This is a genomic window from Prevotella marseillensis, assembly GCF_900625065.1.
Classification (GTDB): Bacteria; Bacteroidota; Bacteroidia; order Bacteroidales; family Bacteroidaceae; genus Prevotella; species Prevotella rara.
Genome location: NZ_UYXY01000009.1, coordinates 1 through 42,017 on the forward strand (window position 1 = coordinate 1; position 42,017 = coordinate 42,017).

The 42,017-nt window shown below is 51.5% G+C and carries 29 protein-coding genes and 1 rRNA gene; 21 read left to right on the forward strand and 9 right to left on the reverse strand.

The features are described from left to right. Both rrf and EJL04_RS15620 read left to right on the forward strand, forming a co-directional pair. Positions 1-83, forward strand: a 5S ribosomal RNA gene (rrf, locus tag EJL04_RS15615); the annotation flags it as partial. Positions 84-610: 527 nt separating this feature from the next. Further along, positions 611-808: a hypothetical protein gene (locus tag EJL04_RS15620; RefSeq protein WP_125105604.1), complete on the forward strand. Its 198-nt coding sequence runs from the start codon at positions 611-613 to the stop codon at positions 806-808. A 170-nt stretch (positions 809-978) separates the two neighbouring features. Here the strand turns inward: EJL04_RS15620 and EJL04_RS15625 are convergent, their stop codons facing one another. From EJL04_RS15625 to EJL04_RS15635, 3 genes are all read right to left on the reverse strand, one after another. Then, a complete protein-coding gene (locus tag EJL04_RS15625; protein WP_241210030.1) occupies positions 979-1,830 on the reverse strand; it encodes an MBL fold metallo-hydrolase in 852 nt (283 codons plus the stop codon). A gap of 21 nt (positions 1,831-1,851) precedes the next feature. Further along, positions 1,852-3,066 carry an L-serine ammonia-lyase gene (locus EJL04_RS15630; protein WP_021853597.1) on the reverse strand — a complete coding sequence of 405 codons (1,215 nt, stop codon included), beginning with the start codon at positions 3,064-3,066 and terminating at the stop codon, positions 1,852-1,854. Between the two features lie 512 nt (positions 3,067-3,578). Next, on the reverse strand, positions 3,579-5,696 hold the full coding sequence (locus EJL04_RS15635) for a TonB-dependent receptor (protein ID WP_125105605.1): 2,118 nt from the start codon (positions 5,694-5,696) through the stop codon (positions 3,579-3,581). A gap of 999 nt (positions 5,697-6,695) precedes the next feature. On the opposite strand from EJL04_RS15635, the gene EJL04_RS15640 reads away from it, so the two are divergent. The 10 genes from EJL04_RS15640 (at position 6,696) to priA (ending at position 17,437) form a co-directional block, all read left to right on the forward strand. Then, the gene (locus EJL04_RS15640; RefSeq protein ID WP_125105606.1) at positions 6,696-7,343 is read left to right on the forward strand and encodes a hypothetical protein; all 648 of its coding nucleotides are present in this window, start codon (positions 6,696-6,698) and stop codon (positions 7,341-7,343) included. Between the two features lie 13 nt (positions 7,344-7,356). After that, positions 7,357-7,920 carry a cob(I)yrinic acid a,c-diamide adenosyltransferase gene (locus tag EJL04_RS15645; RefSeq protein ID WP_021853594.1) on the forward strand — a complete coding sequence of 188 codons (564 nt, stop codon included), beginning with the start codon at positions 7,357-7,359 and terminating at the stop codon, positions 7,918-7,920. Between the two features lie 51 nt (positions 7,921-7,971). Then, positions 7,972-8,193 (forward strand): DUF2795 domain-containing protein, encoded by a 222-nt coding sequence (locus EJL04_RS15650; protein ID WP_021853593.1) that lies wholly within the window; start codon positions 7,972-7,974, stop codon positions 8,191-8,193. 85 nt (positions 8,194-8,278) lie between these two features. Then, positions 8,279-9,217, forward strand: a complete 939-nt coding sequence (locus EJL04_RS15655; protein ID WP_125105622.1) for a PorP/SprF family type IX secretion system membrane protein — start codon at positions 8,279-8,281, stop codon at positions 9,215-9,217. 3 nt (positions 9,218-9,220) lie between these two features. Beyond that, positions 9,221-10,663, forward strand: a complete 1,443-nt coding sequence (porK, locus tag EJL04_RS15660) for a T9SS ring complex lipoprotein PorK/GldK (RefSeq protein WP_021853591.1) — start codon at positions 9,221-9,223, stop codon at positions 10,661-10,663. 3 nt (positions 10,664-10,666) lie between these two features. Next, positions 10,667-11,590 carry a type IX secretion system motor protein PorL/GldL gene (gene porL / locus EJL04_RS15665; protein ID WP_125105607.1) on the forward strand — a complete coding sequence of 308 codons (924 nt, stop codon included), beginning with the start codon at positions 10,667-10,669 and terminating at the stop codon, positions 11,588-11,590. A 12-nt stretch (positions 11,591-11,602) separates the two neighbouring features. Then, on the forward strand, positions 11,603-13,153 hold the full coding sequence (gene porM / locus EJL04_RS15670; RefSeq protein ID WP_125105608.1) for a type IX secretion system motor protein PorM/GldM: 1,551 nt from the start codon (positions 11,603-11,605) through the stop codon (positions 13,151-13,153). Positions 13,154-13,277: 124 nt separating this feature from the next. Then, complete coding sequence (gene porN / locus EJL04_RS15675; protein WP_053398704.1) at positions 13,278-14,303, forward strand: type IX secretion system ring subunit PorN/GldN; 1,026 nt, start codon at positions 13,278-13,280, stop codon at positions 14,301-14,303. 68 nt (positions 14,304-14,371) lie between these two features. Next, on the forward strand, positions 14,372-14,995 hold the full coding sequence (locus tag EJL04_RS15680; protein WP_125105609.1) for a porin family protein: 624 nt from the start codon (positions 14,372-14,374) through the stop codon (positions 14,993-14,995). A 171-nt stretch (positions 14,996-15,166) separates the two neighbouring features. Then, complete coding sequence (gene priA / locus EJL04_RS15685) at positions 15,167-17,437, forward strand: replication restart helicase PriA (protein ID WP_125105610.1); 2,271 nt, start codon at positions 15,167-15,169, stop codon at positions 17,435-17,437. A 414-nt stretch (positions 17,438-17,851) separates the two neighbouring features. Here priA and EJL04_RS15690 read toward each other — a convergent pair whose 3' ends face one another. After that, positions 17,852-19,522 (reverse strand): transporter, encoded by a 1,671-nt coding sequence (locus EJL04_RS15690; protein ID WP_125105611.1) that lies wholly within the window; start codon positions 19,520-19,522, stop codon positions 17,852-17,854. Between the two features lie 224 nt (positions 19,523-19,746). After that, entirely contained in the window at positions 19,747-21,837 is a 2,091-nt protein-coding gene (locus EJL04_RS15695; RefSeq protein ID WP_021853583.1) for an HD family phosphohydrolase, read from the reverse strand. 106 nt (positions 21,838-21,943) lie between these two features. Here EJL04_RS15695 and gltX point away from each other — a divergent pair, with 106 nt between their 5' ends. Next, on the forward strand, positions 21,944-23,461 hold the full coding sequence (gene gltX, locus EJL04_RS15700; protein ID WP_021853582.1) for a glutamate--tRNA ligase: 1,518 nt from the start codon (positions 21,944-21,946) through the stop codon (positions 23,459-23,461). A 22-nt stretch (positions 23,462-23,483) separates the two neighbouring features. Further along, positions 23,484-24,701, forward strand: coding sequence for a 3-deoxy-D-manno-octulosonic acid transferase (locus EJL04_RS15705; RefSeq protein ID WP_125105612.1), 1,218 nt, complete (start codon positions 23,484-23,486; stop codon positions 24,699-24,701). 192 nt (positions 24,702-24,893) lie between these two features. On the opposite strand, the gene EJL04_RS15710 is transcribed toward EJL04_RS15705, so the two are convergent. Then, the gene (locus EJL04_RS15710; protein WP_053398688.1) at positions 24,894-25,802 is read right to left on the reverse strand and encodes a helix-turn-helix domain-containing protein; all 909 of its coding nucleotides are present in this window, start codon (positions 25,800-25,802) and stop codon (positions 24,894-24,896) included. Between the two features lie 207 nt (positions 25,803-26,009). Between EJL04_RS15710 and EJL04_RS15715 the strand changes: the two genes are divergently transcribed. The 5 genes from EJL04_RS15715 to EJL04_RS15735 all read left to right on the forward strand — a co-directional run bounded on the left by EJL04_RS15715 (position 26,010) and on the right by EJL04_RS15735 (position 34,486). After that, positions 26,010-27,035: an efflux RND transporter periplasmic adaptor subunit gene (locus tag EJL04_RS15715; RefSeq protein ID WP_021853579.1), complete on the forward strand. Its 1,026-nt coding sequence runs from the start codon at positions 26,010-26,012 to the stop codon at positions 27,033-27,035. Beyond that, complete coding sequence (locus tag EJL04_RS15720) at positions 27,032-30,139, forward strand: efflux RND transporter permease subunit (RefSeq protein ID WP_125105613.1); 3,108 nt, start codon at positions 27,032-27,034, stop codon at positions 30,137-30,139. The genes EJL04_RS15715 and EJL04_RS15720 overlap by 4 nt, the downstream gene beginning before the upstream one ends. Positions 30,140-30,163: 24 nt before the next feature. Further along, entirely contained in the window at positions 30,164-31,459 is a 1,296-nt protein-coding gene (locus EJL04_RS15725; RefSeq protein WP_021853577.1) for a TolC family protein, read from the forward strand. Positions 31,460-31,620: 161 nt separating this feature from the next. Then, entirely contained in the window at positions 31,621-32,718 is a 1,098-nt protein-coding gene (locus EJL04_RS15730; RefSeq protein WP_206429396.1) for a metallophosphoesterase, read from the forward strand. 748 nt (positions 32,719-33,466) lie between these two features. After that, positions 33,467-34,486, forward strand: a complete 1,020-nt coding sequence (locus EJL04_RS15735; RefSeq protein ID WP_125105615.1) for a PGN_0703 family putative restriction endonuclease — start codon at positions 33,467-33,469, stop codon at positions 34,484-34,486. A gap of 356 nt (positions 34,487-34,842) precedes the next feature. Here the strand turns inward: EJL04_RS15735 and EJL04_RS15740 are convergent, their stop codons facing one another. Next, the gene (locus tag EJL04_RS15740) at positions 34,843-35,214 is read right to left on the reverse strand and encodes a thioesterase family protein (RefSeq protein WP_125105616.1); all 372 of its coding nucleotides are present in this window, start codon (positions 35,212-35,214) and stop codon (positions 34,843-34,845) included. A 142-nt stretch (positions 35,215-35,356) separates the two neighbouring features. On the opposite strand from EJL04_RS15740, the gene EJL04_RS15745 reads away from it, so the two are divergent. Then, complete coding sequence (locus tag EJL04_RS15745; RefSeq protein WP_125105617.1) at positions 35,357-35,866, forward strand: gamma carbonic anhydrase family protein; 510 nt, start codon at positions 35,357-35,359, stop codon at positions 35,864-35,866. Positions 35,867-36,038: 172 nt separating this feature from the next. Here EJL04_RS15745 and EJL04_RS15750 read toward each other — a convergent pair whose 3' ends face one another. Then, positions 36,039-37,556, reverse strand: a complete 1,518-nt coding sequence (locus EJL04_RS15750; RefSeq protein WP_125105618.1) for a hypothetical protein — start codon at positions 37,554-37,556, stop codon at positions 36,039-36,041. Between the two features lie 109 nt (positions 37,557-37,665). Then, positions 37,666-40,464: a TonB-dependent receptor gene (locus tag EJL04_RS15755; RefSeq protein WP_125105619.1), complete on the reverse strand. Its 2,799-nt coding sequence runs from the start codon at positions 40,462-40,464 to the stop codon at positions 37,666-37,668. A gap of 202 nt (positions 40,465-40,666) precedes the next feature. Between EJL04_RS15755 and EJL04_RS15760 the strand changes: the two genes are divergently transcribed. Continuing rightward, on the forward strand, positions 40,667-41,698 hold the full coding sequence (locus EJL04_RS15760) for a DUF4421 domain-containing protein (protein WP_125105620.1): 1,032 nt from the start codon (positions 40,667-40,669) through the stop codon (positions 41,696-41,698). The last annotated feature ends 319 nt before the right edge of the window (positions 41,699-42,017 follow it).

Here is a 42,017-nt window from a genome sequence, read left to right on the forward strand (position 1 = left end):
CTTCCCATTCCGAACAGAGAAGTTAAGCCCGCCTGCGCCGATGGTACTGCAATGCAATGCGGGAGAGTAGGAGGCCGCCTTTTTTTTCAGAGTTGAGTCCCTGACGTCAGTCGTGATGTCAGGGACTCTTTTTTTGTTTGGTTCCACGGAGTATGGGACTTATGAGACTAATAAGACTAATGTGACTTATGGCACGGATCGGAATGATATGATGATGGAAATCATTATTTTACCCCCAATCGCTTTCTATGTTCAAATCTAAATATTTTAACCGTCATTTTTATAATTATGCAGATATCCGATATTTAGAAATGGAAGGTTTTCTGTAGGGATATCCAATGCATGAAGTGCTGCACTTACAGGCCATGGAAATAGGATATGCGTGAGTGCAGGTGAAATGGTGAGTCCAATGAGGTTTTATTAATGTTTCTGCCTTAGGCGGCAGATGGCTAGGCGGAATAGAAATGAGAATTGTTCAAAGATAGTTAGTTCTTGCGCTGTTTGACGCTTATACCGCATATATCTAGACAACATTTGATAATTCCTTATACTAGCAAATAATTAGGCGGAAGGACGTTTGAGGTTGCCTTGGCTGTGCATAAAGGAATATATGAGTGATAAAACAACTGAAGTCAGACTAACAGCTCAATATAAAGATACAATTATCGAGGATGCTTATTGGCAGATTTTCATAAATGATTCCGCCCGCCTGACCTTATGCAGAAATGCTTTATTAGTCAGGCGGGCGGAAGCGTATTTCTTTTCTGTATTATATCTCTTGGCTTATGCGCCGAAGATTATATTTTGATATATTGCTTATTGTGGTTAGATTTATGCCTGTCCTTGGGCCTTAATCATATTTTGTTTACGGCGGATTTACTTTATTGTTTTCTCTCCGTTCTGTTATTCTGTCCGAATATTGCTGTTTGATATCCTCAATACGATAGTTTTGTTTCTTTCTGAGGCATTCTAAACGCATTACAACGGGATTATACCAGGCAGGGGAATATGCATACCGGCAATGTCTATTTTATGCTCTCTGGCGTAATTCAGGATGCGCTTGCGTGTCCTTATTGCCTTTTCTTTATCCATGTCGTATGACGCGCAATATTCGGGATGGCTTAGCTGGAGTGCCATTCCGTGAATTATGTCGCCTGCAACCAATACTTCATTGTCTACATTGTAGATGGTATGGCCGGGAGTGTGACCGCTGCCATCAAGCGCAATGACGTTGCCGGGAAGAGTGTCGCCAAACTCGAAAAGGTGCAAATGCTTTTCGTATGCCTTCATTGTCTTCACGACCTGAGCCTTTGCTTCATCCGGCATTTTCATCCAACTTTCATATTCTTCAAGCGAAGCATAGACTTCTGCATTCGTGAACACAGGCTTGTCGCCCTTCATCATGCCGCCGATATGATCGCCGTGAAAGTGTGTGAGATAGATGAACTTGATGTCTTCAGGCTTATTGCTCAGGGCCGTAAGCAACTGGCTGTCCGACTTTCCGAGTCCGGTGTCGAACAGTATTGTTGCTTCTTCTGTCTTGACCAATATGGCATTAACAGACGACTTGATGCCGTTGCGTATGCCAAGGCTGTCTATAAGGCTTTCTGGTATGTCGCCAAAAAGACTCAGCGGCATTGTGCGCTCAGCCTTGTTGTCCCTGATACAGGTAACCGTAACTTCGTTTACCTTGACGGTTTCTGATATAGTTGCTTGGTCTGCCATTTTAGGTTGACTGATAACGACATTCTCTTCTACGTTGCCACCATTTGCCGCATGCGGCACAATGGCCGCCAGCAGCATGACACATAAAGCTAATGGCTTGTTCATAGCTCCGCAGTCTTAATGTTGTCACTTAACGATATTAAAGCCCTTAGCCAGTCCGCCTTCGCTTGTCTCCTTGTAAAGAGAAGGGATGTCGTGGCCGGTGTGCTTCATCACGTCTACTACTTTGTCGAACGAAACGCGGTGGATGCCGTCTGAGAATGCTGCATACAGGTTAGAGTCGAGGGCTCTTGCTGCAGCGTAGGCATTGCGCTCGATGCATGGAATCTGCACAAGTCCGCACACTGGGTCGCACGTCATGCCGAGGTGATGCTCAAGACCCATCTCTGCTGCATACTCAATCTGCGACGGACTGCCGCCGAACAGCTGGCATGCTGCTCCTGATGCCATGGCGCAAGCAACGCCTACCTCTCCCTGGCAACCTACGTCGGCTCCTGAGATTGAGGCATTCTTCTTTACGATGTTGCCAATAAGTCCGGCTGTGGCAAGAGCATGAAGTATGCGGGTGTCATTGAAGTTGTGGCCTCTCGAAAGATGATACAACACGGCAGGGAGCACACCGCTGGCGCCGCAGGTGGGAGCTGTTACGATGGTGCCGCCCGAAGCGTTCTCCTCGCTTACAGCCAGCGCGTAGGCATAGACCAGACCTCTCGACTGCAGCGACTGCTTGTAGCCTGAAGCCTTGACATAATAAGTGGGAGCCTTGCGGGTGAGATTGAGCGGACCGGGCAAACGTCCTTCGTGGTTAAGACCACGCTCTACGGCCTGCTGCATCATGTGCCATACCTCGAGAAGATAGTCCCAGAAGCCTGAATCCTCACATTGGTCGACATATTCCCAATAGTTGCGTCCCGTCTCGTAACACCAGTTCATGATGTCGCTCATGGTGTTCATGTCGTACACCTCGGGCGTATTGAACATGTCGTCGCGGCCCTTACCTTCAGACAGGGCGCCTCCGCCGATGCTGTAGACGGTCCACTCGTCTGCCACTTTATCTTCATCGGCATAAGCAACAAATTTCATTCCGTTGGGATGATAGGGCAGAAACACCGACGGCTGCCAGTCAATTTCTACCGGAGCCGCTGCCGACAGCACTTCTATGATGGCTGTGTCTGTCATGTGGCCTTTGCCTGTGGCTGCCAGACTGCCGTATAGAGTAACCTTAAACTGCTTGGCTGAAGGGTTCTTCTCCAAAAAAATCTTAGCTGCTTTCTGCGGCCCCATTGTATGACTGCTCGACGGGCCTTTACCTATCCTGTATAATTCCCTTAATGATTTCATATCTTTGTTTTCTTAATGTCTTTGCAAATATAATAAGAAAACACGTTAACGGCAAAGCCCTGCGGCGTTTTTATGCAACGGTCTTGACATGAATCATGACAGAGGTTAGGGCCAACCGCTATTCATGCGGTACGAAAATGTGCCCCTGCACGGCGCTTTATGCAGGTGAAAACCCGAAAACGCTGACATGCAGGGGCGCTGTATCTAATCCCAAATCTGTCATTCGGCCGCACATGACTTTATCTGTTTTGTGCATTCATGCTTTCAGTCAGCCTTTCTGTTTCTATTGAGCGGATTTTCGTCAGACTCTTCTTGACTTGGCCCTTTGTGCCTGCAAAATGACTGACGAAAATCCGCTCGATATAAAGTAAAAATACGGACGGAATACTAATAACGCTTCGTGCTAAACTATTTGTCCGGCAGCCGTACCGCCTTAGCTTGCCATGAACGGCATAAACGGAATGGCGTGGCTGCGAGGGCGGCTAAAGACTGTAAGGACACCTTGCCGGAGATTATCTGATACCGTTGTCGTTGTCGCTGTTGCTCAGCCTGCGCTGGTCGGCCTTATACTTGCGTCCGTGGCTGAAGTTGTACGACAGAGTGAAATAGATCATGTTGCCGTTGTCCTTTATCTGCGTAACTCCCGTGTTCTTATAATAGCGGCTTGTGGTGCTGCTCTCGTATATGTTGCCCTGCGCATAGCCTACGAGGATGCCGCCGACGCCCACCTGAAGGTTCTTGTATTTGTAGCTTACGTTAAGGTTGAAGTTGCGCTCGCCTCCCGTCATGCTCTCGCCGAAGAAACTTTTCGGAGCATTGTATATGTCGGCCGACGCGCTCCAGTTGCCCAGCATCAGATAAGCCGAAGCCCTCCAGCGCCATGCGTTGAAGTTATGCGAGTAGCTAAGTCCGCGGCTTTCGTATCTGTTATAGCTGCCATACAGCGCTATGTTGAGCACGTTCTTTATCGGGCGCAGTATCAGGTTGGCCGCAACGGTTTTCTGTGTGAAGCTCTCCTGGTTTTCAGGTCTTGCTGTTATGACGTATGTTCCGTCTTCCTGCATCACCGGGCTGTAGGTGTTCATGATGATGTCGGGCGCATAATACCAGCTGCCGGTAAGGCGGAAGTCGAAGAGGGGCATCGACCAGCTTACCATAAGGCTGTTGTTGTAAGAGTTGTATGGCGCCAGATCCCTGTTGCCGTCGTAGGCCACAGCCTCGTTCATATACTGCTTTACCTCCGTGAGCTGCGACAGCGACGGCATGTTCTGTCCCATGCTTCCGCTGTATCTGATGAATACATTCTTTATCGCACTTGTCGAGAGGCTAAGCTGCGGCCTTGCCGTCCATTTGTTGAATCCTGTCTCGCCCTGATGTATCGATGTGTAGCTGGCACCTATGCCCGCCTGATAGTTTATCACGCTGAGGTTGCCCTGCAGCTGCGCAAACATATACAGGTTGTCCGAGTTGAGGTGTGCGTCGGTCTCATTGGTGCCCGAGTAGTCGTTTTCGGTCCTGCTCACAGAGTATCTCGCCCCAGCCGTGAAGGCTGTCTTCTTCATGGTCTTGGTATACATTGCCTCGCCTATCAACGAGTATTTGCGTCCGTCGGCAATGTAGCTGTAGTCGCTCAGCGGCTCTGACTTGACCGACTGCTCAGGCGACTCGTTGAAGAGATAGTTGCTCATCAGGTATTTGTAGTCGGTGCCGATGTACGTGCCCACAAGGTTTGCCATGATGTTCTGGTTGTGCGGCAGGTTGACCGAGTAGTAGATGTCGAGCGACGGCGTGCGGTCTTTGTTCACCACCTTGTTGTAGAGATACCTGTCGGGCTGCCCCGTCTCCTGCACCAGCTGGCGCATGTCTCTGTTGGGACTGTTGTAGTTGTTGTAGAATAAGCGCACGTCGAACACATACTTGCCGGGGTCGGCCAGGCTGTAGCCCAGCTGCAGATTGTTCATCGTGTACATGAAATCAGAGTTGTAGCCTATATAGTTTACGCTCTTCTGCGTTCCGTCGGGCAGATAGTAAGTGCTGTTGTTGCTGATGCTGCGCTCGTCGTAGCCGCGGTAGCTGAATCCGTAGTTAATGCTGAACTCTGACTTCTTGTAGTTATATTTAAAGTAAGCGCTGCTGTTGTTGAATCCTGTGGCAAAGGCCTGCATCGTGCTTGCCCCGCCCACGTAGCCCGCGCTGCGCCGCTTCACCACATAGTTGATCACGGCCTTCAGTCCGCTGTCAGAGTATCTTATTCCTGGGTTGTCGATATATTCTACGCGCACCACCTCGTCGGGCCTGAGCGCCATGATGTCCTGCGTGCTGGCCACGATGTCGTTGATGCGCACCTGCACCGAGCCGCCCTCCATGCTCGACACGGTCTGCATCACGGGGTCTACCCTTATGCCGTCGAGCGTCATGAGGTTGAGCAGTTCAAATCCGTTCGACGACGCCTTCACCATCTCCTTCGTAGGTATTATCAGCTGCCGGTCAACCTTCTTTATCACTCTCATGCCCTTCACCGTTATTTCGCCCAGTGTCAGCGTTGTGTCCACCTCGAGCGAGTCGGTCTGAGCCGCGGCTGTTCCGGCCGTGCATGCCATAAGGGACAGTATTAATATTATGTTTCTCATGTTATTACGATTTTGTGGGGTTGCTTGATGTGTTGTCTGCTACGGTAAACATGTGTTGCCGCTGCCGCTTTAGCGCGGCGTCAGCTTTTGGCTGCAAGCTGAGTTTGTGTTGCCTTGCTTCAGTCAGAGCCTTTCGCTGTTGCCATGTGTCAGCCGCCTTCATGTGGGCGTATGCCTGTGTTGCCGTCGTTCATAGTCTGCCGTTTTTAGTTAAACCTACATAAAATATGTCTGTATCTTTATGCCGGTAAAATACTTACATACGGCAAATATATGCAATTATTCTGAATTTGGCAAGTGATATTGCCATTATTGTCGACATAATGTCGGATATGGTGTGTTATAGGTGTCATACAGATACTTAATATCTTTAGCCTGCGTTAAAATGAAATGCTGTACGGATGCAAACAGAAAGGCCGTCACCATGCCCGGAGAGGCACTTTTACCGGCTATGAAAACAGCGTAAGCGATGCAACCGGCACGCCCTGACGGCTGTTTGGGATGACGGAAGATACTGCCGCTGTAACGCCTTGATATTCAACGCGTTGCAAAAGGCTACCTTTTAGCGTGCAAAAGACGGTCTTTTAGAGGCTGAAAGCATACCTTTTAGGAGCTGAAAGGTGGCCTTTTGGCTGGGCCGTGCACGGACTGATGGGCGACAGGGGCAGCCTGCGCCATGTCAGTGGCGTTACGTCGCGCAGCCGGCGGCCTTGCAGATGCTTTCAGTGACTTTTGGTGAGGTCAGACGGCTGCAAAGTGATGTATTATCACAGAATGTCGCATTTTTTTGAATAAAAATGCTTTTTTCGAATAAAAATATATATATTTGCATATTACAACACGGCAACGGCGCAATATGAAAAACAACTTTGCTGTTGGGTGGCTTATGCTTTGTCAGTGTATGGCACCGGTGTCTCCGGGCATTATTGCCGGCGGCAGGTTAGCGCCAATGCATGCTGTATATTATATAATGTGTCCGACTTTGGCAAAGGCGATAACATGATGACTACAGATAAGACGACATACAGTGCGGCAAGTTCATGCGGCAAGCTGCGGCGCATGCTTGTGTGGCTGAGCCGCATGCGCCATAGCCGCGGCTTTGGCGTGCAGTCGCCGTGGGCCTACCGCATGGTGCGCTATGTCATCAACGAGCATTATCCCTATTACGCCTACGACGACCTGGCGCTGAGCTATCCCGGCCTGGGCGTGGTGGAGCGCAAGATGTGCGAGCTGTGCCTCAGGCTTGCCAACAGCGTGCAGCCCTCGCTCGTTGTCAACTTCGACGATGCCGGCGGCGCTTACGGCGCATATTTCGGTGCCGGATGCCGCAAGGCGCGCATCGAGAGCGTCAGTTCGGCCTTGTCGCCCGTGCGCCTTTCCGACATGATTGGCGGCTGCGGCGGCCGCTTCGTGGCAAGGCTCGTTCCCTGCAGCGGGCTTGCCGATCAGCTGGCCTCTATATGCAGTGCGGCCCGTGCCGGTTCGGCGGTGATGGGTCACGGCATACATTCCGACAGCAATGCGCGCGGCGTATGGCGGCGCATAGTGAGCGATGACCCCGGCGTGGTTACGTTCGACCTGTATTACTGCGGACTTGTGTTTTTCGACGAGAAACGTTATAAACAAAATTACATAATTAACTTTTAAATCCATTATGGCTATGAAGATGACGAAGGTATATACAAAGACCGGCGATAAAGGCACCACAAGCTTGGTGGGAGGTGTCAGAGTAGAGAAAACAAACGCACGCATTGAGGCCTACGGCACAGTCGACGAGCTCAGCGCCCATCTCGGCATGCTGGCTTCTTTCTTGAAGGATGGCGAGGACAAGGAATTTATCTACAGAATACAGCGCAACCTCTTTACCGTATGCTCGTATCTGGCCACCGACAAGACACAGACAGCCCTTGCGCCGTCGTACACGCTTAATCCGGAAGAAGTTACAGCCGTCGAGGAGGAGATTGACATCATCACGGCCAACATACCTCCGCAGACAACGTTCATCCTGCCCGGAGGATCACACGGAGCAGCCCTTGCCCACGTGTGCCGCACGGTGTGCCGCAGGGCAGAGCGCCGCATATTCAAGCTCAACGAGATGACCGAGCTCGACCCCGAGGTGCTGCAGTATGTGAACCGTTTGTCGGATTATCTTTTCGTATTGGCGAGAAAATTAAACTTTATTTACGGAGTGAGAGAAAAAATCTGGAAGAAACCTTGCAAATAAGAAAAAATATAGTACTTTTGTGGGTGATTAAAAACGTAAATTTTAAAGGTTATGTATTGGACACTTGAATTAGCTTCAAAACTCGAAGATGCACCGTGGCCCGCAACAAAAGACGAGTTAATCGACTATGCAGTCCGCTCGGGTGCTCCTCTGGAAGTGCTGGAAAATCTGCAGGAAATAGAAGACGAGGGCGATGTTTACGAGAGCATCGAGGATATATGGCCAGACTATCCTACCAAGGAGGATTTCTTGTTTAATGAAGACGAATATTGATTTAATTTGATAAAAAAGGGCAGCTCAGAGAAAAAGAGCCGCCCTTTTGCATACAATAAAATTGCATGACTTGCGTTATATTGTCGTGCGAATACGTCTTTTAACCATATTAACAGTGATGATGCTGGCCTCGGCAAGGGTCAGCGCGCAGTATGACGCGTCTTTCAGTCACTACTGGGACCTTGAGCCTTACTATAACCCGGGCTCGGTGGGCAAGGCCTCAAAGCTAAACATTGCGGCGGTGTATGCCCTAAGCTTTGCAGGATTTGAGAACAATCCGCGCTCAATGTACGTGGGCGCCGACATGCCGCTGTATTTCCTTAAGAACTATCACGGCGTGGGCCTCTCGCTCTTCAACGACCAGATAGGTCTGTTCACACACCAGCGCCTGGCGCTGCAGTATGCCTACAAGCACAAGCTCTTCGGCGGAATGATAAGTGCGGGCGTACAGCTGGGGCTGCTCAGCGAGGGCTTCGACGGATCGAAGCTCGACATTGAAGACTCGAGCGACCCGGCCTTCACCACATCAGACGTCAACGGAAGCGCCTTCGACGTGGGCTTCGGACTTTATTACACGCACGGCCCCTGGTATGTGGGCGTGTCGGCCCAGCACCTCACCGCTCCGCTGGTTGAACTGGGCGAAACAAACGAATTGCAGATAGATCCTACATTTTATTTGACCGGCGGATACAATATTAAACTAAGAAATCCGTTTCTTACAATACATCCGTCTGTGCTGCTGCGCACCGACGGGGTGGCCTGGAGAGGCGACGTGTCGGGCCGGCTGGTCTATACAAACGACAAGAAAATGCTCTACGGGGGCGTATCTTACAGCCCCACAAACTCGGTTACGGTGCTGGTGGGCGGCAGCTTCCACGGCATCAACATTGGCTACAGCTATGAGGTGTACACCTCGGCCATCAACATGGGCAACGGCAGCCACGAGCTTTTCATCGGATATCAGACTACACTCAACCTTTATAAAAAAGGAAAGAATAAACATAAAAGCGTGAGAATATTATAAGATATGAAAAAGATAAATACAATAATTGCCCTTGGCGTGATAGTGCTCACCACGCTCTCTGCATGCTTCGGCGGACGCTCCGCATCGGTAGGACGCGGAGGCGAGGTGGTAGGAGTAGGCGGGCGTGCCTTCACCGAGCCTACGCCTTACGGAATGACACTTATAAAGCGAGGCTTCCTCAAGATGGGTATGGAGAAAGAAGACAGCCTGTGGGGAAAGCAGACTCCGGTAAAGGAAATATCGGTTGACGGTTTCTGGATGGACGAAACCGAGGTTACAAACTCTGAGTACAAGCAGTTTGTGTTCTGGGTGCGCGACTCTATCCTCCGCACTCGTCTTGCCGACCCGTCTTATGGCGGCGACGAGAGCTACATGATAACAGAAGACAAGAACGGCGACCCAGTAACCCCGCACCTCAACTGGAAGAAACCGTTGCCGCGCAAGCCCAACGAGGACGAGCTGAGAGCCATCGAGAGCCTCTACGTTACAAATCCCGTTACTGGAGAGAAGATGCTCGATGCCAGCCAGATGAACTATCGTTATGAGGTCTACGACTATACAGCCGCAGCGCTGCGCCGCAACAGACTTAATCCTGCTGAGCGCAACCTAAACACCGACATACCGGTTAATCCCGACGAAGTGGTGATGATTTCAAAGGACACTGCTTACATCGACGACGAAGGACGCATCGTAAGACAGACCATCGACCGCCCTCTCAGCGGCCCGTGGGACTTCCTCAACACATACATCGTCAACGTATATCCTGACACAACATGCTGGGTCAACGACTTTGTCAACTCTGACAACGAGACCTATATGCGCCTTTATTTCAGCAGTCCTACATATAACGACTATCCCGTTGTGGGCGTAACATGGGAGCAGGCCAACGCGTTCTGCGCATGGCGCACCGACTATCTGCTCAAGGGTCTTGGCGGAGAGGCACGCTACATACAGCGCTATCGCCTGCCCACAGAGGCAGAGTGGGAGTATGCCGCACGCGGTAAGGAAGGCACAGAGTTCCCCTGGGAGACTGTCGACGTTAAGAACGACAAGGGTTGTTTCTTTGCCAACTTCAAGCCCGACCGCGGCAACTACACCGAAGACGGCAACCTTATAACCAGCCGTGTGGGCATCTTCTCGTCTAATTCAAACGGACTGTTTGACATGGCGGGCAACGTGGCGGAGTGGACCAGCACCACATATACCGAGGCAGGTATCGACGCCATGAACGACCTTAACCCCGAGCTGCGCTACAACGCGGCCAAGGAAGACCCCTACAAGCTCAAGAAGAAGAGCGTGCGCGGAGGTTCTTGGAAAGACCCCGAGTCGTACATCCGTTCGGCATGGCGTACATGGGAGTATCAGAATCAGCCCCGTTGCTATATCGGTTTCCGCTGTGTCAGAAGTCTGGCAAGCACAACAAGTTCAAAACAGAAAAAGAAGTAAGACATGACAGAATACAGCAAATATAATATCATCTACCGCCTGCAGAGGTGGCTCGACAGCGTACCGGGACAAACGTTCCTGAACTACGCTTACAGTTGGGGTGCGTCTATCGTTATCCTTGGTACATTGTTCAAGCTCACTCACCTTCCCGGAGCCAACATCATGTTGTATTTCGGTATGGGCACTGAGGTTATAGTGTTCTTCATTTCGGCCTTTGACCGTCCTTTCGACAAGACTGCCATAGGTAAGGAAATACCCACTCATATTGCTGAGGAAGAGTATGGCGACGAAGAACTTGACATGGCTGATGCTGACGGGTTTGACTCTCCTGCGGCTGCTCCGCGTGTTGCCGGTGGTGGCGTTCAGGGCGGAAATGTGGTTTATATCAATGGTGGCGGTGCTCAGCCGCAGCCCGCTTCGGCAGCTGTTGCTTCTTCTGACGACAGCGTTCAGCCGTCAGCCGGAGGCCAGTCGTCTGCCGGTGGCGAGTTCGTTGCAGGCCAGCCATATGCCGCTGCAGCAGGAACTGCTCCGCAGGGAATGCCCGCTCAGCAGCCTTCTACAGGCTGGATAACAGCCCAGCAGCAGGTATCGCCTGAGATGGAAGAAGCCACAAGCAACTATGTTGAAGAACTCAAGAAACTTACAGACATGCTGGCCAAGGTGTCGGAGCAGAGCGCACGTCTTACACGCGACTCAGAGGAGATGGAAAATCTCAACCGCACTCTCACCGGTATCTGCAAGGTTTACGAGATGCAGCTTAAGGGCGCAAGCTCTCAGATCGGCACTATCGACCAGATAAACGAGCAGTCGCGCAAGATGGCTTCACAGATAGAACAGCTTAACAAGATTTATGCCCGCATGATAGAGGCCATGACCGTAAACATGCGCGCAGCAACAAACAACGGAAACAACGCAGAAGTATAAAAACGCAAGGCAATGGCAATAAAGAAAAGACCGGTATCTCCACGCCAGAAGATGATAAACCTCATGTATGTCGTCCTCATGGCCATGCTTGCGCTTAACGTCTCGACCGAAGTGCTCGAGGGCTTCTCTATTGTGGAGGAGAGCCTTCACCGCACCACCTCAAACGCTTCGTCAGAGAACGAATCGCTTTATGGCGACTTCGAGACTCAGATGAAATCGAACCCTCAGAAAGTGAAGGCATGGTTTGAGAAGGCCACTGCCGTCAAGCAGATGAGCGACTCGCTGTTCAACTTTGCACAGCAGCTGAAGGAGGCTATTGTGAAAGAGGCTGACGGAGAAAAAGGCGACGTGCTTAATATAAAGAACAAAGAAAACCTCGAAGCTGCCAACCAGATAATGCTTTCGCCTGCTTCGGGCAAGGGCGAACAGCTCTTCAACGCCATCAACTCATTCCGTGAGCGCATCCTGAAGATGGTTACCGACGAGCGTCAGAAAGCAATCATAGCCAGCAATCTTACCACGACATTGCCCAAGAACGCGCGGACAATGGGTAAAAACTGGCAGGAATACATGTTCGAGGATATGCCTGTGGCAGCGGCTGTTACGCTTCTGACCAAGCTGCAGAGCGATGTCCGCTATGCAGAAGGCGAGGTGTTGCACACTCTTGTGGCCAATATCGACATGAAAGACATACGCGTCAACAAGCTAAGTGCTTTCGTGATACCCAATGCACAGACGATAGTGCGCGGCGACAAGTTCTCGGCTCAGATCGTGATGGCAGCTGTAGACACTACGCAGCAGCCACAGATATACATCGGCGGAAGGCAGATGAACCTGCGCAACAATACCTATGAGATTGTAACCGGACGCACCGGCGACTTTAATCTCACTGGTTATATCACAATGCGCAACGGCAGCGGCGATGTGATTCGCCGTGATTTCTCACAGAAGTACACAGTGGTTGACCCCAGCGCAACGGTTTCTGCCGACCTCATGAATGTGCTTTATGCAGGCTATAGCAATCCTATCAGCATAAGTATTCCGGGCGTTCCGCTCAACAAAGTATCGGCATCGATGAGCGGCGGCACGCTTCAGCCAGTGGGTCCGGGCAAGTATATAGCCCGTCCGACAGCCGTAGGAAAGGATGTAACGATAAACGTAATGTCGCTGCAGACAGGCAGCGCAAAGCCGGTAGGCCAGTTTACGTTCCATGTGCGCAAGCTTCCTGATCCTACACCATACATCGCCATCGGCGACAACCGTTTCCGTACGGGCGGCTTGGCCAAGGCTTCGCTCATGTCGGTAGGAGGCATCAAGGCCGCCATAGACGACGGACTGCTCGACATTCCGTTCAAGGTGCTGAGCTTTGAGACCGTGTTCTACGACAACATGGGTAACGCTGTGCCAATGGTTTCTAATGGCGATTCGTTCACGCAACGCCAGCGGGAGACCTTCCGCGGACTGTCGCGCAACAAGCGGTTCTATATCACCCGCATCACAGCCGTAGGTCCCGACGGAATTAAGCGCACGCTGCCGTCGACAATGGAAGTTATTGTGAAATAGTTCTCTTGCCCGAGGCCGGACAGCAGACCCGGGCTGAGATAAAAATAAAAACATAAGTATGACAAGATTCATGTTCTTTAAGAAGATAGCAAATGGCCACAAGACGGTGGCTGGCGGACCCACCTTGCGTGTGTGCGCAGTGCTGCTTTTGCTGGCAGCATGCATGGCAGAGGCGTCTGCACAGCCGGCGGCGCGCCGCAGACAACAGCAGCAGAAAAACGAGTCGAACGCACAGACGCTTACCACCCGTGCCCGTATCTCTTATCCGACGGCTGCCCGCATGTCTGAGGATGTGGTGTGGCGCCGCGACATTTACCGTGAGATTAATCTCGAGGAGGACGCCAATGCAGGCCTTTATTATCCGGTAGAGCCTGTAGGTTCGCAGATGAACCTGTTCACATACATCTTCAAGCTGATGATGCGTGGCGACATAAAGGCGTATGAGTACCGTCTGGACGGCAACGAGGTGTTCACCGACTCTGCCCGTGTAAAGCCCCTGGCCTTTCTCGACAACTATCACATATACTACGAACGCAACGGAGGCCGCGTGCGTCTGGACAACAGCGACATTCCGTCGCGCGAGGTTAAGTCGTTCTATGTAAAGGAGAGCGCATATTACGACCAGGCTTCTGCCACCTTCCATACAAAGGTCTTGGCGCTGTGTCCTATCATGTCGCGTGAGGACGACTTCGGCGACGGAGCGCAGAAGTATCCTCTTTTCTGGGTGAAATACGACGACCTGGCTCCTTATCTGAGCAAGCAGATAATAATGACGAGCAACCTCAACAATGCCGCCACGATGAGCATGGACGACTATTTTACGCGCAACATGTATAAGGGCAAGATATACAAGACCACGAACATGCTTGGCAAGACGCTCAGCCAGTATTGCCACACTGACTCTGCCATGATCAAGGAGCAGAAGCGCATTGAGGGAGAGCTTGCCGCCTTTGAGAAAAACATCTGGGGCGACCAGGCACGCAAGGACTCGCTCGACAGCATTGCAAAGGCCGAAGTGAAGGTGAAGGGCAAGAAGGTGAAGAAGAACCGCCGCTCGTCTACAACGGTGAAGAAGAGCCGTTCGTCGAGCAAGAGCTCTTCAGGTTCATCATCGGCAGCACGCGTTACGGTGCGCAGACAGAGACACTGATATAATACAAGATAACGACTGCCCCACGACGGGGCAGCCAAATTTATAAACACTTAAAATGAAAGCTTATGAAAAAGTTATTTACACTGATTGTTCTTGTAGCGGCAACCTATTTCGCCGTGCCGGCAAACGCACAGCTGAAGTTTGGTATCAAGGGTGGTCTTAACATCACAGACATGTCGCTCAGTAATGATGTATTCGAGACATCAAACCGCACCGGATTCTTCATCGGTCCGACTATCAAGTTCACACTCCCCATCATAGGCCTTGGCATCGATGCTTCTGCGCTCTACGACCAGCGTGAAGGCGAGGTCAATGTTGAGGCAGACGACAACACTCTGGTGTCAACAAGACTGAAGCAGAAGTCAATCAATATTCCTATCAACCTCCGTTACGACATCGGTCTGGGAAGCCTTGCTGCAGTTTATCTCGCAGCCGGACCTCAGTTTGGATTCAACGTCGGCGACAAGAACCAGAGCCTGTATAAGGACGTGGCAGAATGGAGACTTAATACCTCTAACTTCAGTGTCAACGTGGGTGCCGGCGTAATGCTGTTAGGCCATCTGCAGGTTGGTGCCAACTATAACATCGTTTGCGGCAAGACAGGCGAGATAACCGTTCTCGACGGTGCTGAGAGCGTGCTGCGCGGCCGTTCAAACACATGGCAGATTTCTGCTGCCTACTATTTCTGATCCGGGCAAATTCTTTAAAAGCATAGAATAATTCCATTGGAGACATTTCTGCGTCGGCATGAAATGTCTCCTTTTTTTGTTCCTCTTTATTCCGCCATTTATGGTTTTTGTGCAAACAAGCACTTTCATCTTTTGTGCATTTGGGCATAATTCTGTATTTTTGCACAACAGATGACTTACGCAGATATCATACTTCCGCTGCCGCTCGACAGCCTGTTCACCTACTCCGTGCCCGACAGTCTTGCCGGACGCGTGGGGCAGGGCATAAGGGTGCTCGTGCCGTTTGGCAAGAGCAAGACATACGTGGGGCTGGTGGTGAGGACACACAACAACAAGCCCGACTTCAATGTTAAGGACATATCTACCGTGATGGACGACGCTCCCGTGGTCAATGCCGTGCAGCTAGAGCTGTGGCGATGGATGGCCGACTACTATCTGTCGTCTGTTGGCGACGTGATGAATGCTGCCCTGCCGTCGGGACTCAAGAGCGAGGACGGATACACGGCAAAGACCGAGACCTATGTGTCGCTTGCGCCCGAATATCACAGCGAGCGCGCCATACGTGTGGCTCTCGACGTGCTGAAGCGTGCTACGGCCCAGCTTAAGGTGTTTGAGACATTCCTCACGCTCTCTCACTGGGACACCATAAGCGGCGACACATGTGCCGAACCCGTGGCCGAGGTGAGCCGCGACGAGCTTATGAACGAGACACACTGCACTTCGGCAGTGTTCAGAAATCTTGTCGTAAGAAAATTCCTGAACACCTACGAGCGCGAGATAGGCCGGCTGAACAATGCCGGAGAGCCGCATCCAGAGCTGATAAAGCCGCTCAACGAGGCTCAGCAGACGGCCTACAACAATATAGTTTTCAGCTTTCTGAAAAAAAACGTGGTGCTGCTCCACGGCGTAACGTCGAGCGGCAAGACCGAAATCTATATACATCTCATCCGCCAGGCCATCGAGCGCCGGCAGCAGGTGCTCTATCTGCTGCCTGAGATAGCGCTTACCGTGCAGATACGCCAGCGCCTTCAGCGCGTGTTCGGCAACCGCCTCGGCATATACCATTCAAAGTATTCCGACGCCGAGCGCGTGGAGATATGGAAGAAGCAGCTGTCTGCCGCGCCCTACGACGTGATACTCGGTGCGCGCTCGGCCGTGCTCCTGCCGTTCACCAATCTCGGCCTTGTCATCATCGACGAGGAACACGAGACGTCGTTCAAGCAGCAAGACCCCGCCCCGCGCTATCATGCCCGCAGCGTGGCCATAATGCTTGCGCGCAAGTTTGGCGCAAAGGTGCTGCTCGGCTCTGCCACGCCTTCGCTCGAGAGCTGGAACAACGCCCATACGGGCAAGTTTGGCCTGGTGAGCCTTATGCAGCGTTATAACGATATACGCCTGCCCGAGATTGAGGTGGTGGACATTAAAGACCTGCAGCGCCGCAAGATGATGAGCGGTCCGTTCTCGCCCCGCCTGATGGCAGCCGTGCGCAAGGCCTTGGACAACGGCGAGCAGGCCATACTGTTTCAGAACCGCCGCGGCTTCGCGCCGATGATAGAGTGCCGCGAGTGCGGATGGGTGCCACACTGCGACAAGTGCGACGTGTCGCTCACATACCATAAGAGCCTCGGACAGCTTACGTGCCACTATTGCGGCACGACATACACCGTGCCCGAGGTGTGTCCCTGCTGCGGAAGCCGCAACCTGCGTGGGCGCGGATATGGCACGGAGAAGGTGGAAGACTACGTGATGGAGCTGTTTCCCGATGCCCGCGTGGCACGCATGGACCTCGACACCACCCGCACGCGCAACGCCTATGAGAGGCTGATAAGCGACTTCTCGGCGCATAAGACCGACATTCTGATAGGCACGCAGATGGTGAGCAAGGGTCTCGACTTCGACAAGGTGAGTGTGGTAGGCATATTGAATGCCGACAGCATGCTCAACTATCCCGACTTCCGTGCCTACGAGCATGCCTTCATGATGATGGCGCAGGTGGCCGGACGCGCCGGGCGCAAGGGCAAGCAGGGCCTCGTGATACTGCAGACCAAGAGTCCGCAGCTGCCTGTCATAACGCAGGTGGTGCGCAACGACTGCGAAGGACTGTTTGCCGACCAGCTCGAGGAGCGCCAGGCGTTCTGCTATCCGCCGTTCTGCCATCTGATATATGTCTTTCTGAAGCATCGCGACGACGCCGTGGTGGCCTCCGCTTCCATGCGTCTCGGCGACATACTGCGCGGCTGGTTCGGCAGCCGTGTGCTCGGTCCCGACAAGCCTTCGGTGTCGAAGGTTAAGACGCTCAACATACGCAAGATTATGCTGAAGCTCGAAAACGGCATCGACCTTGCCAAGGTGCGCCTCTATCTGCGCAAGGCACAGGCCATGATGGGGCAGGACGCCAAGTATCGTTCTGTTCAGATTTATTTCGATGTCGACCCCCTTTAATCCCGATCAGGACATCAGACCGCACATTGTGTTGTCTGTTTTGTGTATTCTGGCTCTCTGCCGTCTTTCCGTTTTCTGTTGTCGTTTTTCCGTCCGCTTTTCTTGACATGGCGTACTATGCCTGCTAAATAACAGATGGAAATACGCTCTGAATAAAGCAAAACAACAGGCAGAATAATGATGCCGGTTTAGGCTTAACCACGTCATTCTTAACCGGCTGCAGAGCCTGCTGTTGCCGCTGAAAAAATGGTTGATTATATATGTATTTCCAATATGTGGTCTTTTGCCTTCCAAAAGGCCACATATTGGAACGTAAAAGGCCACCTTTTAGACGATAAAAGGCGGCCTTTTGCAAAAGTAAGATTATGATGCTCGTAACGCACTGATAATCAGTTGCATTACATTGCGTAGGAATTAAAAGTCGATGTCAAGTCCGATGCCGAACACACGGTTGGTGCGTGTGAACGTGTCGGCGCCGTAAAGCATGCTCTTTCCTGTCGACGGGTCAGGCGTGGTCAGCAGTGCCGTGGTCTTGTCTACGGCCACCTGTGCAGCCTCCGGGCCCAGCAGTTCGTTGGCCACGTTGCCGATAACCTTTCCGGCCAGTCCGGAGATGTTGTAGTAGTCGTTGGTCTCGCGCTTGTAGTCCTTGTAGAATGTCTGGAAGTAAGCCAGGTTGAGCTTCATCTTCTCGGTCAGCTTAATGCCCACGCCCAGGCCCACAGAGCAAGAGCTTACGTTGAAGCTGATGTCCTCCATGTAGCTGTCGGTGAAGTCATACTCCGTAAACTGCGCTCCGGCGCTCACCTGCACTCTCTTGTTGATGTCATATTCTGCACCGAAGAGATACTCGTTGGTGTTGCCTCCGAGCTTGTCCTGGTGGTTGTCAAACTGCTTTGCGTCAGTGTCAAAGTAGTGGTGCCATCCGGCAGAGATGCGCAGCTGCTGCAGCGGCGACCACTGTGCGCCCAGCGTCAGCAGAGCCGGCGAGTCTTCAGCCACCTCTATTCCGTCGGTATAGCGGTTGAGCTGCTCCAGGTTCTTGGCACTCTCGCTGTTGGCAGAGCGGTTCTTCAGGCGCATGCGCGTCTTGAATTCATACTTTGCGGCAAAGTTAAAGTCGCCCGTCTTATAGTCAACACCGATTATCGGCGCGATGCCCCATCCTGTCTGGTCGCAGTTAAGCGTTACGTCCTCTGTGGCAGAGCCGAGCGCACCCAGCATCACGGCCTTCACCTTATAGTCCTTTGCCAGCTGTGCATATTTGGCTGCGTTGGCCATGTCGCCTGCCTGCTGATACATGTTGGCCATCTCTGTGTATGTGCCCACAGCCACGGCAGCCTGTGCCGAAAGGTTCTTGAACGTCTCGGGCGCGCTTACCATCTCGCCGTTTATGTTGGCCTTGATGTTCTTCACGTAGCCGTAATAGTTAGAGTTGCCGTATAGCACACGTGCTCCCAGATACACCGACCAGTTGTCGTTCAGCTTGCGTGCCGCTCCGAGCGTAAAGCCGTAGTAGTATTGGCGTCCGCGCATGTATGTGTCCATGTCATACTGCGACACCGTGGGCAGGCCCAGCGAGCCCAGTCCGAGTTCGTTTGTCAGCACGTCGAGGTTCTGCGACAGCAGCGGCAGCAGGGCTATGTTGCCCTCAAACGACGACAGACCGTCGTCGAACACACACTTGCCGCCTCCGCCCGTGATGGCGAAGTTAAACTGGAAACTCCAGTTGTTCTTGTTGTATGCCGCCTGTATCGACGGTATGATTGGGGCGTTGGCCTCGCCCTTGAAAGTCTTGGTGGTGTTGCCGAAGTTCTTGGCTCCATAGGCAAACGGAGCGAACGTTGAGGTTATCTCACGCGTCTGGTGAGCGTTCTGGATGTTGAGCGACAGATGGAATCCGTTGTTCATAAACGCCACTCCGGCAGGGTTGCTGTACACGCCGGCAATGCCAATCACGGCATCCTGAGCCGGATTTCGCAGGAAAGCAATGTTCTGATTGGTGTTAGTAAGAATACCGCCTGCGCTGGCCGTTGCGGCTGCTGACAGTGCAAGAGCTGCGCAGATTAATTTTGTTTTATTCATCTTTAATAACCTTAAATAAATTGGCTGCAAAGGTATCATTCTTGTCCTTTATTTCCTAAAATGCGGTCTTTTGTTTAATTTTTGTTAACAAGATAGCGGCATGTTAATGCACAAATATATAGATGTGTGCAAGTTTTTGTGTCATACACGTGCATAAACAAAAAGGTCGCCGGCGCTGCATCTACAACAGCGTTGGCGACCTTTTTCAGCTGTGCCGTCGGCCCTTATTGCTTTGCGGGCGGCGTGTTTTCGGTCTTGTTGTTTTTCTTTGCCAGTTCCGGATAGCTTGTGCGCGTGTGGTATATCGACTTCAGTCGCTCCGTCAGCACCTGCTTTGCCACGGCTATGTCGTGGAAGGTTATCGGGCAGTAGACAAAGTATCCCTCGCTCACCTGCTGGTCTATGAGCCTGTTCACCAGGTTGGATATGCTCTCCTCGGTGTATTCAGGCAGCGATCTCGATGCCGCCTCCACCGTGTCGGCCATCATCAGTATGGCCTGTTCGCGCGTGAACGGGTCGGGGCCCGGATATGTGAAGAGCGAGTCGTCCACGGGTTCGTCGGGGTGTTCGTTCTTGTACGATATGTAGAAATACTTTGTCTTGCCGCTTCCGTGGTGAGTGTTTATAAAGTCCTTGATTATGCTCGGCAGGTTAAACTTCTCAGCCATCTTCAGTCCTTCGGTTACGTGGCTTATCACGATCTGTGCCGCCTCTATGCGCGGCATCTTGTCGAGCGGGTTGGTGCCCACCTGGTTTTCGGTGAAGAAGGCCGGGTTCTTCATCTTTCCTATGTCGTGATACATGGCTCCTGTTCTCACGAGCTGCGCCTTAGCTCCGATCTTGTTGGCTATCTCGGCGGCAAGGTTGCTCACCATGACAGAGTGCTGGAATGTGCCCGGAGCCACCTCGCTGAGCTGGCGCAGCAGGTCCTTGCTGGTGTTTGACAGCTCAATGAGCGTAACGTTTGATATGAACCCGAACGCCTTCTCGATGATGAGCATCATCGGGTAGGCAAAGAGCAGCAGCACGCCGTTCACGATAAAGTATTTATACATGCTGTGGTCCATCGACGTGATGTTGTTGTCCTGCATCAGCTGCAGCGCGAAATACATGGCGCTGCTGCCTATCGTCACGAGCACGGCCGTCTTGAACAGCTGCGCCCTCTGCGACAGTTCGCGCAGCGAATAGATGGCCACGAGGCCCGCCACAAGCTGCACTATGATGAACTCATACTGATATTTCACGGCGGCGGCACATATCAGAATCATCGTTACGTGCGATATGAAGGCCGTTCGCGAGTCCATGAACACGCGTATGAATATCGGTGCTATGGTGAACGGCAGCACGTAGACGTTCAGTATGCTGTGGCTCATCATCACCGACACGAGTATCGGGAACAGCGTTATCATCGTGTAGAGCATGGTGATGCTGCGCGGCTTTTCAAAGTAGTCCTTGCGGAACAGGCCGAGATACGTGGTGAACAGCATTATGAGCGTGGCCACGAAGAGTATCTGTCCGGCTATTGTCGACGGTATGGCGCTCACCGTTGCGCTGCGCCTCTGCGTCTCCTTCTCAAACGAGTTGAGCACCCTGTACGTGTGGTCGTCCACAATTTCGCCGCGGTCAATTATCTTCTGTCCGCTGAGCACCATTCCGCTTGCCAGCGGTATCGTGCTGAGCAGGTCGGCCTTCTCGGTCTCGCTGCGCTCCTCGTCATAGTTGAGGTTAGGCTGTATATATTCGTTCAGGTTGCATTTCTGCAGTATCTGCCTCTGTTCGGCCAGCTTCTGGTCGGTGAACAGCTGTTCATAGGCCGTCATCGTCGAGTAGATGCACATTATTTCGGCGTTGGTGGCCTTCTTGCCGCTCACAATCCTTATGGTGCTTGTGGTGTCCTTGCTTATCTCTGAGTATTCGGGCGTGTCCATTATTCCTGCCTGATACAGGCGGTGAAGCCTGTCGGCAATGGTCGTAACATAGTTGTAGGGCAGTCCGGGTATGCCCTCCTTGTATTTGCTCAGAAACTTGCCGATCTGCTCCTTCTCTACAGCCGTGTTATAGTTGTAGTAAGGCTCAAAGGCCTTTATTATGCTGTCTTGCTCTCCCTTAATGGCCTCGTCGGTCTTGTAGATAGGAAAGTCGAACTTGGCTATCAGCGAACTGTACATCCACGGCTTGCCTATGTCGTATCTGAACTGCGGTCCGCTGTTGCGCGGAAGGAAGCCCACGATGATGATCACGGCTGTAACCACCAGCGACACTCGTGTCAGGATGTTTCTGAAATAATGTTTGTCAGTTTTGTTGAATTTGCCCATTTCTATTCGTATTAAATGCTTTACACTGCGAAAATAATAAAAAAATACGCCACTTTGCTAAAAAAGTTGTAATTTTGCACAAAATTTATCTTATCTTCATTAATAAATGGCAGAAAGAAAAGTAAGGGTGCGCTTTGCACCAAGTCCTACCGGGGCGTTGCATATAGGCGGCGTACGTACCGCATTGTATAATTATCTTTTCGCCCGTCAGCATGGCGGCGATTTCGTTTTCAGAATAGAAGATACAGACTCAAACCGTTTTGTTCCGGGCGCAGAGGAGTATATCATAGAGTCGTTCAGATGGCTTGGCATCAAGTTTGACGAGGGTGTCAGCTTCGGCGGCGAACATGGTCCTTACCGTCAGAGCGAGCGTCGTGCGATATACAGAAAATATGTCGACCAGCTGCTCGATGCCGGCAAGGCATACATTGCCTTCGATACGCCCGAGGAGCTTGAGGCAAAACGCCAGGAGATAAAGAACTTCCAGTATGATGCCCATACGCGAATGATGATGCGCAACTCGCTCACATTGCCGGCCGAAGAGGTTGAAAGACTGATAGCCGACGGCAACCAGTATGTAGTGCGCTTCAAGATTGAGCCGGGCGAGGACGTTCACGTTAACGACATGATACGCGGCGACGTTGTTATAAAGAGCGATATTCTTGACGACAAGGTTCTTTATAAGAGCGCCGACGAACTTCCTACATATCACCTTGCAAACATTGTTGACGACCACCTGATGGAGATCAGCCACGTTATCCGTGGCGAGGAGTGGCTGCCGAGCGCACCGCTGCACGTGCTTCTTTATAGAGCCTTCGGCTGGGAAGACACTATGCCGCGCTTTGCGCATCTGCCTCTGCTGCTCAAACCGGACGGAAAGGGCAAGCTGAGCAAGCGCGACGGCGACCGCCTGGGCTTCCCCGTGTTCCCGCTGGAGTGGCACGATCCTAAGACAGGCGAGGTGTCTAACGGCTTCCGCGAGCAGGGATATTTCCCCGAGGCAGTCATCAACTTCCTTGCGCTGCTGGGCTGGAATCCGGGCACAGAGCAGGAGATGTTCACTCTCGACGAGCTTGTTGAGCAGTTCGACATAACGAAGTGCAGCAAGGCCGGAGCGCGTTTCGACTATCAGAAGGGCATCTGGTTCAATCACGAATACATCCTGCGCAAGAGCAATGAGGAAATTTCTAAGCTGTTTGCACCTATCGTTGCAGGCAACGGCATCGACGAGTCTATGGAGCGCATAACCAAGGTCGTTTCTATGATGAAAGACCGTGTAAGCTTCGTCAAGGAGCTTTGGCCGCTCTGCTCGTTCTTCTTCATTCCTCCTACAGAGTATGACGAGAAGACCGTGCGTAAGCGCTGGAAGGAAAATTCGGCTCAGGTTATGGGCGAGCTTGCCGAGGTGCTTGAGGGCATTGACGATTTCTCGCTCGAGAATCAGGAGCACATCGTCATGGCTTGGGTCGAGAGCAAGGGCTACAAGCTGGGCGACGTGATGAATGCTTTCCGTCTTACTCTTGTGGGCGAAGGCAAGGGTCCGGGCATGTTCGACATTTCTGCTTTCCTCGGCAAGGAAGAGACGCTGCGCCGTCTGCGCCGTGCAATCGAGGTGCTTAAATAGACCTAACAAACAAGCATAAGCCGTGTACGAAATTGTTATCAGCCTTTACACGCTGGGCGTGGCCGTGATGAGCCTGTTCAACGATAAGGTAAAGAAGATGTGGCGGGGCGAGCGTGAGGCCTTCAGAGTGCTAAGGAACAGCGTTGACCCCGGCTCACGCTATGTGTGGTTCCATGCGGCGTCGCTCGGAGAGTTTGAGCAGGGCCGCCCCATCATGGAGCGCCTGCGCCGCGAGCATCCCGAGCTTAAGATTCTTCTTACATTCTTCTCGCCCTCAGGATATGAGGTCAGAAAGAACTATGAGGGAGCCGACATAATATGTTACCTGCCGCTCGACACATATTTCAATGCGCGCAGATTCCTTAATCTGGTGCATCCCGAAGTGGCTTTCTTCATCAAGTATGAGTTCTGGTGGAACTATCTGCACATACTGAAGCGCCGCAATGTGCCTGTCTACAGCGTGAGCAGCATATTCAGGCCCAATCAGGTGTTCTTCCGCTGGTATGGCCGCACCTACAGCAATGTGCTTAAGTGCTTCACACGTTTCTTCGTTCAGAACGAAGTCAGCAGGCAGCTGTTAGCCAAGCTCGGCATCACTGATGTTGAGATTACGGGCGACACACGTTTCGACCGTGTGCTGCAGATAAAGAGCCAGGCCAAGAGTCTGCCTATAGTTGAGGCCTTCAGACAAGACTATAAAGTGTTTGTGGCCGGAAGCAGCTGGCCTCCCGATGAGGACATCTTCATCAAATATTTCAACGGCCGCGACGACTGGAAGCTTATTATTGCCCCGCACGTTATCGGCGAGGACCATCTTCAGCAGATATTGTCTAAGCTGAAGGGCAAGGCCGTGAGGTATACCGAGGCCACTCCTGAGAGCGTTGCCGATGCAAAGATTCTCATTATCGACTGTTTCGGTCTGCTCTCCAGCATTTATGGCTACGGCCATGTGTCGTATGTTGGCGGCGGTTTCGGTGTCGGCATACACAATGTGCTCGAGGCGGCGGTATGGAACATACCGGTGATATTCGGTCCTAACAACGAGCGTTTCCAGGAAGCGCAAGACCTGCTCGCATCGGGCGGCGGCCGTCAGATTGACGGCTATCAGCAGTTTGAGAGCCTGATGAACGGCTATATAGCCGACGACAGCCTCCGCAAGGCAGACGGCGACAAGGCTGCGCAATATGTAAGCAGCAAGGCCGGAGCAACGGGAAAGATACTCTCGGCAGTTAATTTCTGATTTTTTTGTTGGCTAATGAATATAAGGACACAGCGCGCCTGCCGTTCACACGGCGACGCGCTGTTGTCTTTTTGTGTTTTTCTTTGTATGTGATGTAAGGTCTTTTATATTTTCAGCCGCAGTCTTTCTGCTGCTTTGACCTGTACATTTTCCCGAGATATATGATGAAGTCAGGCATGCAGTATCCGTTTTTCATCTTATAGGTCTTCTGTCAAACGAGTACATGTTTCTTCTGTATTCGCTTGGCGACATGCCAGTCTGCGACTTTACAAACTTTCCGAAGAATGATATGTTAGGAAAGTTCATCGTGTCCGAAATTTCCTTTATTGTCATGTTTGAATATCTCAGTCTCTTTATTATCGCGTCAATGGTAAACTGGTGAATCCAGCTCAGCGCAGTCCTTCCGCTGACCTTTTTCGACAGCGACGAAAGATATTTGGGCGTTATGCACAGTTTTTCGGCATACGCACTCACCGATCGCTCCATGCCTCCGTTCTCGGCCAGCAGCTCCATGAAGCGCCTGAACAGCAGGTCGCCCTGCCTTATCACCCCGTTGTATATAGTATTGTCTGTGCATGATGCTATAAGTTCGGCCAGTTCATAGAACGCAAACTGAAAGAGCGAGCGCATTATTTCCCTGTGAAACAGCCCGTCCATGCTTTCCAGCTTAAACTGCAACAGACTGTAGAATCTGTTCATCAGTATCTGTTTTTCGCTGTTGAGGCTTATCACGGGGTGATGAGATGCGTATAATACGATGTTCCAAAAGTTTTTGCTGAGGTCAAGACTTCTGAAAAGAGCCTTGCTCGAGAGTCCGAGAATCTTCAGGTCGATGTCGTCTGATGTATTTATGTCGGTTACGAGCGAGTTAGGCAGACATATCATTATATTGCCTTTTTCAAGTCTGTGGTAAGAGTCGTTGATGCAGCACTCAACTCTTCCTCTGGCACAATATATAACTATCAGCAACTCAAGCTTACAGGGGTTGTCCGTGGGGATGTTCTTCAGGCTTTCCATTACCACGATGTCTCCGTCGTAATAGTCGGTCTGGGCTTCGTTGATTATTGATTCGATGTCTACTTTAAGTTCGTTATCTGTCATAAGTTGCGTCAAAATTTGTTCTTCGGGTGCAAAGATAGATATTAACTGAAACAGTGCAACTATCTAAAAGTAGATAATAGTGTTCCTAAATTCTTTGCAGTGTTCATATTCTCCACTTTTGGATTTTTTGTTTAGGAAATAAGAACACAAGAGTAAAAGCCTTTATCCGTAATTTTGCAAAAAAATTTTTGAACAAATACAAAGGAAATGAACAAAGCAAGTTATTTAGCAATCCTTGCGCTGTCGGTGGTGCTTCTTGCATCATGCTCCGGCAAGGAAAAGGCGAGAGAGGTGATGCCGGTTAAGGTGAAGACAGAGAAGGCAGAGCCGGTACCCGTAAGTGGAAGTCAGGAATTTTCGGGCACGGTAGAGGCCTCAGACGATGCCGCTCTAAGTTTTGCTTCGGGCGGAACCGTAACAAAGGTATATGTGTCTGTGGGCGATATGGTAAAGAAAGGTGCCCTCATAGCCGAGGTTGATCCTGTCAGCGTGCGCAATGCCTACAATGCAGCCAAGGCCGTGAGAGAGCAGGCTGAGGATGCCTTCAGGCGCATGAAGCAGCTGCACGACGAGGGAAGCCTTACCGAGATGCAGTGGATTGAAGTGCAGAGCAAGCTGCGCCAGGCTGTGTCAACCGAGAACATTGCCCGCAAGAGTCTGACTGACTGCCGTCTTTATGCCCCATACAGCGGATACGTGGCCGAGAAACTTGTCGAGGCAGGACAGAACGCCGCCCCCGGCATGCCCGTGATAAAGCTGGTAAGTATTAATAAGGTGAAGATAAAGATTGCCGTGCCCGAAGACGAGATGTCTGGCATAAAAGTCGGTCAGAGCGCCCTCGTGCGCGTGCCGGCACTGCAGAACATGAGCTGCAGCGGCCGCGTGGCCGAGAAGGGTGTGGCTGCCGACCCGCTGTCGCGCTCTTACGAGGTGAAGATAGAAGTGTCTAACTCTGGCCATAAACTGCTGCCGGGCATGGTGTGTGAAGCCTATGTGGGCGACAATCTTTCAGCCACGGCCGTGGCCCTGCCTGCCAATGTGATACTGATAGACACCGACAACCGCACCTTTGTGTGGACTGCCGTAGGCGGAAAGGCTCACAAGACTTATGTGGAGGTGGGCGAGAGCGTAGGCAGCCGCGTGGTGATTAACAGCGGAATAAGCGCCGGCGACAAGGTCATTGTCGGCGGACAGCAGAAGGTCAGCGAGGGAACTAAAATAGCAGAACTATGACAAAGAAGAAAAGAAACATCGTAGAGTGGGCCATGCACTATCGCCAGATAGTGATAATGGTGGCATGCTGTCTCGTGGCCTTCGGCGTATACGGTCTGGCTGACATGAACAAGAACGAGTTTCCCGACTTCACGGTGCGCCAGGGTGTGGTTGTAGCCGTCTATCCGGGCGTGTCGGCACAGGACGTTGAGGAACAGCTCACAAAGCCGCTCGAAAACTACATATTCTCATATAAGGAAGTAAAGAAAGAGAAGACCAAGTCGTACAGCCGCAACGGCATGGCCATAATACAGATAGAGCTTAACGATGATGTGTCGGGCACCGACAAGGACAACTTCTGGAGCAAGTTCAAGCACGGCATCAACACGTTCAAGGCTCAGCTGCCTTCAGGTGTGCTTGCGCTCATGGTTCAGGACGACTTCGGCGACACGTCGGCCCTGCTCATAACCATGGAGAGCAAGGACAAGACCTACCGCGAGCTCAACGACTATATGGACGACCTGAAAGACAGGCTGCGCCGCATTGAGAGCATCGGCCGCATGAACGTATTGGGAATGCAGAAGGAGCAGATATCAATATATCTCGACAGCGACAAGATGTCCCACTACGGCATAGGCTCCAACACCATTGCCGCCAGCCTCTTTGCCAAGGGCTTCGTTACCACTGCCGGCACGCAGAAGGGCAACGGCTACGACAGTCCGATACAGGTGGAGCGCTCGCTCAACGTGGTGGGCGATGTTGAGCAGCTCGTTGTCTACTCCGATCCGTCAGGCAACGTGGTACGTCTGAAGGACGTTGCCAAGATAAGGCGCGAGTATCCCCAGCCGTCGTCGTATGTAACCAACAACGGACAGAAGTGTCTTGTGCTGAGTGTGGAGATGAAGAAGGGCCGCAGCATAACGGCCATGGGAGCTGACATCGAAAAGGTGATGGACGAGTTTAAGTCGACATTGCCGTCAGACGTAACCATCTTTACTATAACGGACCAGACCAAAGTGGTAAACGACAGCGTCGTAAACTTCCTCCGTGAGCTTCTCATTGCCATAGCAGCCGTCGTAATAGTGATAATGCTGTTCTTGCCGATGCGCGTCGCTCTTGTGGCGGCGTCCACCATCCCTATCTCTATTTTCATCTCATTAGGTTTGTTCTATGCGTTCGGCATAGAGCTCAACACGGTTACGCTGGCTGCTCTTATTGTTACGCTTGGCATGATTGTCGACAACTCCATCGTGATAATCGACAGCTACATGGAGATGCTTGCCGAGGGCAAATCGCGCTGGACGGCATCTATCAGCAGTGCCACCCATTTCTTCAAGTCGATATTTTCGGCCACGCTTGCCATAAGCATCACGTTCTTCCCGTTTCTGCTTACTACGAAGGGAATGTATCACGACTTCCTGCTTTATTTCCCGTGGTCCATCACCATCGTGCTGCTCATATCGCTTCTGGTGGCAGAGCTTATAGTGCCGTTCCTGCAGTTCTACTTCATACGCAAGCCTGTTGGCACAGGGGGTAAGAAGAAGTTCTCGTTCCTCGACCTCGTTCAGCGCTATTACGACTGGCTCATAGGCCGCTGCTTTGCCCATCCTTACATCACCGTTTCTGTCGGCGTGGCAAGCATAGTGATTGGTTCAGTCATGGTGTCACAGCTGCCGCAGAAGATGATGCCTACGGCCGAGCGCAACCAGTTTGCCGTTGAGATTTACCTTCCCGACGGCACGTCGCTCAAGCGCACCGCTGCCGTTGCCGACAGTCTGGAGCATATTCTGCGCAAAGACAGCCGCGTGGTGTCGGTGGCATCGTTCAAGGGCACTTCGTCGCCGCGTTTTCATGCAGCCTATGCGCCGCAGTTTGGCGGATCTAACTATACACAGTTTATCGTCAATACGAAGAGTAACCACGATACTGAGACCCTGCTGAAAGACTACCGCATGAAGTATGCCACACACTTCCCCGACGCTTATGTGAGGTTTAAGCAGCTGTCTTATTCGCAGGATGCCAATCCTGTTGAGCTAAGGCTTACGGGCGATGACTGGCAGCAGCTTAAGTCGGTTGCTGACTCCGTAACGCGCCTGTGGCGTAACAATCCTTACCTAATGCTTGTGCGCAACGACGTCAATGAGCCTCTGCTGACCACCGACGTAGTGCTCGACGAAACCAAGGCCGGCCGCATGGGCGTAACCAACGCCATGGTTGAGGCCACGCTCGCCACGCGCTATAACAGCAGCGGCATAAGTCTCGGCACGATATGGGACGGCGACTATAACTACGGCGTATGCCTTAAAGGCACTAATGCCGACTCGTCTGCTATCCGTGACGTTGCCGACGAGCTTATACCCGTCAGCGGCGGACTCTCCGTGGTGCCCTTGCGTCAGATAGCCGATATTAAGCCTGTATGGGCTGACAGTCAGATAGCCCACCGCAACGGCCTGCGCACCATCACCGTGATGGCAGATGTTGTCAACGATAAGAATGTAATGGAGCTGACCACCGAACTGCAGAAAAACTTCGACACGTCGCGCCTTCCTTCTGGCGTTACGGCCGAGTGGGGCGGCGAGTATGCCGAGTCGCAGGAGTCGCTGCCGCAGATTCTGTCGGCTCTTGCCGTGGCTGTGGTCATCATCTTCTTCATTCTTGTATGGCACTTCCACCGCATCAACACCGCCGTCCTGCTGCTCGTGTCGCTTGCCATGACAATATTTGGTACGAGCTTGGGTGTTGTTATTTCAGGCGTAACGTTCAGTCTTACGTGCTTCCTCGGCATAATCAGCCTGATGGGTATATTGGTGCGCAACGCCATAATAATGTATGACTATGCCGAAGAGCTGCGCGAAAAGGAGAAACTGACCGCCCACGAGGCCATCTTCCTTTCGGCCAAGCGTCGTATGCGTCCCATCTTCCTTACCTCGGCGGCTGCCTCAATGGGTGTCATCCCGATGATTCTCGGCGGCAGCGGTCTGTGGATGCCCATGGGTTCTGTTATATGTTACGGCACGCTGGTTACGATGCTGCTCATACTCACCGTGCTGCCCGTGGCCTACTGGCTGATGATGAGCGGATCGACAAAGCGCCGTGAGGCAGGACTGAAACTTGAAAATGAATGATAAAAGTAAAAATAAGAAAGTGTTATGAACAATGATATAAAACTAATCGGGCGCGCCCTCTGCGGTCTGCTTGCCGTTCTTAGTCCGGCAGCTGTGCAGGCTCAGACGGGCCTCACGCCCGAGATGTGCCGCAGCATGGCCGTGAGCCATAATGCCAAGATGGTCAACGCCAAGAACGCAGTGGCTGAGGCAGAGCAGACAAAGAAAGAGGCCTTCACCAACTATTTTCCCATTGTCAGTGCCACCGGCATGGGCTTCAATGCCGACAAGGGCATGGCCAAGATGCAGCTTCAGCCCGACATGGCCATGGAGATGTGCAAAAACGGACTCATGGGAGGCGTTACGGCAGTTCAGCCCCTGTTTGCCGGCGGACAGATTGTCAACGGCAACAAGCTTGCCGGACTTGGCGTTGATGTTAGCAAGCTGCAGCTCGAGAAGTCGGAAAACGACGTGGAACTTACAGCCGAACAGTATTTCTGGCAGCTCGTGGCTCTTAACGAAAAACTCAACACGCTGCACGTGGCCGACACCATGCTCACGCGCATTTATCGTGATGTGAACAACTCGGTCAATGCCGGCGTGGCGCTGAAGAACGACCTGCTGCAGGTGCAGCTCGAGAAGAACGACAACATGAGCAACCGCGTAAGCCTTGAGGGCAACATCGCTGTGGCAAGAATGCTGCTCGCGCAATATCTCGGACTCGAGGACAGCAGCTTTGTCCTCGTGTCAGACATCAGGGTGGGCGAGATGCCCGAGTCGCCCGCCTCGCTGAAGAGCGACCACCGGTCGGCATTGCAGCTTACGCCCGAATACCGCCTGCTCGAAAAGAACGTTGAGGCTACGAGGCTGAAGCAGAAGCTCGACGTGGGCAAGAACATGCCTACGGTGAGCGTAGGCGCCGGATATATGTATCACGATCTGCTCGACTGCAGCCGCTCGTTCGGCGTAGTGTTTGCCACGGTCAACGTGCCGCTGTCGGCATGGTGGGGCGGAAGCCACGCCATAAAGCGCCGCAAGATGGAGGTTGCCGACGCGCAGACCGAGCTTACGGACAAGTCGCAGCTGCTCGTCATCGGCATGCAGAAGGCATGGAACGACCTCAACACGGCCTACACCCAGCTGGGCATAGCCTGCAAGTCGATAGAGCAGGCTGCCGAAAACCTGAGGCTCAACAACAGCTACTATCGCGCCGGAACCGCCACCATGACCGACCTGCTGAAGGCTCAGACGCAATACACGCAGAGCCGCGACCGCTTCGTTGAAACTTATTGCAATTATAAAATACTGACTCTTCAATATCTTCAGTTAACAGGTAGATAGTATTGTTTTGACTTGCGCCCGGAGAGAAATCTTCGGGCGTGTTTTTTTTGCCTGTCAGTTGTGCATGTTTTACCGAAAATATTACCATTATCCCGTTTTTCGTGCTGCTGCCGTGCCGTAAGTGCGGCGAAAGATGTAACTTTGCAGCCATACTTAAAACAATGAAAACAATGTGGTTTGTTCTTTTCTTCGTGCTGCCGTTCGTCGGCCTTGCCTATGTTCTGTGGCATGTGTGGTGTCTCCTGCCGCTGTCGGCGGGCTGGCGCTGGGCCGTGGTGGGCGTTGGTCTGGCGGCATTTCTCACCCTGTTTCTTAACTTTTCGCGTGCCATCGACGGCCTTCCCCTCAATCTGGCTTCGGCATGTTACGAGGTGGGCAACTCCTCCATATTCATCCTTCTTTATCTCGTCATCGCCTTTCTGCTGCTCGACCTCGGGCGGCTTCTGCACATAGTGCCGCGCTCATGGCTCTATTCCAACTGCATCGTGTCCACGGTGCTGTTTGCCGTCGTAGCGCTTGTGTTCATTGCCGGCAACATTCATTATAACAACAAGGTGCGTCATACCATACAACTCACCACCGACAAGCATCTCGGACTTCCCGTCAAGGTGGTCATGATGAGCGACCTTCATCTCGGTTATCACAACCGCCGCAAGGAGCTGGCGCGCTGGGTGGACATGATTAACGCCGAGCATGCCGACCTTATCCTTATTGCCGGCGACATGATAGACATCAGCATGCGTCCGCTCATCGAGGAGAACATGGCGTCAGAGCTGCGCCGTCTCAACGCTCCGGTGTATGCCTGTCTTGGCAATCATGAGTATTACAGCGGCGAGCCGCAGGCGCAGAAGTTCTTTGCCGACGCCGGCATAACGCTGTTGCGCGACAGCATAGCAAACGTAGGGCAACTGTGCATCATTGGCCGCGACGACCGCACCAACCCGCGCCGCCGCAGCGTGGCGGAGCTTATGCGCTGTGCAGACAGAAGCAGATACACCATTCTGCTCGACCATCAGCCCTATCATCTCGACCGCTCCGAGCGTGCCGGCGTTGACTTTCAGCTTAGCGGCCACACCCATCGCGGACAGCTATGGCCCATATCGTGGATAACCGACCGCATCTACGAGTGCTCTTACGGTCCGTGGCAACGCGGCAACACGCAATATTATGTAAGTTCGGGCCTTGGCATCTGGGGCGGCAAGTTCCGCATAGGCACCTGTTCAGAGTATGTTGTGGCCACGATAACGGGGCGCAAATAGCCGTCGTCAGAAAAAGCCCCTGAAAATCGTAACATTTTATATGATTTTTTCTTTCAGATTAAATATTTAAACTTTAAAATAAGCCTATTTATTAAGAAATATTTACCGATTTACTTTCGAACTGTTAGTGGCCGAGTTACGCATCGTAACTCGGCCACTTTTTATGCAAAAGTGGCCCACTTTTCAAGCCTAACTCATAGCCTTTTTTCAAGGATTCTGATGGAATAGGAAAGACGGAATGTGATATAAAGGATAAAGGGACGGTTTTTGTGTTATTGAAGGGGAGGTTACAAGGCAAATGACTTGTTGTTTTTTTAAAAGGGTATATATTATTGGAAGTTATCGGATCACAGATTAGCTTCGCTGACTTTCAGTTCTAATATTTAATTCCGGCAGATTTTTCGCTACGCTCAACAACTCGTGCAAATCAGCCGGCACATTAGTCTTGTTGGTATTTATGGAAGTAATAAGGCAACAAAGCTAATGTTCTGTCAGATTTGCACGAGTTGTTGAGCGCAGCGAAAAATCTGACAGCGATGAATATAAGGATCTGCGATCCGCAACTCATACATTAATAAGATGACGTAATAACGGCTTGAAATTAATTTTACTGATTATTATTCTTGTTGGTGAATATCTGTAAAAGCGGAAGCTAAAAATATTTTTAGCTTGTATTATCTAACTTCGAAATTTGTTGTATATTTGCTTTTTAGATAAATCATGCATTACAATATTTTAAATGGTACCTATGGAAGAGATTATTAATGGGATGAAATACTATATGCCAAACAATTTAACCTTGGAACAAAAGGCTATTTATGTACACATAATAGACTGGAAACGCAAAAACATAACGATGGATAGAGGTTTGTATAGAGGACATGAATACGATGCCCTTTTCCCGGAAAATTCAGAGGTTCCTCAAATGATGTATAAACCAATTATCCCATACTTGCAGGAAATGCAAAAGGGATATTTTGCTTTTAAGCCTCATAAGTTTGCCTGGCATGCCGTAAGTTCTCAAACGGCTTGTATAAATCTTTTCATGCCTATGCTCCTTTCAGAGGAAGCTGATAATATATTGCCGCTTATTCCCGGATGCCCTTCCGACTTTAAGAAGATAGCAAGAGACAGATTGCATCATGGATTTTGTTTTGAATATTGGGGACAGGATATTCAGTCAGGTAAAGGTGTCCTTAACGACCACTCCAATGGAGCAGGAACAGATGCAGACGTGGCTATTGCCTATTATGACAAAGAAGATAATTTGTGCCTGTGGCTTATCGAGCATAAACTTAGCGAGAAGGAGTTTACTACATGTGGCGCATATAAAAGTAAAGCAAATGAACATAAAGATAATTGCACTCAATGTATTCTCGCAAGCATATTAAATGAGCCTGAAAAATGCCATTATCACATGATAGGCTATAAATATTGGGAGATTCTGAAGAAACATCGGGATAAATATCAAGGTTCGGTAGATATCAAAGGTTGTCCGTTTAGGGATGGACTTAATCAGCTTTGGCGTAATCAGATGCTTGCTTTCGCCTTGCAGGACACAGGAACATATAAAGCAGTGACTTTCTCAGTATGCCATCATGCCAATAATACGCATCTGAACAACTCGATAAATACATATAAGGCATTAATCAACGGAAATAAGATGTTCAATTCTTTCACCAACTATGATGTGTTGAATGCTGTAAACACGCAAGATTCTAAGTTGCAGGAATGGATGCAATGGTATAAAGATGTGTATTGCTTTTAACACGAAACTCTGGCATTATGGTGCCGTAGCTTTGTATCAGTTCGTTTATGGACGAACTGAAACTGCGCGAAAATACAAAAGGTAATAAATAAATTGGTAAACAATTAATATTTATGGTGTTTGTTATTTCAAAACATCAGCGGATCACAGATCCTGATATTTAATTCCGGCAGATTACAAATCTGCCGGCACATTAGTCTTGTTGGTATTTATGAATCTAATGAAGCAACTAAGCTAATGTTTTGTCAGATTTATAATCTGACAGCATGGAATATAAGAATCTGCGATCCGCAGCTTGTCAACAAAAAGGTTTTAGTCTTGTTGTTTTGTTCGATATGCCTTTCGGCTGTATCTTCTTACAGCTTGCTCATAAACTTTTCGCGGTCAACGATGAAGCGCAGGTGAGTGCCTTCGCCTATCACGGCGTCGCCCTGCATGGCTTTGACGGTGAAATACAGTTTGCGGCCGTCTACCTTTGTCAGCATGGCTTCTGCCTTGACCTCAGCTCCTAATGGCGTAGGCTTCAGGTGTGATGACTCTATGTGTCCGCCTACGGTGGTGCTGCCTTCGGGCAGTTCAGGGGCAACTGCCAACATTGCGGCGTTCTCCATCAGCGCCATCATGGCCGGCGTAGCCAACACGGGCATGTCGCCCGAACCCATGGCCTTGGCGGTGAGAGCTTCGGTCACCGTCAGGCTGCTTGTGTGTGTAAGTCCTGTTTCCAGCATAATATTTATAGATGATTTTATTTTCAATGTTCAAAAATACATAATCTTTACTTTACGTGCAAGCTATTAAGTGCCGATTTTTTGTTTTGCAATATAAAATAAACTAACTTTGCATCGTGAACATAAAAAAGATAATAACATTATGGCATTAATAAAATCAATAAAAGGTCTGACACCCAAATGGGGCAAGGACTGCTATTTCAGCGAGAACGCCACTGTTGTTGGCGAGGTTAACATGGGCGACGAGTGCTCAATATGGTTTAACGCCGTTGTGCGCGGAGACGTGGCTCCCGTAACCATAGGCAACCGTGTAAACGTGCAGGACGGTGCCTGCGTGCATGTTACCAACACCACCGGTCCGGTTGTTATTGAAGACGACGTGAGCATAGGCCACAACGCCACCGTGCATGCCTGCACGATACGCCGCGGAGCGTTGATAGGCATGGGCGCAACGGTGCTCGACAATGCCGAAGTGGGCGAGGGCGCAATAGTAGCTGCCGGCGCACTGGTGCTGCAGGGCACAAAGATTGGTCAGCACGAGATATGGGGCGGAGTGCCTGCCAAGTTTATCAAGAAGACACGTCCCGACCAGGCAGAGAGCTTTGCCAAGCATTATGTGGAATACTCTAAGTGGTATCTTGAGGAAGAATAATTAAGTTGTGGCCGACGGCAGACAGCCGTGTGCCGGACGATACTTTTTCGACATAGAGTCAGCGCGGCATGCCGGTAAGGTCATTATTGCTATAACGCACAAAAAAAGTGACGCCCCGCAGGAATCATTCCTGCGGGGCGTCGTTGTCTTATAGGGTCTTTAAATCTAGGAATTAATAGTCTGTGTTCTGAGGGTCAAAGTTAGTCCATCCGTCGAGCCATGTGTCGCCTGCAGCGAAAGCTCCGATGTAAGAAACCTGGTCGAAACCGCTCAGCAGAGAGTTTGTGAATGCTGCAGCGCTGAGCAGCGGGCTGCCTGATGTCGGGATATATCCTGTTGTGTCGAACCAGCCTGTAGCAGCCTCATAGAACTTGTTGCCGCTCTGAGCCTTGAAGAATGTGCTTGAGAATGAAGGCTGAGATTCGTCAACCTGTTTTGTCTCGTAGTTGTAGAGGCCGTCTACATAAATCTTGTTGAAGTCAGTACCAACGGCGTTGACATTAGCCAGCCAGATGTTCTCGAGCTTCAGGTTGCCTGCTGTTGCTGCGCCCTGTGTGTCGCCCTTCTCGTTGTCGATGATGATACCGATAGGCCAGCCTATTGCAACAGAATTGAAGCAGTTGAGGTGAGTGTCGCGGCGAATGTGCATTGCAGCCTGGAACTTGCCGAGGCTTGAGCCGTTGTTGGGATAGTAGCTGCCGCCGTTGATGTAAGAAGCGTCGTTTACGAACGAAGCGTCTGTAGCCATCGGGCCTACGAGTGTCATGTTAGAGAATACGGCAGATGTGTGAGGCTCGCTGTTAGAACCGTCGGCGTTGTTGTCGCTCTCGAAGCTGTTGCTCTGTGATACGTCGGCAATCTTAGAGTCGCGTACTGACAGACCGAACTGAACTTTTCCGCTGAATCCGTTGTCTGTGTCGAAGTCGTCGTCCCAGCCTTTGTATGCTACAAGATATTTGCAGTTTACTGTTCCGCCGAACCATTCATAAGAGTCGTCGTTGGTATATGACACCTGTACGTGGTCGATCTTTGTGCCGCTTCCTACAGAACCGAGTGTAAGACCGTTGATCTCCTGGTCAGTCTGGAAAGGATAGCCTGCAAACTCGATGCGCACGTAGCTCAGCACGCCAGAGTTGTCGGCGTCGTCGTTGCCTCCGTGCTTGGTGCGCGGACCACCTTCAATCTGCATTTCGCTCTTGTTGTTCTTAGCCTTACCGCAGAGGATGATGCCACCCCAGTCGCCCGGACGGCGGTTGCCTTTAGCCTCTTCTGATGTAAACACGATAGGTTCTGTTGCTGTTCCCTGTGCGATGAGCTTACCGCCGCGTTCAGCTATGAGCGAAGCCTTTGTCTGCTTGTCGCCCTTGATTACGGTTCCCGGCTCTATTGTAAGCTCGGCTCCGTCGGCTATGTAAACCCATCCTTTCAGGATATATGTGCCTTTCTTGATAGTCTGCTTTCCTGTGAAAACAAACTCCTGGTCACCGTTTCCGATCTGTGTACCGTTGTCGTTTACGTTGGCGTCGCCGTCTGCCGTGAACAGCAGGTGGTCGCAGGCCTTGATACCGCCGTTGGTGGTCCAGTTGACACCGCTCTGTGTAGTGCCTGAATTGTCGTCGTCGCTGCAAGAGCTCATTGTGAGCGCCATTGCCATGATGCCTAAGCATCCGTAAAGTTTAAACTTGTCCATTTTCATCTTTTTGTTAAACATCTTATAGTGAATAATTTTTTATTTTTCTTTTATGGGAGTAATATGACTGATGGGAGTGATGGGGCAGATGTTCCGCCTTATCCCTTTATCAGAACTTATACACGGCGCTCACTCCTATGTTGCGGCCGGGCTTGTATACTCTTGTTATCTGCTCTACCTCGCGGCTTGTTCCGTTTGAGTAGTGAACGTCGGCAAACTGCTTGTAGTAGACTTTCTGTGCCAGCAGGTCGCGTATGCTTAGCTTCACTTCCCAGTGCTTGCCGAATTTCTTCGATGCCGAGAGGTCTATCACGTCGCGGGGCATCTCGTAGCTGTCGGGCACTCTCAGAGTCTCGTTGCCGCTTGTTGTTCCTTCGCTGCGTCCTACTCCGATTATTCGTTTGCCTATGCGGTTGTATAGCAGTGCTATGTCAAGCTGCATCTTGTCGTTCTTGTAGAATATTCCGGTGTTTACGAGGTAAGGCGACTGACCCTGCATGGGGCGGTTCTCCTCCTTTGAGCCTTCTTCAAACTTCACGCGGCTCTTAATCAGCGCTCCGTTGAACGACCAGCTGAAGCCGGGCAGGCCTATGAACGAGAGATCCTTGCGTATGTCGAGCTCTATACCGTAGTTGTTGGCGCGCTTAGCGTTCATGTAAGAATACACAAGACTTGTTCCGCCCGTAACGGTGTAGGTCCACTCGATAGGTGAGTCGAAGTATTTGTAGAATGCCGCTATTGAGATAAGCTCGCCCTTAGAGGGATAGAACTCGTAGCGGAAGTCGACGTTCTGTATGTAGCATGGCTTCAGGTCGGTGTTACCCTGCACGTCTGATGCCAGGTCGAAGTCGTAGAACACTGAGGGCGACACCTCGCGGAATTCAGGACGGTTGACCGTCTTGCCGTATGACAGACGCAGCTGGTGCTTGTCGTTAATCTTGTAGGTGGTGTTCACCGAGGGGAACAGGTCGCTGTACTCATAGTTGTGGCTGAAGGGGCTCTCGGCGTTGTCGCGTGTGTTTGTTATCAGCTCCATGTGGTCATATTCGTAGCGCAGTCCGGCGTAGATGTTCAGTTTGCCGAGCGGAATGTTGGCTGCGAAATATCCGGCTCCGAGATAGTTGTTGCCCTTATAGTTGTTGCGCATGTGCTGTTCCTCGAGCAGATACAGGCGGTCGGCACCGAAGTAGCTCTCGTCGCTGAGCATCTCCGACAGGTCGTTCTGGCGGAATCCGTCGGGCAGCGTGTTGCTGGCAGCGTTCCAGTTGTAGATAAAGTCGCGGGGGGTGTACTTACGTGTGCGGTATTCGCCGTAGGCTCCAAACTTGAGCGACGGTGTGAACGATCCGAACTTGAATTCGTGCTTGTCGTTCACTGCTGCCGAAACGATGTGCTCGTCGAGCTTTGTCCATTCGCGCGATATGTCGTTGGGGCTTGTCAGCTGCATCACTCCCGGCTCCAGTGCGTCGTTGATGAGATAGCGGCGGCGGTCGGGCACGTTGCGGTTGGCATAAGAGTAGCTTGCGCTCCAGTCGAGCTCATCCAGCGCAAAGGTGTGCTTTCCGGTTATCTGTCCGTTGTATGTGGTGCGGCTGCGGTAGTAATATTCAGCCGAGTTTTCGTTGTCCGACTGTGCGCTCAGTCCCTCGCGCCATGTGTAGCGGTCGTTGCCAATCTGGTTGAAGATGTTCTTCAGCTGATACTTGCTGTTGCCGTCGGCAGAAAGAAGAGTGAAGTTGAGCATGGCTCCCAGTCGCACGTTGTGGTTATACTGGTCGTCTACAGAGTAGCGCAGATAGTTCGACTGGTCTTTGTCGGCATCATATACGCCGTAGAGGTTGTTCTGCATGTCTTCATACTTGCGGTATTCGTTGCTGTAGTTGAAGGCTGCAATCATTCCGAGCTGGCGGTCGCCCAGTTTCCAGCGGCGTCCCAGCGAGCCCGACAGCTTCAGGTCGCCCAGCGGACTCATCGTCCTTACGCGCCAGTCGTTGTTAAGACCGTTGTTCAGCAGGTCGACACCGTTGCCGGCAATGCTGTTCATCGTGGCGTTTATGCCGCCGTTGAGTCCGCGCATGCCGCTGTCGAAACCGAGGAAGTCGGTGCCCGAACCCTTGGCATACTTGAAGTCGGAGAATGAAGAAATGTCGTTCCAGTTGCCGCCGACAGACAGCTCGGCTGTGTTTTCCGCCGGAATGTCCTTCGTCGTTATGGTGATGAATCCGCCGGTGTAGTCAGCCGGATATTCGGGCGACGGCGTCTTCACAATCTGCATGTTGTCTATCTGTGAACTTGGAATAAGGTCGAACGAGAAAGCCCTTGAGTCGGCTTCCGAGCTAGGCACGGCTCCGCCGTTGATCCAAACGTTGTTGTAGCGCTGCGAGAGTCCGCGCACCATGACAAACTTGTCGTCGATGAGGCTCACGCCCGGCACTCGGCGTATCACCTCTCCTGCGTTAGTGTCCTGTGTCTTTGTTATTTCCTGTGCCGATACGTTGCTCACTATGACGGGACTGCTCTTGGTCATCTGTATTACCGCGATCTCCGTATTCTTCCTAGCCACGCCGGTAACCGTAACCTCCTTCAGCGTCTGTTCGTCGGGTGTGAGCTTTATCTCTAACACCTGTGGCTGAGCTTCAGCCCGAACCCCGTCAATTTTTTTAGTCTTGTAAGAGATGTATTTTATGGTTAAAGTATAATTTGCGTTTTCGTCGAGTCCGCTGAACGTGAACAGTCCGTCGATGTCTGTTGCAGCCGCTTTGGCCGTTCCTTCAATCTGCACGGTTGCTCCGATGAGCGCCTCGCCTGTCGTACTGTCTGTAACTTTTCCCTTAATGTCTGCCGCGTATGCTCTGAATGCTGTCAGGATGAATATCAGCGCCACGGCTAATCTTAACCTTTTAATCATACTTTGAAATGCTTTCTATCGTTTACGGCTGCAAAGTTATATGCGGCATGTTGCAATAAGGTTAACGCCATGTTATGAAAGACTGACAAACGTGTTGCAATGGCGTAACGTTTATTTTCATTGTATGACAGCTTCTACGCGGGCATAAATCATTGGCGCAGGAATGAAATAAAAACGCCCTGCCGCCGTTCATATAATATATATGATAACACTACTGCTGGCGGTCGCACTGACGGCCGCGCCATACGACAGCACCTCGGTTGCCGCAGACGACACCATAGCGGCTAAAGACAGACTTAAGGCCGAGGCTTACCGGGCTAAGCGCGAGATAGACAAGATACTCGACATGCGCGACAGCCGGGCGCGGAGCCGTGTTGACACAAGCTATATTGAGCGCACGCCGCAGCGGCTGCGCTTCAGGCTCACGCTCAACGCCTCGGGCTCTGACATACGCACGCGGGGCGTCAACGCTGACGGCAACTTCAATACGGAGATGAAGGCGCAGAACAAATACACCGTAAGTCTCAGCGCCGCTTACCGCGGACTGTCGCTCAGCGTGGCCATGAACCCGGCACATCTTGCGGGCGAGAAGAAAGACTATGAGCTGAACATGAACGCCTACGGCAACAAGTTGGGCGCCGACGTGATATTCCATTCGGCAAAGACTTTCGAGGGCAGTGTCCGCACTCAGCGCGGCGACATCAGCATACCGGCCGGACTGATAAGCCAGAACATGCTGACGCTCAACGCCTATTATGCCTTCAACGGCCGCCGCTTCTCTTATCCAGCCGTGTTCAGCCAGTCGTGGATGCAGAAGCGCAGCTGCGGAAGCCTCATGCTCGGCGCCTCGTTCATGGGCGGAGTGCTCAAGGCGCGCCACGACGACGTTATAGGCAACCCTGAGTCGAGGCTAAGCATACTCTGCGTCGGCTTAGGCGCGGGCTACGGCTACAACCTTGTGCTGCGTCACGGCTGGCTCATACATCTGTCGGCGCTGCCCGAACTTGTGGTCTACAGCCGAAGCAGGCTGACAACAGGCGGCAGCCGCACAAGGATGCCCTACAGGTTTCCCAACATAATAGCCGTGGGACGCATTGCCGTGATCAGGCATTTCGGCCGCTATTTCGCCGGGTTTACCTCTGTCGTAAACACCTCGCAGCTTGGCGACCGCGATGAGCTGCTGCTGAACATCACCAAGTGGCGCGCACGCATCTTTATAGGCATAAAGATTTGAGGCGTGCCCGCAGGATGTGCATAACTCTATACAGACGCTTTCGGCTTTTGGAACGCATCGGACGATGAATCTCGTATATTTTTTTGAACAGAAACTCGTCACTCGTCACATTTGTGTGCAAGACATTGATAGTCAGTCTTTTGTAGTGTGACGAGTTGAAAATCCAACTCGTCACATAAGCGTCGCAAACCTGATGTGTCCTTTCCTAAAATTGGTTGACTTCTAACAAGCCATTCCCTGATTAAAGTTGACTCTGGTTAAACTTATAACTGTTATTGGTTGACTCTACTTTTAATTACTGATTAAAGTTGACTTTTAC

Bases quoted from the DNA above. Each gene is read 5' to 3' on its own strand.
- EJL04_RS15620 (WP_125105604.1), top strand. From the start codon at position 611: ATGAGTGATAAAACAACTGAAGTCAGACTAACAGCTCAATATAAAGAT.
- EJL04_RS15625 (WP_241210030.1), bottom strand. From the start codon at position 1,830: ATGAACAAGCCATTAGCTTTATGTGTCATGCTGCTGGCGGCCATTGTG.
- EJL04_RS15630 (WP_021853597.1), bottom strand. From the start codon at position 3,066: ATGAAATCATTAAGGGAATTATACAGGATAGGTAAAGGCCCGTCGAGC.
- EJL04_RS15635 (WP_125105605.1), bottom strand. From the start codon at position 5,696: ATGAGAAACATAATATTAATACTGTCCCTTATGGCATGCACGGCCGGA.
- EJL04_RS15640 (WP_125105606.1), top strand. From the start codon at position 6,696: ATGATGACTACAGATAAGACGACATACAGTGCGGCAAGTTCATGCGGC.
- EJL04_RS15645 (WP_021853594.1), top strand. From the start codon at position 7,357: ATGAAGATGACGAAGGTATATACAAAGACCGGCGATAAAGGCACCACA.
- EJL04_RS15650 (WP_021853593.1), top strand. From the start codon at position 7,972: ATGTATTGGACACTTGAATTAGCTTCAAAACTCGAAGATGCACCGTGG.
- porK (WP_021853591.1), top strand. From the start codon at position 9,221: ATGAAAAAGATAAATACAATAATTGCCCTTGGCGTGATAGTGCTCACC.
- porL (WP_125105607.1), top strand. From the start codon at position 10,667: ATGACAGAATACAGCAAATATAATATCATCTACCGCCTGCAGAGGTGG.
- porM (WP_125105608.1), top strand. From the start codon at position 11,603: ATGGCAATAAAGAAAAGACCGGTATCTCCACGCCAGAAGATGATAAAC.
- EJL04_RS15680 (WP_125105609.1), top strand. From the start codon at position 14,372: ATGAAAAAGTTATTTACACTGATTGTTCTTGTAGCGGCAACCTATTTC.
- priA (WP_125105610.1), top strand. From the start codon at position 15,167: ATGACTTACGCAGATATCATACTTCCGCTGCCGCTCGACAGCCTGTTC.
- EJL04_RS15690 (WP_125105611.1), bottom strand. From the start codon at position 19,522: ATGAATAAAACAAAATTAATCTGCGCAGCTCTTGCACTGTCAGCAGCC.
- EJL04_RS15695 (WP_021853583.1), bottom strand. From the start codon at position 21,837: ATGGGCAAATTCAACAAAACTGACAAACATTATTTCAGAAACATCCTG.
- gltX (WP_021853582.1), top strand. From the start codon at position 21,944: ATGGCAGAAAGAAAAGTAAGGGTGCGCTTTGCACCAAGTCCTACCGGG.
- EJL04_RS15710 (WP_053398688.1), bottom strand. From the start codon at position 25,802: ATGACAGATAACGAACTTAAAGTAGACATCGAATCAATAATCAACGAA.
- EJL04_RS15715 (WP_021853579.1), top strand. From the start codon at position 26,010: ATGAACAAAGCAAGTTATTTAGCAATCCTTGCGCTGTCGGTGGTGCTT.
- EJL04_RS15720 (WP_125105613.1), top strand. From the start codon at position 27,032: ATGACAAAGAAGAAAAGAAACATCGTAGAGTGGGCCATGCACTATCGC.
- EJL04_RS15725 (WP_021853577.1), top strand. From the start codon at position 30,164: ATGAACAATGATATAAAACTAATCGGGCGCGCCCTCTGCGGTCTGCTT.
- EJL04_RS15730 (WP_206429396.1), top strand. From the start codon at position 31,621: ATGAAAACAATGTGGTTTGTTCTTTTCTTCGTGCTGCCGTTCGTCGGC.
- EJL04_RS15735 (WP_125105615.1), top strand. From the start codon at position 33,467: ATGGAAGAGATTATTAATGGGATGAAATACTATATGCCAAACAATTTA.
- EJL04_RS15740 (WP_125105616.1), bottom strand. From the start codon at position 35,214: ATGCTGGAAACAGGACTTACACACACAAGCAGCCTGACGGTGACCGAA.
- EJL04_RS15745 (WP_125105617.1), top strand. From the start codon at position 35,357: ATGGCATTAATAAAATCAATAAAAGGTCTGACACCCAAATGGGGCAAG.
- EJL04_RS15750 (WP_125105618.1), bottom strand. From the start codon at position 37,556: ATGGACAAGTTTAAACTTTACGGATGCTTAGGCATCATGGCAATGGCG.
- EJL04_RS15755 (WP_125105619.1), bottom strand. From the start codon at position 40,464: ATGATTAAAAGGTTAAGATTAGCCGTGGCGCTGATATTCATCCTGACA.
- EJL04_RS15760 (WP_125105620.1), top strand. From the start codon at position 40,667: ATGATAACACTACTGCTGGCGGTCGCACTGACGGCCGCGCCATACGAC.